Source organism: Mesorhizobium norvegicum, from assembly GCF_004919685.1.
GTDB lineage: Bacteria > Pseudomonadota > Alphaproteobacteria > Rhizobiales > Rhizobiaceae > Mesorhizobium > Mesorhizobium norvegicum.
The window spans coordinates 1-57671 of sequence record NZ_SMYZ01000081.1; the positions used below are offsets into that span (position 1 = coordinate 1).

Annotated in this window: 51 protein-coding genes, 5 pseudogenes and 1 riboswitch (1 of these 57 running past the window's edge); of the genes and pseudogenes, 16 read left to right on the forward strand and 40 right to left on the reverse strand. The window is 60.0% G+C overall.

Features of this window, described 5'->3' with window-relative positions:
- From FCU66_RS30105 to FCU66_RS30130, 5 genes and pseudogenes are all read right to left on the reverse strand, one after another.
- Positions 1 to 1090, reverse strand: a 1090-nt coding sequence (locus FCU66_RS30105) for a sensor histidine kinase (RefSeq protein ID WP_246094098.1), incomplete at its 3' end; no start/stop codon positions are given.
- A complete protein-coding gene (locus tag FCU66_RS30110) occupies positions 1077 to 1754 on the reverse strand; it encodes a response regulator transcription factor (protein WP_136617742.1) in 678 nt (225 codons plus the stop codon). The genes FCU66_RS30110 and FCU66_RS30105, both read right to left, overlap by 14 nt.
- Before the next feature lie 81 nt (positions 1755 to 1835).
- Positions 1836 to 4952 carry an efflux RND transporter permease subunit gene (locus tag FCU66_RS30115; protein WP_136617741.1) on the reverse strand — a complete coding sequence of 1039 codons (3117 nt, stop codon included), beginning with the start codon at positions 4950 to 4952 and terminating at the stop codon, positions 1836 to 1838.
- Positions 4949 to 6202 carry an efflux RND transporter periplasmic adaptor subunit gene (locus tag FCU66_RS30120; RefSeq protein WP_168991846.1) on the reverse strand — a complete coding sequence of 418 codons (1254 nt, stop codon included), beginning with the start codon at positions 6200 to 6202 and terminating at the stop codon, positions 4949 to 4951. Before FCU66_RS30120 ends, FCU66_RS30115 begins: the two co-directional genes overlap by 4 nt.
- A gap of 580 nt (positions 6203 to 6782) precedes the next feature.
- A pseudogene (locus FCU66_RS30130) lies at positions 6783 to 7188 on the reverse strand (transposase); the annotation flags it as partial.
- A gap of 205 nt (positions 7189 to 7393) precedes the next feature.
- Between FCU66_RS30130 and FCU66_RS30135 the strand changes: the two are divergent.
- From FCU66_RS30135 to FCU66_RS30150, 4 genes are all read left to right on the forward strand, one after another.
- Positions 7394 to 7792 (forward strand): type 1 periplasmic-binding domain-containing protein, encoded by a 399-nt coding sequence (locus FCU66_RS30135; protein ID WP_181956574.1) that lies wholly within the window; start codon positions 7394 to 7396, stop codon positions 7790 to 7792.
- Between the two features lie 350 nt (positions 7793 to 8142).
- Positions 8143 to 8364: a hypothetical protein gene (locus FCU66_RS30140; protein ID WP_136617739.1), complete on the forward strand. Its 222-nt coding sequence runs from the start codon at positions 8143 to 8145 to the stop codon at positions 8362 to 8364.
- A gap of 467 nt (positions 8365 to 8831) precedes the next feature.
- Positions 8832 to 9941, forward strand: coding sequence for a histidinol-phosphate transaminase (gene hisC / locus FCU66_RS30145; RefSeq protein ID WP_136617738.1), 1110 nt, complete (start codon positions 8832 to 8834; stop codon positions 9939 to 9941).
- Between the two features lie 127 nt (positions 9942 to 10068).
- The gene (locus tag FCU66_RS30150) at positions 10069 to 11097 is read left to right on the forward strand and encodes an LLM class flavin-dependent oxidoreductase (RefSeq protein WP_136617737.1); all 1029 of its coding nucleotides are present in this window, start codon (positions 10069 to 10071) and stop codon (positions 11095 to 11097) included.
- Between the two features lie 259 nt (positions 11098 to 11356).
- On the opposite strand, the gene FCU66_RS30155 is transcribed toward FCU66_RS30150, so the two are convergent.
- The 11 genes from FCU66_RS30155 to FCU66_RS42225 form a co-directional block, all read right to left on the reverse strand.
- Complete coding sequence (locus tag FCU66_RS30155; protein WP_136617736.1) at positions 11357 to 12127, reverse strand: hydroxymethylpyrimidine/phosphomethylpyrimidine kinase; 771 nt, start codon at positions 12125 to 12127, stop codon at positions 11357 to 11359.
- Positions 12118 to 12723, reverse strand: a complete 606-nt coding sequence (locus FCU66_RS30160; protein ID WP_136617735.1) for a thiamine phosphate synthase — start codon at positions 12721 to 12723, stop codon at positions 12118 to 12120. The genes FCU66_RS30155 and FCU66_RS30160 overlap by 10 nt, the downstream gene beginning before the upstream one ends.
- Positions 12720 to 13493: a thiazole synthase gene (locus FCU66_RS30165; RefSeq protein ID WP_136617734.1), complete on the reverse strand. Its 774-nt coding sequence runs from the start codon at positions 13491 to 13493 to the stop codon at positions 12720 to 12722. Before FCU66_RS30165 ends, FCU66_RS30160 begins: the two co-directional genes overlap by 4 nt.
- Positions 13494 to 13496: 3 nt before the next feature.
- Positions 13497 to 13694, reverse strand: coding sequence for a sulfur carrier protein ThiS (gene thiS, locus FCU66_RS30170; RefSeq protein ID WP_136617733.1), 198 nt, complete (start codon positions 13692 to 13694; stop codon positions 13497 to 13499).
- Positions 13663 to 14664, reverse strand: coding sequence for a glycine oxidase ThiO (thiO, locus tag FCU66_RS30175; protein ID WP_136617732.1), 1002 nt, complete (start codon positions 14662 to 14664; stop codon positions 13663 to 13665). Before thiO ends, thiS begins: the two co-directional genes overlap by 32 nt.
- A complete protein-coding gene (gene thiC / locus FCU66_RS30180) occupies positions 14661 to 16496 on the reverse strand; it encodes a phosphomethylpyrimidine synthase ThiC (RefSeq protein ID WP_136617731.1) in 1836 nt (611 codons plus the stop codon). The genes thiO and thiC overlap by 4 nt, the downstream gene beginning before the upstream one ends.
- Before the next feature lie 103 nt (positions 16497 to 16599).
- Positions 16600 to 16716: riboswitch (TPP riboswitch) on the reverse strand.
- A gap of 280 nt (positions 16717 to 16996) precedes the next feature.
- Complete coding sequence (queE, locus tag FCU66_RS30185) at positions 16997 to 17734, reverse strand: 7-carboxy-7-deazaguanine synthase QueE (protein WP_136617730.1); 738 nt, start codon at positions 17732 to 17734, stop codon at positions 16997 to 16999.
- Entirely contained in the window at positions 17731 to 18087 is a 357-nt protein-coding gene (gene queD, locus FCU66_RS30190; protein WP_027055667.1) for a 6-carboxytetrahydropterin synthase QueD, read from the reverse strand. The genes queE and queD overlap by 4 nt, the downstream gene beginning before the upstream one ends.
- Positions 18087 to 18785, reverse strand: coding sequence for a 7-cyano-7-deazaguanine synthase QueC (gene queC, locus FCU66_RS30195; protein WP_006334015.1), 699 nt, complete (start codon positions 18783 to 18785; stop codon positions 18087 to 18089). Before queC ends, queD begins: the two co-directional genes overlap by 1 nt.
- Positions 18786 to 19307: 522 nt before the next feature.
- Complete coding sequence (locus tag FCU66_RS42220) at positions 19308 to 19529, reverse strand: hypothetical protein (RefSeq protein ID WP_246094090.1); 222 nt, start codon at positions 19527 to 19529, stop codon at positions 19308 to 19310.
- Positions 19447 to 19668 carry a hypothetical protein gene (locus FCU66_RS42225; protein ID WP_246094099.1) on the reverse strand — a complete coding sequence of 74 codons (222 nt, stop codon included), beginning with the start codon at positions 19666 to 19668 and terminating at the stop codon, positions 19447 to 19449. The genes FCU66_RS42220 and FCU66_RS42225 overlap by 83 nt, the downstream gene beginning before the upstream one ends.
- Here FCU66_RS42225 and FCU66_RS42230 point away from each other — a divergent pair.
- The 3 genes from FCU66_RS42230 (at position 19600) to FCU66_RS30210 (ending at position 23140) form a co-directional block, all read left to right on the forward strand.
- The gene (locus FCU66_RS42230) at positions 19600 to 19770 is read left to right on the forward strand and encodes a hypothetical protein (RefSeq protein WP_246094091.1); all 171 of its coding nucleotides are present in this window, start codon (positions 19600 to 19602) and stop codon (positions 19768 to 19770) included. The genes FCU66_RS42225 and FCU66_RS42230 overlap by 69 nt on opposite strands.
- A gap of 521 nt (positions 19771 to 20291) precedes the next feature.
- Positions 20292 to 21725: a phosphomannomutase gene (locus tag FCU66_RS30205; protein WP_136617729.1), complete on the forward strand. Its 1434-nt coding sequence runs from the start codon at positions 20292 to 20294 to the stop codon at positions 21723 to 21725.
- On the forward strand, positions 21725 to 23140 hold the full coding sequence (locus FCU66_RS30210; RefSeq protein WP_136617728.1) for a mannose-1-phosphate guanylyltransferase/mannose-6-phosphate isomerase: 1416 nt from the start codon (positions 21725 to 21727) through the stop codon (positions 23138 to 23140). The genes FCU66_RS30205 and FCU66_RS30210 overlap by 1 nt, the downstream gene beginning before the upstream one ends.
- 428 nt (positions 23141 to 23568) lie before the next feature.
- Here FCU66_RS30210 and FCU66_RS30215 read toward each other — a convergent pair whose 3' ends face one another.
- Positions 23569 to 25905: a S9 family peptidase gene (locus FCU66_RS30215; protein ID WP_136617727.1), complete on the reverse strand. Its 2337-nt coding sequence runs from the start codon at positions 25903 to 25905 to the stop codon at positions 23569 to 23571.
- Positions 25906 to 26894: 989 nt separating this feature from the next.
- Here FCU66_RS30215 and FCU66_RS42905 point away from each other — a divergent pair.
- The 3 genes and pseudogenes from FCU66_RS42905 to FCU66_RS30230 all read left to right on the forward strand — a co-directional run.
- Complete coding sequence (locus tag FCU66_RS42905) at positions 26895 to 27296, forward strand: Tn3 family transposase (RefSeq protein WP_425462876.1); 402 nt, start codon at positions 26895 to 26897, stop codon at positions 27294 to 27296.
- A gap of 395 nt (positions 27297 to 27691) precedes the next feature.
- Complete coding sequence (locus FCU66_RS30225; protein ID WP_136617726.1) at positions 27692 to 29551, forward strand: ABC transporter ATP-binding protein; 1860 nt, start codon at positions 27692 to 27694, stop codon at positions 29549 to 29551.
- Between the two features lie 346 nt (positions 29552 to 29897).
- Positions 29898 to 30242: pseudogene (locus FCU66_RS30230) on the forward strand (omptin family outer membrane protease); the annotation flags it as partial.
- A gap of 438 nt (positions 30243 to 30680) precedes the next feature.
- On the opposite strand, the gene FCU66_RS42910 reads toward FCU66_RS30230, so the two are convergent.
- The 6 genes and pseudogenes from FCU66_RS42910 to FCU66_RS30250 all read right to left on the reverse strand — a co-directional run bounded on the left by FCU66_RS42910 (position 30681) and on the right by FCU66_RS30250 (position 33234).
- A complete protein-coding gene (locus FCU66_RS42910; protein WP_425462877.1) occupies positions 30681 to 31061 on the reverse strand; it encodes a type II toxin-antitoxin system HipA family toxin in 381 nt (126 codons plus the stop codon).
- The gene (locus FCU66_RS42915; protein WP_006333996.1) at positions 31058 to 31357 is read right to left on the reverse strand and encodes a HipA domain-containing protein; all 300 of its coding nucleotides are present in this window, start codon (positions 31355 to 31357) and stop codon (positions 31058 to 31060) included. The genes FCU66_RS42910 and FCU66_RS42915 overlap by 4 nt, the downstream gene beginning before the upstream one ends.
- A gap of 152 nt (positions 31358 to 31509) precedes the next feature.
- Positions 31510 to 31797, reverse strand: a pseudogene (locus tag FCU66_RS42920) (HipA N-terminal domain-containing protein); the annotation flags it as partial.
- Between the two features lie 97 nt (positions 31798 to 31894).
- Positions 31895 to 32107, reverse strand: a complete 213-nt coding sequence (locus FCU66_RS30240) for a dihydrodipicolinate synthase family protein (RefSeq protein ID WP_136617752.1) — start codon at positions 32105 to 32107, stop codon at positions 31895 to 31897.
- A gap of 15 nt (positions 32108 to 32122) precedes the next feature.
- Positions 32123 to 32916: pseudogene (locus tag FCU66_RS30245) on the reverse strand (YggS family pyridoxal phosphate-dependent enzyme).
- Positions 32917 to 32931: 15 nt separating this feature from the next.
- Complete coding sequence (locus FCU66_RS30250; protein ID WP_136617724.1) at positions 32932 to 33234, reverse strand: LysE family transporter; 303 nt, start codon at positions 33232 to 33234, stop codon at positions 32932 to 32934.
- 88 nt (positions 33235 to 33322) lie between these two features.
- Between FCU66_RS30250 and FCU66_RS30255 the strand changes: the two genes are divergently transcribed.
- Positions 33323 to 33502 carry a glutaredoxin domain-containing protein gene (locus tag FCU66_RS30255; RefSeq protein ID WP_136617751.1) on the forward strand — a complete coding sequence of 60 codons (180 nt, stop codon included), beginning with the start codon at positions 33323 to 33325 and terminating at the stop codon, positions 33500 to 33502.
- A gap of 169 nt (positions 33503 to 33671) precedes the next feature.
- Entirely contained in the window at positions 33672 to 34004 is a 333-nt protein-coding gene (locus FCU66_RS42690) for a LysE family transporter (protein WP_246094101.1), read from the forward strand.
- Here FCU66_RS42690 and FCU66_RS30265 read toward each other — a convergent pair.
- Positions 33890 to 34513, reverse strand: coding sequence for a peroxiredoxin (locus tag FCU66_RS30265; protein ID WP_136617723.1), 624 nt, complete (start codon positions 34511 to 34513; stop codon positions 33890 to 33892). The two genes, FCU66_RS42690 and FCU66_RS30265, sit on opposite strands and share 115 nt — an antisense overlap.
- A gap of 271 nt (positions 34514 to 34784) precedes the next feature.
- Here FCU66_RS30265 and FCU66_RS30270 point away from each other — a divergent pair, with 271 nt between their 5' ends.
- Complete coding sequence (locus tag FCU66_RS30270; protein WP_136617722.1) at positions 34785 to 35030, forward strand: hypothetical protein; 246 nt, start codon at positions 34785 to 34787, stop codon at positions 35028 to 35030.
- Positions 35031 to 35216: 186 nt separating this feature from the next.
- Here FCU66_RS30270 and FCU66_RS30275 read toward each other — a convergent pair whose 3' ends face one another.
- Positions 35217 to 35477, reverse strand: coding sequence for a transcriptional regulator (locus tag FCU66_RS30275; RefSeq protein ID WP_006333988.1), 261 nt, complete (start codon positions 35475 to 35477; stop codon positions 35217 to 35219).
- A gap of 793 nt (positions 35478 to 36270) precedes the next feature.
- On the opposite strand from FCU66_RS30275, the gene FCU66_RS30280 reads away from it, so the two are divergent.
- Positions 36271 to 37356 (forward strand): cytochrome-c peroxidase, encoded by a 1086-nt coding sequence (locus tag FCU66_RS30280; protein ID WP_136617721.1) that lies wholly within the window; start codon positions 36271 to 36273, stop codon positions 37354 to 37356.
- Positions 37357 to 37712: 356 nt separating this feature from the next.
- Here FCU66_RS30280 and FCU66_RS41585 read toward each other — a convergent pair whose 3' ends face one another.
- A complete protein-coding gene (locus FCU66_RS41585; RefSeq protein WP_181956575.1) occupies positions 37713 to 37883 on the reverse strand; it encodes a hypothetical protein in 171 nt (56 codons plus the stop codon).
- A gap of 88 nt (positions 37884 to 37971) precedes the next feature.
- Between FCU66_RS41585 and FCU66_RS30290 the strand changes: the two genes are divergently transcribed.
- A complete protein-coding gene (locus FCU66_RS30290; RefSeq protein WP_136617719.1) occupies positions 37972 to 38649 on the forward strand; it encodes a transposase in 678 nt (225 codons plus the stop codon).
- Between the two features lie 309 nt (positions 38650 to 38958).
- On the opposite strand, the gene FCU66_RS30295 is transcribed toward FCU66_RS30290, so the two are convergent.
- Positions 38959 to 40452: an NAD-dependent succinate-semialdehyde dehydrogenase gene (locus tag FCU66_RS30295; protein WP_010913527.1), complete on the reverse strand. Its 1494-nt coding sequence runs from the start codon at positions 40450 to 40452 to the stop codon at positions 38959 to 38961.
- A 1202-nt stretch (positions 40453 to 41654) separates the two neighbouring features.
- On the opposite strand from FCU66_RS30295, the pseudogene FCU66_RS30315 reads away from it, so the two are divergent.
- Positions 41655 to 41798, forward strand: a pseudogene (locus FCU66_RS30315) (acyltransferase); the annotation flags it as partial.
- A gap of 940 nt (positions 41799 to 42738) precedes the next feature.
- On the opposite strand, the gene panD reads toward FCU66_RS30315, so the two are convergent.
- The 13 genes from panD to FCU66_RS30395 form a co-directional block, all read right to left on the reverse strand.
- The gene (panD, locus tag FCU66_RS30325; RefSeq protein WP_006333949.1) at positions 42739 to 43191 is read right to left on the reverse strand and encodes an aspartate 1-decarboxylase; all 453 of its coding nucleotides are present in this window, start codon (positions 43189 to 43191) and stop codon (positions 42739 to 42741) included.
- Positions 43192 to 43249: 58 nt separating this feature from the next.
- Positions 43250 to 44233: a beta-ketoacyl-ACP synthase III gene (locus FCU66_RS30330; RefSeq protein ID WP_136617717.1), complete on the reverse strand. Its 984-nt coding sequence runs from the start codon at positions 44231 to 44233 to the stop codon at positions 43250 to 43252.
- Positions 44230 to 45495, reverse strand: coding sequence for an adenosylmethionine--8-amino-7-oxononanoate transaminase (locus tag FCU66_RS30335; RefSeq protein WP_136617716.1), 1266 nt, complete (start codon positions 45493 to 45495; stop codon positions 44230 to 44232). The genes FCU66_RS30330 and FCU66_RS30335 overlap by 4 nt, the downstream gene beginning before the upstream one ends.
- On the reverse strand, positions 45495 to 46130 hold the full coding sequence (gene bioD / locus FCU66_RS30340; RefSeq protein WP_136617715.1) for a dethiobiotin synthase: 636 nt from the start codon (positions 46128 to 46130) through the stop codon (positions 45495 to 45497). The genes FCU66_RS30335 and bioD overlap by 1 nt, the downstream gene beginning before the upstream one ends.
- A gap of 11 nt (positions 46131 to 46141) precedes the next feature.
- Positions 46142 to 47281 carry an 8-amino-7-oxononanoate synthase gene (locus FCU66_RS30345; RefSeq protein ID WP_136617714.1) on the reverse strand — a complete coding sequence of 380 codons (1140 nt, stop codon included), beginning with the start codon at positions 47279 to 47281 and terminating at the stop codon, positions 46142 to 46144.
- Positions 47278 to 48273, reverse strand: a complete 996-nt coding sequence (gene bioB / locus FCU66_RS30350; protein ID WP_136617713.1) for a biotin synthase BioB — start codon at positions 48271 to 48273, stop codon at positions 47278 to 47280. The genes FCU66_RS30345 and bioB overlap by 4 nt, the downstream gene beginning before the upstream one ends.
- 503 nt (positions 48274 to 48776) lie before the next feature.
- Positions 48777 to 49658 carry a carboxylating nicotinate-nucleotide diphosphorylase gene (nadC, locus tag FCU66_RS30355; protein ID WP_136617712.1) on the reverse strand — a complete coding sequence of 294 codons (882 nt, stop codon included), beginning with the start codon at positions 49656 to 49658 and terminating at the stop codon, positions 48777 to 48779.
- Between the two features lies 1 nt (position 49659).
- Positions 49660 to 51201 (reverse strand): L-aspartate oxidase, encoded by a 1542-nt coding sequence (locus FCU66_RS30360; RefSeq protein ID WP_136617711.1) that lies wholly within the window; start codon positions 51199 to 51201, stop codon positions 49660 to 49662.
- Positions 51198 to 52172, reverse strand: coding sequence for a quinolinate synthase NadA (gene nadA, locus FCU66_RS30365; RefSeq protein WP_136617710.1), 975 nt, complete (start codon positions 52170 to 52172; stop codon positions 51198 to 51200). Before nadA ends, FCU66_RS30360 begins: the two co-directional genes overlap by 4 nt.
- A gap of 64 nt (positions 52173 to 52236) precedes the next feature.
- Positions 52237 to 53196, reverse strand: coding sequence for an NUDIX hydrolase (locus FCU66_RS30370; protein WP_136617709.1), 960 nt, complete (start codon positions 53194 to 53196; stop codon positions 52237 to 52239).
- Positions 53197 to 53752: 556 nt separating this feature from the next.
- Positions 53753 to 55468: a nif-specific transcriptional activator NifA gene (nifA, locus tag FCU66_RS30380; protein WP_246094102.1), complete on the reverse strand. Its 1716-nt coding sequence runs from the start codon at positions 55466 to 55468 to the stop codon at positions 53753 to 53755.
- 654 nt (positions 55469 to 56122) lie between these two features.
- Positions 56123 to 57154 (reverse strand): LacI family DNA-binding transcriptional regulator, encoded by a 1032-nt coding sequence (locus tag FCU66_RS30385; RefSeq protein ID WP_136617707.1) that lies wholly within the window; start codon positions 57152 to 57154, stop codon positions 56123 to 56125.
- 318 nt (positions 57155 to 57472) lie between these two features.
- On the reverse strand, positions 57473 to 57671 hold the final stretch of the coding sequence (locus FCU66_RS30395) for a dicarboxylate/amino acid:cation symporter (protein WP_136617749.1). It continues 1235 nt past the right edge of the window; 199 of the gene's 1434 nt are visible here — the last part of the coding sequence; its start codon lies beyond the right edge, outside the window; its stop codon occupies positions 57473 to 57475.

Here is a 57671-nt window from a genome sequence, read left to right on the forward strand (position 1 = left end):
ATTTTATTGCGTTGTCAACGAGATTAGCTAGCGCCTCGAACAGCAAGTCGCCATCAGCGTCTATCGGCACCGCCGGCTGGCAAACGACTGCGAAATCGAGGCCGCCTTCTTCTGCGATCGGCCCATAGAATTCAGCCAACGCGGTCACGATGTCGCCGAGATCGACACGTGAAAAATTCTCACGGCGGCGGCTCTGCTCCACCTCGGCAATCCGCATCAGGGCAGCGATCGTCGCCAGCAGCTGGTCGATGTCCGCCAAGGACTTCTGCATCGCAGCCTTGACAGGTGCATCACCCGAAATTGCACGCAAACTGCGCTCAAGGCGTGCGCGCAAGCGCGTCAGCGGCGTTCGGAGGTCATGGGCAATGGAATCGCCGACCCCTTTCACTTCCGCTATGAGCCGCTCGATCTCGTCCAGCATCGTGTTGACGATCACCGACAGCTTGTCGAATTCGTCTTGGCGCTTATGAACCGGCAATCTTCGGTCGAAATGGCCCTCCATGATGGAACTACAGGCTCGGCGCACAGCCTCGACGCGCCGTAACATCGCCCGGCTCATCACCAGCCCGCCGATCAACGAAAGCGCGATCGCAGGGATGATTGCGAGCGCCATGGCCCTAGCGACGATTTCTTTTATTTCGTCCAGCGATGCCGTTGCACGCCCCAGTAAAAGTATGCTGCCATTGGTGAGGATGGTCGCGACGCCGCGTACGCTCTCCGATCGCTTCTCCGCACCGTTGTCCAGGGACAGCACCAGAGTTGTCGGGATATCGAGCTCCGGCAATGTTGATGGCAGTATTGCGATGTTACCGGCGAGCCGCGTGCGATCGGCTGAGAAGATGCCGAAGGCCTTTTCCTGCCGCTTGTCGATAGCCAATGCTTTCTCGATGCGGGCTGGAAGGGATGCCGGATCATCCCGTGCGAAAGAACGCGCGTCGCCGATCAGCGAATCGTCGATCTGTTTGGTGAGATAGCCAACTGTCTCCCTGTAGAAAAACCCAGCCATCAGCAGAAGCGCGAGGGCAAGGATCCCCGCCGCGCCGATCGTGCGGCGGAAGCTGGCCGTTTGGAAGATCCTAGTCCTGTGCACGAAGGACAAACCCCCGACCACGAATCGTATGGATCAGCGGCAACTCATCTGCCAGATCGATCTTACGGCGCAACCGGCCGATATGAACGTCGACGAGGTTCGTTCCTGGATCGAAGCGATAGTGCCAGACATGCTCGAAAAGCATCCCTCGCGTGACGACTTGCTCGGCATGCCGAAGCAGATATTCGAGCAGGGTGATCTCGCGCGGTACGAGTTCGACGATGCGGGTACCGCGTCGTACCGTGCGGGTCAAAAGGTCAAGTTCCAGGTCGGCGAGCCGCAGGACCGTGGCTCGCTGATCGGGAGTGCGGCGCGCCAGCACCTCGATGCGCGTCCGCAGTTCAGCCAGCGAGAACGGTTTCACGAGGTAGTCGTCGCCGCCCGCCCGCAATCCTCTTATGCGCTCGTCAACACTGGACAGTGCACTGAGGACCATAACCGGCGTATCCACGCCGCCTCCGCGCAAGCTTTCGAGAAGGCTCAGACCGTCTAGGCCAGGCAGTAGGCGATCGAGCGTGATCACGTCAAAGGCCTGGGTTTTGGCTTTAGTCAACCCGTCCGGCCCGGTCGCGGCGTGCTCGACTTCGAACCCCGCCGCACAGAATTCGTCGACGATCTCATCGGCCGTATCTGCATCGTCTTCGACGACCAGGACCTTAATCACAGCGTGTTGTCCTCTCCCATTGGCCACGTTGTTGCTTCACCCCGGCGGGCGTCAGCGGGCCAAGCACGGCCGCTCCCCAACCTATTCTGCCGGGACTGCGGGGAGCGCGGGCCGACGCCCGATGATCCGATACTTGACGCCCATCATCAAGCCTGCAAACTGCTGCATGTAGAGGTAGATGACCGGCGTGGTGTACAGCGTCAGCAGCTGCGACACGCAGAGTCCGCCCACGATCGCGATGCCGAGCGGGCGTCTGAGTTCCGAACCGACGCCTGTACCTAAAGCGAGCGGCAGCGCGCCCAACAGCGCACAGAGCGTGGTCATTGTGATGGGCCGGAACCGCAAGATGCAGGCTTGGATAATGGCTTCCTTTGGCGGCAAGCCGCGGTCCCGCTCGGCTGACAATGCAAAGTCGATCATCATAATCGCATTCTTCTTCACGATGCCGATGAGCAGGATGATGCCGACAAGCCCCATGACATCAAGCTGACCACCAACAAGCATAAGCGCCGCGAGGGCGCCCACTCCCGCTGAAGGCAAGGTCGACAGAATGGTTATCGGGTGGATTACGCTCTCGTAAAGCATGCCGAGAACGATGTACACGGCGATCAGGGCTGCCACGATTAGCATCGGCTGCGTGCTGAGCGAGGCCTGGAAGGCCTGTGCGGTGCCCTGGAACCCGGTCTGCACCGTCGCGGACAGGCGAATCCGTGCCTGCATGGCTTCGACCGCCGTAACCGCGTCCCCGAGGGCGACGTTGGGCGCGAGATTGAAACTCAGCGTTACGGACGGGAACAAGCCCTGATGGTTGATCGTCAGCGGCGCCACGGAGCTACTGACCTTGGCGAAAGCGCTGAGCGGAACCTGCTTGCCCGAATTGCTTCCGACATAGATCGCATCAAGCGCGCCTGCATCGACTCGGTATTTCGGATCGATCTCCATGACGATTTTGTGCTGGTCGGCTTGGGTGAAGATCGTCGTGACCTGCCGCTGACCGAATGCGTCGTAGAGTGTGTCGTCGATCGCCTGCGGAGTGATGCCGAGGCGTGATGCCGTGTCCCTGTCGACAGCGATGCTGGCATGCGGCGCCGCGGCTTGCAGGTCATTCGCAACGTCTCGGACCTGAGGAAGCTTGCGCAATTCGGCGGTCATCGTGTCGGCCCATCTGTACAGTTCGGGCAGGTTGGGGTCCTGCAAGGTGTACTGGAACTGCGTCTGGGAGCCGCGTGCGCCCACGTTGATGCCCTGTACAGCCTGCATGCCCACGCTGACGCCGGACACACCGGCCGTTTCCTTACGGAGGCGTGCAATCACCTGATCCGCGGACACGGATCGTTCCGACAGCGGCTTGAGGACGATCTGCAAGTTGCCGGAGTTCATGCGCCCGGAGCCGCCGAGGGTGGACCGGACCGTGTCGACCGCCGGATCTTTCAGGATGAGATCGACAACGGCCTGCTGCTTGGCTGCCATCGCTTGGAAGGAGATATCCTGCGCGGCCTGCGTGGACCCGGAAATCAGCCCGAGGTCCTGTTGTGGGAAGAAGCCCTTCGGGATCGCTAGGAACAACTGCGCCGTTACAGCCAGCGTTGCGAAAAAGGAGAGGAGAACAAGCCTTGGATGTCCGACCACGACGCGGAGCGAACGGCTATAACCCCGCTGGATGAAGTCGAAGCCGCGTTCGAGCAGGCTGGATAAGCGGTTGGGCTTGGCTTCGTGACGATGGCCTTTGATCATCAGGGCGCACATCATAGGCGTAAGGGTGAGCGAAACGAGCGCCGAAATGATGAGCGCTACCGCTATGGTGACGGAGAACTCCCGGAACAGCCGGCCGACCATGCCGCTCATCAGAAGCAGCGGGATAAAGACCGCGATCAGCGATGCGGTCATGGAAACGACCGTAAAGCCGATCTCGCTCGCCCCCTTCAAGGTGGCCTCAAGAGGGGATTCGCCGCCCTCGATGTGCCGGACGATGTTCTCGATCACGACGATCGCATCGTCGACGACAAACCCTACGGCGATCGTGAGTCCCATCAGCGAAATGTTGTCCAGCGAGTAACCCAACAAATACATCACGCCAAATGTGCCGATCAGGGAAACGGGAATCGTGACGGCCGGAATGATGGTCGCGCTCATGCTCTTGAGGAATAGGAAGATCGTGAGGACAACCAACCCGATCGTAATCATGAGTGTGAACTGGACGTCGGCCACGGCTGCGCGAACGGCAACCGTAGAGTCACCCGCCGTCATGATCTGGACCGAGGGAGGGAGGCGCAACCGCAGTCCTGGCAGGGCGGCCTTGACGCCATTCACGACGTCAACCGCGTTAGCGCCCGACTGCAGATGAACGTCTATGAGGACAGCCTTCCGATTATTGTACCATGCACCCAACGTCGTGTTCTCGACGCTGTCGATCGCGCGTCCGATATCGCTGATCCTTATCGGAGATCCGTTGCGGTAGGCGATGATTGCCGCGCTCGCGTCCGCCGAGGTGAGGAGTTGGTTATTGGCGTCAAGCGTGACCGAGCGCTGCGCGCCTTCGAGAGTGCCCTTGGGTCCGTTGGTCGTCCCCACTACCAGCGCGGACCGAACGTCTTCGAGGCTCATCCCGAGGCTGGCCAGCTTCATGGGATCGAGCTGGATTCGGATGGCCGATTTCGAAGAACCGGGCATGTCCACGAAGCCGGCTCCCGGAATCTGGGACAAGGTCTGGGCAACCATATTAGACGCCGCATCCATGACCAGCGGGAGGGGGATCGTGTCCGACTGCAGCACGATGGAGATCACGGTGAACAGCGCCGGATTGACCTTGTGGTAGGTGGGCGGACTTTGCATTGCCTTTGGCAATGAGCCGCTCGCCGCGTTGATCGCCGCCTGAACGTCCTGGGCCGCGCTGTCGATATTGCGGCTGAGATCGAACTGCAGCGTCATGTCGGTTTTGCCGAGCGTACTCGTCGACGTCATCTGGGCTAGGCCGGGTATGGTCGAGAATTGCTGTTCGAGCGGGCTCGCTACCGTGCTCGCCATCGTTTCCGCGTTGGCGCCGGGCAACGTGGACTCTACAGCGATGGTCGGAAAATCGACCTGAGGCAGCGACGAGATCGGCAGAAGCATGTACGCAACCATGCCCACGAGCACGATGCCGAGCGTCAGCAGCCCGGTCGCAATTGGACGCTGGACGAATATGTTGGAGACGCTCACACTCGATCCCTTCGATGGCCCAAAGCTTCGCCTGCCGCGTCCTGCGATCCGGCGCTCTGCGTCGACACTTTCATCCCGGGCTTCAGGCTGTATTGCCCCTCGGTGACGACCGTATCGCCGGCATTCAAGCCCGAAGCAATCACGGTGACGTCGCCGGCTACGCGTTTGACCGTCACCTGGCGCTGGACCAGCGTCGAGTCCTCCGGCTTGACCAGATAGACGTAAGTGCCGTTGGCCGACTGCTGAACGGCACTTGATGGAACCGAAGTCGCCTCGGACAGAAGCACGCTCTGGAACAGGGCACTGACGAACTGCCCCGGCTTCAGTTGATGGTCCTTGTTCGGGAAAGTCGCCTTCAATTTGATGGTAGCCGTCGCGGGATCGATATGATTGTCGACGAGGCTCAAAGTTCCCGTGTCGAGCATCCTGCTATCGTTGGCCGCTAGGGCGGTGACGGAAATCGCGGACGCTGGCGTTCCGACCGGCCAGTCAGCGACGGCGTCCGCCGGCACGGTAAACACGACCGAAATCGGCTCGAGCTGATTGATTGTCACAATCCCCAGATCGGTCGAAGTGATCATGTTGCCCGCATCGATCATCCGGATGCCCGCCACGCCGTCGATCGGCGAGGTGATGGTGGTGTAGTCTATCTGGGTCTGCGCGTTCTCGATGGCGGCTTTGTCCGCCAAAATCGTCGCCTCCGTCTGGGCGATCTGCGCCTTTTGCGTATCGAGGACCTGGCCCGTGGCAAAGCCTTTCTGGGCAAGGCTCGAAACGCGTTGCAGATCCGCTTGAGCATTGGTGAGTTGTGCCTGATCCTTGGCCAGCGTCGCTTCGGCCTGATGCAGAGGTCCAAGGAAGGGTTTCGGGTCCAGGCGGGCGAGCACATCGTGCGCATGCACCATCTGGCCTTCAGTGAAGACGATATCGTTGATCTGCCCATTGGCGCGAGGCTTGACTGTCACGCTGTTGAAGGGTTGCACGGTTCCGAGCCCTGTGACCCGGATCGGAACGTTCCCAAGTTGCGCCTGCGCTGCCTTGACCACAATGGGAGGCGCCGGTGCGACAGTTGCGAGCGCGACGGCGTCCGAAGGGCGAGCGCTGCTGTAGGCATAGATGGCAAAAGAGCTACCGCCCAAGAAGACGATCGCGAACATTAATCGCAGCGACCGCGACCTGCGGAACTTCTCAGCGGGAAGGGTCTGTTGCGCCAAAGGCTCGTGCGGTTTGTCTGGGGCCTGTTCGAGCATTCGGATCTCCTGGTGACAGTGCATAAACGGCACGCTCAAAGACCGTTCTGTTGCACTGCAGCATTACGTCGGAAATCCCTTTGCGCTATTAAAATCGGTGTTAAGAAACGTTGCGTAAGCAGCCATGAGTAATTCTCCGTGGAATATAGGAGCACGACCGAGGCCTTGCGCATAGCAACCGAACCGTTATGGAGCGTGATCAGCTTCAGCGGCAGTCCGGCCTTGAAGAAAACGCCCAAAACTGAGATCTGTGCCAGCGATCTGCGCCTGCTCGGGGAAGATCAGTCTGGCGACCTAGCCGAGCAGCGTAAAGTTGTCGACCAGCGTGGAACTCATGGCGACAATCAGGCCAGGCACATCCGGGTTTCCAGACCGGTATGAAGGGCCTGGGCGCCAGCACGGCCGGCGCATTGCTCATGATATTGGAGAGGACCGCGGAGAAGCCCGACAGGCGCCGTCGCGCGCCGGCGCAGACCCCTTCCTAGACTAGCGACAAGGTATTCGCCCTCGACTTAGAGGTCTCTCCCAAAAACGAGCCTGTCTACATTGCTGCGTTCATTCATCCTTACCCCGGCCTTTATCAACCAAAGACAGCTGCGGCCGATTTGATAGTGATGCCACCATCGGGGCTTCGGCGCATCTGACGTCCCGTGGCGGCGCAAAAGACAGTCGGCAGTTGCAGCGCTGGCGGCACCCGTGACCAGAGCGTTCGCATGATTTCCCGGCCATGCCGAGTTTTCCGAATGGCGCTTCCAGACACGACGCGCTGAGACCAGCGGAAGCCGATTTCATGGAAATACAGGTCGGCATGTTGCGGGCTGATATGGTGAAAGACGCCGGCGATCGTCCGCCGCACGCGGGAATTGAAACCCTCCACCTAATTGACGTGGACCGTGTCGCGAAGATATTCGTGGCTGGAATGCTTCACGGGTCTCATGCTTGGCAAAACTCTCGCCTATGGCCATGAATGCCTTCGCCTCATCCGAGGCGGAATCCAAGTAGAGAAAATTTGAGTTCGTTTTCAATCGCCTCGGCATGGAGCAATAGGAGCGCGGACCAACAAAAATACCAACAAAATATTTCTGTGGATTGGTTCGGTTCCCGAATAATGCCCCATCCATCCATGACACTGCATCAAGGTCGCGGTGCCGTTTCCTCCTATGGCGGGACGAGGTCGGGGGGGGCCGCCGTTTGGCTGTTTTCCACGGTCGCAAAACGGCCCGGCAAGGGGCGGTCTTCGTCGGCAGCCACCGCTTGCAGGGGCACGAGCTCCGCGAAATCGGCTTTCGCTCCTATTTCCGTGACAACGCGCCGAGTTTCGAGGTGCTCGATACGCTCGTGACCCTCGAGAAGCGGCAGATCACATACGAGACCACGCTGGATCTCATGCACGGCAACCTGAGCTCGTCGGCTTCTGTATGGTCGGCGGGGGCAGGGGGCCATCAGGAGCTCCGCGAGGTGCGCAAAGCTCAAGACGCTGTCGCGATTGTGAATGAAATCACGCCGGAGTCGCGGTCGGCCCTCGTAGATGGCATCGTCGCGATGGCGGTCGCCACGCCACTGCGCCCAGCTTTGCCAGGAGCTGATTAGGCTGATGGCCCGGGCCATCAGCACCGGCACCGCGGCGACGCCGGGGCAGACATTCTGCCGTTCGATATCATCTACCGGAGCTATATGAAACTGATGGAATTCTATCATGAGCGCAGAGTTTCCTTTCGCGAATGAAAGAAAGCTCGATTGACTCTCCCGCCCCATTCCCGTCTCGTGAATCAACGTGCGGTTGCGGCGTGCAGAAGCCAGTCGACGGTCGCGATTCATGAAAGGAAACCCCATGGCAAGGCATCGCACCGCTGTGCACTCGACCACGTTGCAGCGCCCCGACTTACGGCTAAGGCGTTTTTCGCGCTTGCCCGTGACCAGTCAAAATCCGCAACCAAGCGGTGGACCCGGCTTTCAACGCCGCCGACAAGGACGTGCTCGGGGCGTCCGACAGCATGAAAGTCTCGTTCATCGGCGTACCCATTCGCGTCGATGCGAACGTCGTGGGCACGCCGACCATCGACCGCGCCACGGACAGTGTTTTTTCGCGGCGGCGTGGAAGAGCGGACCGGGCAACAAGGTGCCGCAACTGGGCCGATGATGCCAGACAGGCCGGCGACTGAGGCTGCTCCTTGGGCCGCCGCTACGGTCCCGTCCGTCGTCAGCGACCAGGCACCGCTGGCGCCTCCCAGCGCAGCCTCTTTAAAGGTACGAGTATGTCAAATCGCGAGCGTGTCATCGCGGCCGTGAAGAGATGGCTCGGTGCAGACAAAGGCGGCGCCTCCTTGGACTGACGCCGCGCCAGATTGGATACACGCTGAGGAAATACGGCATCAGATCAAGCGTCCTTGAAAGGCTGACCGAGGCAAATATCAGGGACAAATCAAGCGTTGGTGGCTGGCGGAGCCTTGGCCCGATGACGAGTGGATGCGGACTGAGCGTCGGGCCAATCCGACCCGGGAGGACAGCCCGCCCGACCTCGCGGGGTCAATGTGCTGACAATGGCGGTGTGAATGCACTGTTGGTCGGCCATGTGCTCCAGACCATCAGTTCATCCCGGATTCCCTCTGCGACTGAAACGGAGAAAAACATGTCCGATGCAAAACTTCAGAGTGTGCTGTCGTCTCTTTCGCAGGTGGTGAGACAGTTAGATGCTCTGCCATCCGATACACCAGCGCCGGATTCAAGTTGGGTAAAACTAAACACGAATGAGAACCCCTTCCCGCTTCCGGCAATCATAATGCAAAGTGCGATTGCAGCTCTCGAACGGCAGTATCTATATCCAGAAGACGATAACATCAGCTTGAGGGAAGCAGCCGCGAATGCCTACAGCGTCTCCATGGATCAGGTGATCGCCGGCAACGGATCGTCTGAACTGCTTGGACTTGTCTACAGAGCATTCCTTACCCCGGGGGATAGCGTGGCGATGATGTCGCCAGGCTTTTCGTTCAACCGCAAACTTGCAACGTTGCAGGGTGCTCAATTTGTCGAAATCGAATTTAGCGAAGATCATTCCTTGCCGATGGAGCAATTGCTCTTCGGTCCTGCAAAGGACGCCAAGTTCATTCTGCTAGCCAATCCGAACAATCCGACTGGAACGTTCGTTCCGGTGGCCGATATCGAACGCCTGGTAGCGAAATCGGACCGCTTGATCGTGCTGGATGAGGCCTACGTCGACTTTGCACCCGAGAATGGTCTACGCCTCATCAATCGCTATTCGAACCTTCTGGTCTTAAGGACATTTTCGAAAAGCTATGCTGCCGCCGGCATTCGCGTCGGTTTCGGTTTCGGTCATCCTGAAATTATCGGCAGGCTACGCAACATCCAGAACGTCTTCAACATGAATGTGATCGGGCAGGCGGTTGGTATCAGCGTCCTTGCGCACCGCGCCGCCTATGCAGACAACCACAGACACATCAGGCATGAACGACGGCGAGTAACGCTCGCGCTGTCGCAACTTGGATTTTCCGTAATCCCTTCCCACGCAAACTTCTTGCTTGCCCGCGTGCCAACGGGACAGGACGGCTCATGGTGGCAATCAGCCTTTGCAAGGCAAAAAATACTTGTTGCCGTCTTTCCAGATAAAGGTTTGGAAAATTACGTCCGCGTCAGCATCGGTACAAAAGAGCAAATGGATGCATTTCTTTGTGCCGCTGGTCGTATTTGTAGAATAGTTAATATGTCAATATGCCCGTATTAGGTTGCATGAGCCTCCGCTTGAGCATTGCGCAGGCAATAATCCGAGCGATTACACAAGCGAGAAATCTTTAAATTGCTTGGAATACGCAAGCAACCGGACTTGTTGCGTCAAAAATGGAGACAATATCATGGATAAGGCCTTTCCTTCAGGCCTAGCTGTCGGCATCTTCGATCATCTGGACGAGGACGGCCCCGATATCGCCCGACAGTACGAAGATCGCCTGATGTTAGCGGAGGCGTGCGATCACCTTGGGTTCTATGCATATCATCTCGCAGAGCACCATTGTACCCCACATGGGAGAGGTCCCTCACCGAATCTGTTCTTGTCGAGCGTAGTCCAGCGAACCCGTCGCCTTCGTGTCGGCCCGTTGGTAATGCTGCTTGCCCTCTATCATCCGCTACGTGCGTTCGAAGAGATCTGTATGCTGGACCAATTGAGCGGTGGCAGGCTCGAACTTGGGATAGGGCGCGGCTCGCTCCCGATCGAATTGGGTTACTTCGGGATTGGCTCGGACGCGGCGCCAAACCACTATGCGGAAGCCAGCGAAATTCTTATCAATGCGCTGAAGGGCGGCACGCTATCCTATCAAGGTCGCCATTTTGAGTTGAACAGCGTTCCGCTGACGCTAAGAACTCATCAGCGTCCACATCCGCCGACTTGGATCGCCACCAATCGACCGGAATCGGCAGGCTGGGCCGCTGCGAATGGGATGAACATCGCGTGCGTGGGACCTTCCTCTTCCGTTCGAAGAATCACTGATGCCTTCCGCGCCGGTCGAGAGCACACCAGTGAGGCGGACGACCAAGCGCCATTTCTTGGATTGCTCCGAATGGTCGTGATTGGGCGCTCTGAAACAGATGCACGTTCACTCGCCGCACCTGCTTACGAACGGTGGCTCAAGAGCTTTAAATTCCTTTATGATCTCAATGGCATGCCGACTCCACCAAACCTGCCGCTGACCTTCGATGCAGCAATCGAGAAGGAATTGTGCGTAGTAGGAACGGCAGCATCTGCGGGACAAGCTCTTCTTGATCAGCTGGAAGCGGCAGGTGCAAACTACCTCCTTTGTCAACCGGCGTTTGGGAATCTGTCGTTAGATGCTTCCCTATATACCGCAACGGCGATTCAATCCGCAATTATGGCTCGAGTTGGCTAACCCCGGTTCGAACGTTCGCTCACCCAACAACGTGCCAAGCGGCATGCGTCGCTAGCGACGACTAGGTGCGGGTTTCGGATGACCCATCAACCGGTTGGCACAGAGGCATGCGGCTCCTACTCAAAGCGGCGTGTTGTTCATAGGCGACAGCGACCGTGTATGCCGCATTCTCACCCCTCGGATAGGGCCTTCATGTCCTAGGAGTAGACCCACGATCGCCTGCCAGACTTGATCGGAGCGTTGGATACGTTCGGCCCGATTAGCTTATCGGCCCGATATCCTTCGATCCGGCAAGCGCATCGAAAACATGTTGCTTGGCTTGGCGCACGCTCGCTTCCAGCGACGCTCCAAGAGCAAGCGAGGCGGCGACTGCGCTGGCCATCATGCAACCCGTTCCGCGCATCCCTTGCGGCAAGCGGCGCGCCTCGAACCGAACTGCAGGTTGGTTCGGCTGCAAAAGCACGTCGACGCAACGGGTTCCTTGTGCATGGCCGCCCTTGACGAGTACGGCGGTCCTCACCGTCCTCGATAGCTCTTCAGCCTGACGACAAGCCCCTTCTTCGTCCGCGGCCGGTGACGAGCCGGTAAGCGCAGCCAGCTCGACCAGGTTAGGCGTTACAAGCCGGCAGATCGGCATCAGATCGTGGCGCAGCATATTAATGGCATCGTCCGCCAGCAGATTGCGTCCCGAGGTAGAGGCCAGGACCGGGTCGAGTACCACAGGCACTTGGCGGTTGACCAAAACAGCGCCGACTGCCTCAACAGCCGCCGATGTCCCAATCATGCCTATCTTGACGGCCGCGACAGCGTTGGCAGCGAACGCGGCGCGCATCTGAGCGGCGACAAGCTCCGACGGCACAAGCTTGACGTGCTCGACAGCCGAGTGCGTCTGGACTGTCACGGCGGTGATGGCAAGACAACTGCGCAGCCCGAAGGCGGAAACCGTTTCTATATCGCGGGCAATTCCAGCTCCACCGCTGGAGTCCGACCCGCCAACGACAAGCACATGCGGTTCTCGCCTCAGCGCCATCGCTCCGTCTTTTCGATCCATTCTCGTGTGCGCGCTTCGGGATCGGCATTCAGCGTGATGTCGGTGACCACTGCCGCGCTGTCGGCGTCAGCCGCGAAAACTCCGTCGAGCCTGTCAGGGTTGAGACCGCCAATGGCGACCAATGGGATTGGCGCTACCCGATGCTTCCATTCTCTGATCCGTTCGAGTCCCTGCGGCGCCCATTTCATCTTCTTCAGGATGGTCGGGTAGATGGGCCCAAGCGCGATATAGTCAGGCTCGGCGGCCACGGCCGTGTCCAGTTCGACACCATCATGCGTGCTCAGTCCGAGCCTCACGCCGGCTACCCGAATCCGCGAACGGTCGGCGGTTTGCAGATCCTCCTGACCGAGATGAACGAAGTCGCAGCCTTCCTCGATGGCCAGTCGCCAGTAATCATTGATGATGAGCTGGCACCCGTATCGAGCGCACATGGCCTTCGCTGTGCGGATCTCAGCGCGCAATCCGGCTTCGCCCATGGTCTTGATGCGAAGCTGCACCAGCTTGACGCCGAGCGGCACCAGCCGATCGATCCAGGCTGCACTTTCGACGATCAGGTAGAAGGGATCGAGCTTCATGAAAAAACGGCTCTGCCGATCGTCGGTGTCGATGGCACGGCAGCGTCGCGCGGTTCGAGGATTCCCGAGATGAAAGCTTCACGACCGGCCTCGACCGCCTTGCCGAACGCACGCGCCATGCCGACCGGATCGGCCGCCTTGGCGACCGCTGTGTTCAGGAGCACGGCGTCAAAGCCGAGTTCCATAACGGTTGCCGCGTGCGACGGTCGTCCGAGCCCCGCATCCACAATCAGCGGGACCTCAGGGAAATGTCCGCGCATCGAGCGCAGCGCCATGATGTTGATCGGCCCAAGGGCGGAGCCGATCGGTGCGCACCACGGCATCAAGACCTTGCAGCCCGCCGCCAGTAGCCGCTCGGCGACAACGAGGTCGTCGGTGGTGTAGGGGAATACAGCAAAACCGTCCTCGCACAGGACGTGGGCGGCTTCGACCAGACCGAACACGTCTGGTTGTAGCGTGTCGTGGTTGCCGATCACTTCGAGCTTGATCCAGTTGGTGCCGAACACCTCGCGCGCCATTTTCGCGGTCATGACCGCCTCCTTGACGGAGTGGCAGCCAGCAGTATTGGGCAGGATTCTTACGCCGAGCGAGCGGATCAACGACCAGAATTGTTCGCCGGCCCTGCCGCCTGCCATTTCGCGACGCAGCGAGACGGTGACCACCGATGTGCCCGACGCCTTGACTGCATCGGCAAGGATGGCCGGCGAAGGATATTGAGCCGTGCCGAGAAGCAGGCGGGAAGGAAGCGTGGTTCCAAGAAGATCGAACACGATCTAGCCTCCTTGCATCGGCGAGAGGATTTCAATCCGGTCGCCGTCGCTCAACTGGAATTCCGCCCGCTTGGCTTTGTGCACGAGGTCGCTGTTGACGGCCGTTGCAAGCCAATCGCCCTCATAGTCGAGCGCGGCAAGCAGGTCGGCCAATGTCGCGGCGGCAACCTCATGCGCTTCGCCGTTGACGGTCAGTTTCATGTGCAACCTCCCTGGTTCTGTCTTGGCTAAAAACCAGGTCGGCAGCCTGGCGCGCCATGGCGGGGGCGAGAAGAAAGCCATGGCGGTAAAGCCCATTGATCGAGACGGTGTCTCCGCTCGCTTCGACGCGCGGCAGGTTGTCTGGAAAGGCCGGACGAACGCCGACACCGGTTTCAGCGATCTCGGCCTCACCAAAGGCCGGATGGAGGGCATAGGCGGTGCCCAGCAGCTCCATCATGGAACGCGCCGTGACCGGTCCGGCGGACTGGCTTTCAATCATCGTCGCGCCGATCATGAAACGGTGGTCGGCGCGCGGCACCACATAGAGCGGAAATCGCGGATGCAGCAGTCTGACCGGGCGCGACAGCGAGATATCCAGCGTGCGCAGGATAAGCATCTCGCCACGAACGCCACGCAACCCATCGTCTTCCGCCGCCATCCCCGTGCAGTCGATCCGGCGATCGAAACCGGAAAGGTGCCGGGCGTCAGTGCCGAAGCGGAATTCGACGCCCATGGCTGCGAGCTTGTCGTGAAGTGCCGCCATCGCCTGGCGCGGGTCGAGATGAGCCTCGCCGGGGAACAGCAATCCGCGCCGGAAGCGGCCGGCGAGGTCGGGCTCCAGCAAGGTGATTTCATCTTCATCGACACGCCGATGCCCCGACGTGCGGCTGGCAAAGCGGTCGAGCTCGCCGGCATCGCGCGGTGCGGCCACGACCAGTGTTCCGGCCCGCGTCACCTGGCCGGGCGTTGCCGTATCCCACCAGTCGGCGGCGTCGCGTCCGAGATCGAGAACCGGCTGCTCGGCGCTTTCGCGCTCGCACCATGGCGCCAGCATGCCGCCCGCGAACCAAGATGCGTTGCCGCCGAGAGCATGTCTTGTCTCGGCAACTGTCACCGCCGCGCCACGTATGGCGAACTCGAAGGCTGCGGTGAGACCGGCGATGCCGGCCCCTTGGACCAGCACCCTCATGATGGCTCATGCGCCTCCGACATCAGCGGTGCGCCGGCCTCGTCCGCCGGCACATAGAGATCGCCGCCCTCGCGATATTTCGCCGCCATCGCCGCCATGCCCTCTTTCTGTGCCTCGGCGCGGATGTCGTGGGAGATGCGCATGGAACAGAATTTCGGCCCGCACATCGAACAGAAATGCGCCACCTTGTGCGCCTCCTTGGGCAAGGTCTGGTCGTGGAAGGACCGCGCGGTTTCGGGGTCGAGCGACAGGTTGAACTGGTCTTCCCAGCGGAACTCGAAGCGCGCACGCGAAAGGGCATCATCCCTGGTTTTCGCTGCTGGGTGGCCCTTCGCCAGGTCGGCGGCATGGGCAGCTATCTTGTAGGTGATCACGCCAATCTTGACATCGTTGCGATCGGGAAGGCCGAGATGCTCCTTCGGCGTGACGTAGCAGAGCATGGCGGTGCCGAACCAGCCGATCATCGCGGCGCCAATGCCGGAGGTGATGTGGTCATAGCCCGGCGCAATGTCGGTCGTCAGTGGTCCAAGCGTATAGAAGGGCGCTTCGCCACAGACAGCGAGCTGCTTGTCCATGTTCTCCTTGATCTTGTGCATCGGCACGTGGCCAGGCCCCTCGATCATCACCTGGCAATCCTTCGCCCAGGCGATCTGCGTCAGCTCGCCGAGCGTTTCCAGCTCGGCGAATTGTGCCGCGTCGTTGGCATCGGCAATCGAGCCGGGACGAAGGCCGTCGCCGAGCGAGAAGGACACGTCATAGGCGCGGCAGATATCGCAGATCTCCGCGAAATGCTCGTAAAGGAAGCTTTCCCTGTGATGGTGCAGGCACCATTTGGCCATGATCGAGCCGCCTCGGGAGACGATGCCCGTGACCCGGTTGACGGTCAGCGGGATGTAGTGCAGCCGCACGCCGGCGTGGATGGTGAAATAGTCGATGCCCTGCTCGGCCTGCTCGATCAGTGTGTCGCGGTAGACCTGCCAGGTCAGGTCCTCGGCAATGCCGTTGACCTTTTCGAGCGCCTGGTAAAGCGGCACCGTGCCGATCGGCACCGGCGCATTGCGCACGATCCATTCGCGGATGTTGTGGATGTTGCGGCCGGTCGACAGGTCCATCACCGTGTCGGCGCCCCAGCGGATCGCCCAGACCATCTTTTCGACCTCTTCGGCCATCGAGGAGGTGACGGCGGAATTGCCGATATTGGCGTTGATCTTCACCAGGAAATTGCGGCCGATGATCATCGGCTCGCTCTCGGGATGATTGATGTTGGCGGGAATGATCGCACGCCCGCGCGCAACCTCATCGCGCACGAATTCCGCCGTGACGAAGTCTGGGATCGCCGCGCCGAAGGCTTCGCCGTCGCGCTCAAGCTTGCCACGCAGCATCTCGCGTCCGAGATTCTCGCGGATGGCGACGAACTCCATCTCGGGCGTGATGATGCCGGCGCGCGCATAGGCGAGCTGGGTGACCGCCTTGCCTGCCTTGGCCCTGAGCGGCCGGTTACGAATAGGAAATTCCGGCGTCAGGCGCTCGCCGGTGGCGAACCCATTGTCTTCCGGCCGGACATGGCGGCCGTCATAGGCTTCGACATCGCCGCGCGCCGTGACCCATTCGTGGCGAAGCCGGGCAAGGCCCTTTTCGATGCTGGTTTCGAGAGCAGGGTCGGTATAGGGGCCGGACGGATCGTAGACGGTGACGGGCGGCTCGCCGGCCGTCGGATGGACGGAGATTTCGCGCATCGGCACCCTGATCTGCGGGTGGAGGACGCCGGACTTGTGGATCTTTCGCGAGGCGGGCAGTGATCCCGTCGACACGGCGGGGGTGAGGGCATTCATCTTGAGGCTCCTTTGCTCATGCATTGGAGACCCAGTTCTGTGCCGGAAGGATGAAAAGACGCTTCTGCCGACCTGCCGAAACAGGATCTCGGGCGTAAACTCCCGCAAAGCGCTTGCACCGTCCCTACGCCAGTATGAACTGGATCAGGTTCAACGGGTCACTGCGCCGCGAAAGCCAGCAGTATCTCAGCCCCTTGCCGGGACTCCCCTGGTGAATGCGTCGAATTGAATGGGCCGGCGCTATTTTGTCAAGCGCATTCGTCCCGCAGCGGTGATCGGCAACCAAACAAACCCAGCGGAAAAGCATGCTAGTATAGAGAGCAAGTGACGCCCCAGAGCAGCGGTTAAGCGCCCCCAATAAGGCGAGCCCTCATGCGGATTCGGTGCCTTTTCCAGCACGGTATTTTCGGGGCTTTCCGGAACGACGCTGCTGCCACCCAGTTGGGTGAGATTGCTATAGATGTCTGTCTTGCTCGTCGTCGGCAATCCTTCCGCTTCGGCTAGACGCCCCGTTTGTTCCCCCAGAGCAGAACATGAAGCTGCGGCAGTACACGCGCCTCGAACCACCTGTCACGGGTCACCTTTTCAACCAGCCATTCCATGCGCCTCATCACACCGGCCATGTCGATGAACGCGTCTTCGTCGCCGGGACGCGGCGGCGTGTGATTGCCGGGCTGCAGATAGACGGGTAATTGCGGGTAGCGCGCCGCGGCGTCTTTGGCATAGGCATAGTCATCATCGTCGAAGACAACGAGCTTGAGCGCCATCTGCGGCTTATCCTGCGCCGCCTCTAAGCAGGCGTCGAACGCGGCCCAATCTGTCGTCATTTCGCTTGAGGGCGGCTTGGGGCTTAGTACCAGCACGTCGAGATCCGCGAACCATTGCTTAGACACCGAGCCTTGGGTTTCCAATGCAAAACGGTAGCCCTCACCATGCCCGCGGTCGATCAACTGGCCAAGCGGCTGGATGGCCGGATTGCCGCCCGACAGCGATACCATCACGGGCTGACCGCCGGAAAGCGCAATGACCTTTTGCCAAACCGCGTCGGGAGACATCATCTCCCAATCATGGCGGAAGCGACGGTCCACCGCATGCAGGCTGTCGCACCAGGAACAGCGATAATCGCACCCGCCGGTTCTTACGAACACCGTCGGCAAGCCGATCAGCACGCCTTCGCCCTGAATGGTCGGCCCAAAAATCTCGCTCACCCGGATTCCGGGATGCAACGCGCAAGTCATGGTCGGTATTCCGCCCAGGTTTTCGGCGTCTCGCTCACCCGCACGGCGGAGGTTTCGGGTAGCCGCACCTTGCACCAGTCGTAGAAGTGCCTGGCCAGATATTCCGCTGTGGCATGGTCATGCCCCAGCACGTCGTTAAGATGCCGATGGTCGAACGTCCCATCGATGTAGTGCTTGAACGCCGCCAGATCTTGGTAGTCGCGCACAAAGCCGTGTTCGTCCAGTTCGCCACCTGAAAGCTCCACTACGACGATGTAGTTGTGGCCGTGCAGACGTGCGCACTGATGATCTGGTGGCAAGGAGGTGAGCTGATGCGAGGCCGAGAAGTGGAACTCTTTGGTAATGCGGAACATCACGCGCTCCTTGTCTGGATAGCGTGGAGCCAGAAGTCTGCGTCCTCATAATCTGTCGGGTCGGTGATGCCGGCCAGATCGAATGCTTCGCGCCGTTCGACGCATGTCCCGCAGCGACCGCAATGACGTGCGCCGCCCTTGTAGCAGGACCACGTCGCCTCGAACGGTGTGGCGTACTTTGCCCCCTCGCTGACGATGTCGGCCTTCGACATATTCACATACGGAGCGTACAGGCGGATATCGGCGTAGCCTGCGAGCGCATGGTTCTGCATCGTCTGAAAGGCGTCGATAAAAGCGGGCCGGCAATCGGGATAGATGAAATGATCTCCGCCGTGGACGGCAGTGGCCACCGCATCGGCCTTCTGCGCGGCGGCAACCCCGAAGGCGATGGCCAGCATGATGGCGTTCCTATTCGGCACCACCGTGATCCTCATGGAGTCTTCGGCATAGTGCCCGTCGGGCACGTCCACATTATCAGTCAGCGCCGAGCCGCTCAGGTTCCGGCCGACATCGCGGATATCGACGATCTGGTGCGGAACACCCAGCCGCTTGGCGCAGATGGCGGCAAAGCCGAGTTCCTTTTTGTGCCTCTGGCCGTAATCGAACGAAAGCAGGCCAATGAGTTTCTGCTCGGTCGCCACTTTGTGAGCGAGCGAAACAGAGTCCAATCCGCCGGAGCAGATGACGAGGGCATTCATGGTTTGAGTCCTTGTTTTGACCGGGTAAGGCTGCGACCGGAGATTTCTCTGCGTTCCCACTACTCCACGGAGCCGGTTTTGTGAATGGGGTGGACGCGATTGAGCCCACGTACCTTGTTGTCAGCGTCCCCAAGATGACTTTGCACGCGACTTGTCGTGTATCTTCGACCGCTGGGGTGCTGACGCCGGCACTGCGTATATAGGCGTATAGACGATGCAGAAATCACTGCCGTGGCGCAGCAGCATTCCCGACACACCTTCGGCTTGTCCGGTTTGCCCCAGCACATGACGTCCCGAGTTTCGGCGACAACGCAAGGGTCGACCGGCAGTCCAGTGAAAGGCTTCTGCCTCGTGCTTTGCCGTTTTCTGGTCTGCGCATAGATCGCCTCGAGCCGCCGCGCCTCGTCATTGGTCAGAGCTGGGAATTCCTTTCCGAGGGCGCGGCTCGATAGGGGCCACCATTCTGGTTAAGGAAACGGAAGAGCAGATCGATCAGCCGCTCAGGCGTGTCGATAAAGGCATTCACATGTTACCGGAATTGATCGTAGCGCTGCAGAAAAGCTGTTTCGTAGGGAAGGGACCGTTCGATCGCCCGCCGAACGCAGGCATAAAGAAATTCGGCGTGCGGGTTGCATCGAAGTATCGGTAGAAATCCCCGGTGTCATTCAGCACCCGGACGTTGAATTGCGGCGTCAGTTCCCATTCGACCAATGGCAGAAGGCGCTTCCAATAGCTCTCCAGCATACGCCTGTACTCGTCGATCTGGTCCAGGATCGCGGCCGATACGGGAACACCACTCCCGGCGATTGAAGCGGTGCATGGCAAGGACGTGGTGGATCAGGTAGCGGTGAATGCGGCCGTCTCCGTCCTCGAACTGATGGATGTAGACAAACCCGAAGGCGAAGATTGCGGCGGCGACGACTGCATCAAGGTTTTGCGCTGGGCCTTGATCGAACGCAATTCCAGAACAACTTTCCTAGACTGAAGGCGTCGCAAGGCAAGACATTGTCGGCGCTGATCGTTGTCCCAGCTGATCCCAGCATCGGTTCCTGCTTCTTGGGTCTAGCGCCCTAGGCGACGCATGGTCGGCGAGCGCTCTGGCTGACCTTAATCCAAATACCTAAGAATCACAGGGTTCCATTGCGCTGATCGAGACGGCCTTCTAGCCCTATCCATGCCATGGATGCATTCCATCCAAACAACCAAGTTTACGGATCTGTCATGATGCTGCATAGCGAAATACCGGCAGGCACCGATCGATCACTCCACCGCCTTGATCATTAGATGAGCGCGCCAAAAGATTCCAATAGAAGGAGAACTGTGGATGCCCCTGTGCCAGTGGATGCCCTGCTGTTCGGCGGAACTCTGAGGGGTCCTTACGCCACACCGTGTTGTAGAGACCGCATATCTGAACAGCAGGTGGCTGACAACGATGGCGCTTGCAGTAGAAATACTAGCCCATTGCAACATGACCCCACCCTGCCTGTCCACTAGCAAAGCGAAATCATGAAATTCGGGTCAAGCGGCGTTCGAGGATTGGCTTCGGAATTGGTCGGCAAGGCCAGCGGACTTTATGCCGAAGCTTTCGCTTGGCGTTTGATTTCCAGCCGGGTTCAGCCGAATAGTTCGGTCTTCATAGGCCGCGACCTACGTGACAGCAGTCAGGCGATAGCCAACAATTGCATGGCGGCGTTGGCCGCAAATGGTTTCCAGCCGATCGATTGCGGCACCATACCCACGCCTGCCCTGGCACTATATGCATGCAAACACGGCGCGGCGGCTCTTATGGTCACCGGGTCGCACATTCCAGCCGATCGCAATGGCATCAAATTCTATGGCCCGAATGGTGAAATCAGCAAGGCGGATGAGGCCGCGATTACGCGCTTTGTAGCCGAAAGATCAATTGCGTATTGCTTACCAACGGCTTGTCTGGGAACGACGTGGCCTATGCACCGTGAAGAAGCGATCGCCTCTTATCGAGAGCGCGGCCATGACATGCTGGAGCCGGGCTCACTTTCCGGCATGAGACTTGGTGTCTATCAGCACAGTTCGGTCGCGGCGGAACTGTTGGTACAGGTTCTTCGATCGCTCGGTGCCAGCGTGGTCGCCGTCGGGAAAACCGGGACCTTCGTACCTGTCGATACCGAAGCCGTGGACGCAGCAACAATCGCGAAATTGAAGAAGTGGGTCCGCGAATTCGGACTCGATGCCATCGTGTCGACCGATGCGGACGCTGATCGGCCTCTCATCGCTGATGAAAATGGCGATCTTCTTCGCGGCGACCTGGTTGGGCTTGCAACGGCTCTTTTCCTGAAGGCAGACACGATCGTGACGCCAGTGACCTCCAATTCGGGAATTTCGAAGGCCTTTGGTTTCGCGGTCCAGAGGACGAAAGTCGGGTCTCCATTTGTCATTGAAGCAATGGAAGCATTACACGGCGCCGGCGGCGTCATCGTCGGCTTTGAGGCCAATGGTGGTGTTCTGCTGGGCTCGGATTGTGTGGTGAATGGGAAGACATTGACTGCACTGCCGACGCGGGACTCATTCCTCCCGATTTTGGCCGTCCTCAGTACCATGGCGTCGACAAAAAAGAAGCTGTCGCGACTGCGCGGGCTTTGGAATCTTCCTGTGTGCGCCAGTGACCGGCTTCAGAACTTCCCCGCGGAAAGTTCGCGCAGATTGATGGATCATCTCGCAAGCCGGAACGCACTGCAGCACTTTCTTGCCTCGTTCGGGACCGTCGCCGAAATTGACGAAACCGATGGCCTCAGGGCGCGGATGCTTTCAGGTGAGATCATACATCTGCGGCCTTCCGGCAATGCCCCGGAACTGCGCTGCTACTCGGAAGCTTCGACCGAGAGCAGGGCCATGGCGATCGTCGCCTCGACGCTGCAAGGGGCACATGCGTTCGCGCTTACAGACGAGATAGAGGACCTTTGATGAAAGTGGTTCCGGTCATCATCAGCGGTGGAGCTGGTTCGCGGCTCTGGCCCGCCTCAAGGCAATCGCACCCCAAACCTTTCCTCAAGGTGGCGGATGGACTTTCGCTCATCCAGCACACCGTGTTGCGCGCCGCTTCGATGCAGCATGTCGTGGAGCTTGTTACCGTGACGTCCACGGGGCACCTCTTCCTTACGAAAGACGTTTTCGACGAGCTGAATTCCGTTGTTTTGCCACGCACCTTTCTGCTTGAGCCTGAGGGTCGGGATACCGCCGCCGCCGTCGCTGCGGCAACCGTCCATGCCAAGGCAACACAGGGTCCCGATGCTGTTCTGTGTGTTTTTCCCGCCGACCATATGATTGGTGATCTGCCCGCATTTCAAACCGCCATGAACCGGGCAATCGAACAGGCGCAGCAGGGGCGTATCGCAACCTTGGGCATAACCCCGGATAGGCCAGACACCGCATTCGGCTACATCGAGGCCGACGGTGAGAAAGTTGTCCGGTTCGTCGAGAAACCGAACGCCGAGACTGCCAAATCTTATGTCGCGTCCAAACGTTTCTTCTGGAACGCCGGCATCTTCTGCTTCAAGGCGCAGGTCATGCTCGACGAAATGGCTGCGCATTGCCCGCAGGTGATCGATGCCGTTCTCGATAGCTATGATAACGCTCGCGTCAGCCACGGCGAACATGTTGCCAGCGTCGAACTCTCATCTGAGCACTTCGCCATGGCGCCACGTATTTCACTCGACCATGCGGTGATGGAAAAAACCCACAATCTCGCTGTCGTTCCCTGCGAAATGGGGTGGAACGACATTGGATCTTGGAACGCAATGGCCGAACTGATCGCCGCTGACGGGAGCGGCAACAGGATTCGCGGCGATGTCCATGTGGTCGACACCGTGGGCAGTTACATAAGCTCGGACAAACGCGTCATCGGCACTGTCGGCATCAGCGACCTGGTGATCGTGGATTCCCCCGATGCATTGCTTGTTGCATCCCGCGATCGCGTCCAGGACGTCAAGAAACTCTTCGAGGGCCTCAAGGCTGCGGGACATGAAGCGCACTTGCTTCACAGTACCGTGCACCGGCCCTGGGGCACCTACACGGTTCTGGAGGAAAGCGAGCGCTTCAAGATCAAGCGCATCGAGGTGAAGCCGGGCGGACGCTTGAGCCTGCAGATGCACCATCACCGCTCCGAGCACTGGGTCGTGGTCAGCGGCACTGCGAAAATAGTCAACGGCGACCAGGAGCTACTCCTGACCACCAATCAATCCACCTATATCCCTTGCGGCCACAAACACCGGCTCGAAAACCCCGGCAATATCGGACTGGTGATGATCGAGGTCCAAAGCGGCGAGTATCTCGGCGAAGATGACATCGTGCGGCTTGAGGACGTATACGGTCGAACCTGACAGTTCAACGTCACATGCCCTACGTTGGCTTGGCAGACCGAACCTGCGTCGGCATGGGTCGCAGGTCGGCGCATCTCTTCTCTGTTGTGCCTCCCGGCGGCGCAGGGTAAGGCGGCACTCCCTTCTAGGCCCGCCGCGGCGTCCCGCAACCCTTCGCTGTCGCTTCGGCTCCTTCTCTTCGTTTCGGCCCTTCGGATGCAGTCCGCCTGAACGGCGGCCCTTCCGGTCGCAACTCGCCGCCCACCCCCGCTTCCGTCCCGCTTCCGGGGGCCGTCGAGCGTCGGAATCGCTCCTGTTTCCGTCTTGCGGAGGCCCGTTGCGCAGGAATCGGCACAGGCCTCGTCCGAGCGGTTCTCCGCTCGCTCGCCGCCTCGATCAAGCCAACAAACGGGCGCGAGGATTGCCACAGGCAGAAGCTGCCCAAGCCATCATCGTGACGATTTGCTCTTTTGCAGCTCGGTTCGTTTAGCGTGCCAGTCGGGTGGGGTCTGACCGAGAATGTTGCGAACGAAGAAGTCCAGGAGTTTGCGCTCAGTATAGATGCCTGGCGCGCCGTGATCGGCACCAGGCACATAGACCATGTCGAAATCTTTTCCCGCCTTGATGAGGCGGTCGGCAAGCTGGAGCGAGGAGGACGGGTCGACATTGTGGTCCATTTCGCCGACGACGATCATCAGCTTGCCCCGCAGCCTGTAGGCATTGTCGATGGCGGAGGATTGGGAATATTCAATGCCGACTGGCCACCCCATCCACTGTTCGTTCCACCAGATCTTGTCTATCCGGTTGTCATAGCAGCCACTGTTGGCGACCGCGACCTTATAGAATTCGGGATGGAAGAGCAGCGCGCCCACCGCGCTCTGGCCGCCTGCGGACCAGCCGAAAATGCCGACATTGGAGATATCGTACCACGGATACCTCGCGGCGGCCGCCTTGTGCCATAGGATGCGATCGGGAAAGCCTGCGTCCTTCAGATTTTTCCAGGCAACGTCATGAAAGGCGCGCGAGCGGTTGTTGGTACCCATGCCATCGATCTGCACAACGACGAAGCCCAGTTGCGTGAGCGGCTCTGTCCGCCTTGAGAAGGATTTTGGGGCAAAAGAGCCCTGCGGCCCGGCATAGATATTCTCCACGACCGGGTACTTCTTCTTCGGATCGAAATTGGCGGGCAGGTGAATCACGCCCCAGATGTCAGTCTTGCCGTCGCGCCCCTTGGCGTGGAAGCTGAGTGGCGGCTGCCAGCCGGCGGCGACGAGCTCGGACGTGTCGGCGGTCTCCACCTGCATGAGCTTGGCATTATCGATGGCGCGGTAGAGCGTCATGCGGGGCGGCAGATCGATGCGTGACCAGATATCGACATAATAGCGGCCGTCGGGAGAGAACTCGACATGGTGGTTGGCCGGCTCGGGCGTGAGCTCAGTCAGCCCCTCACCGTCGAAGCCGATGCGGTACGCATGGACGAAATAAGGGTCCTCCCCCGGGTTCATCCCGCTCGCCTCGAACCAGATCTGGCGCTTGACCGGATCGACATGGTTGACCCCCCGGACGACCCACTCACCGCTGGTGATCTGGTTCTTGAGCGCGCCGGTCCCGCCGTCGAACAGGTACAGGTGCTCGTGCCCATCGCGCTCGGACGCCCAGATGATCTCCTTCCCGTCGTCGACATCGTAACGAAAGATTTTCCCGGTACCCTCCTGATCCATCACCAGAGGCTGGTAATCAACAAATGTCTTGCTGATCTCGTCGATGATCGAGCGCGCACGGGCCGTGGCGGCGTCTACCTCGACCAGCCGATAGAGCTGATGCCCGCGCTGGTTATATTCGAAAGTAAAGCCGCGACCGTCCGCCCACCACCGGAGAGGTGAAAGTTCGAAGGGGTTCGAGAACAGGGCGTCGTCAATCGCGACTTGGCGCTGGCTGGCAATCTCGAACAGAACCGGCTGGGGTAGCGGAAGGACATCACCCGGCTTGGGGTAGACCAGGGTTGAATGTTCGCGCTGCAACCGGTCCGTCGACGAATCGAGGTAGGGGACCTCCCGCTTGTAGCCGGGGCGAACGCGGTAGGCCGCGAGATGGCGCGAGTCCGGCGACCAATTCAGCGTCGAAAAGACGTAGTAATTGCCCTCGGATCCATCCCGACTCAGCGCAACATCCTGCAATCCGTCCTTGCTGCGCAGGAAAACATTGTAGTTTTTTATATAGACGATCCATTTGCCGTCGGGCGAGACGCTCCTCTGGTCGGGGTTATTCTCAGCCGGTGGCGTGTAGTAGTGGCTGAGCTGAAACTCCGGGGCCTCCACATCCAATTTTGTGCTGGTGCAGGCATAGCTTGCAACGTCGCAGCTCCACCGGACCTGCTCAATCAGGAAGTCGAGCCTGCGACCATCCTCGGTCAGTTCGAAACGCTCGAAGGGAAGATCGCCGGCCTGATAGCTCTTATGGCTCGCTTCATTTAGGCCCGCCGCCAGACGGGCCTGATCGAAGGCGGCCCGTTTCAAACCCGTGGCAGCATCGACCCGCATGAACTGCTGCTCGCCGTGGCTAGTCCGGCGGTATGCGAACGCGTTGGCTCCAGTCAGCCAGAACGGCCGCTCGGGGACATTCACGAGCCCGCGATAGCGATTGTTGATCGTCAGTGCCCGCTCCAAATCGCTCAGCGCTAGCGATGGATGCGCATCGTTCGAACCGTTGGCCAGCGCCCGAGCGGTCGCCGATCCCGATGCCCCTTGAATTGATAACGCGAGCGCCAAAGCGCCGATCTTGAACATATCTGTTCACCTCTTTCGGTTTTCGGAAGACGCATTGTTGGAGTCTGGCTTTTCATCGCCGGCATGCAGCAGCGTTGAGCGTTGCTCGAAGCAGTCAGCACGCGGGTGCAGCCAAGACGGCAGTCACCATGACCCGTGCGCCCTACGCGGATCCAGGAACTGGCCGAGTGAACCAGACTGAAGAGTTGGCATCCGAGCCAGCAGGGTATTTTCCATGTCCACAATGAGGGAATGTTCAAAGCCCCATGACGCTTGCAATCACACCTGGAAGGGCCGGAATTTGGCCCGGCACAAAGCGTTGGCTATCGACATTCTCTGCATGGCTGTCGTCAGTCCGTTGATCCGTGTCCGGATGAACGATGCAATATGTGCGCCAAAGGAAATGCCTTTAGATCAAGGCGATCGATCGGACCGGCTGTGTCGGATGACCGACATTAACGTCGCATCTCCGACAGCTCGGACAACCCCAAGTCACATTGACCTTGGGTGTATGTCAGGTTGACAAGAGTGGACCGTCGGGCCGACCGCAAAAGGGAGCACGAGGCGCCCTTCATTCGACTCGGCTGCGCGTAAGCCGCCTTCGCCTTCCGTTGCCGTCGGAATCAGGGCTGTGGTGTGTGATCGATAGCCTGACAGGGCTTCCCGCCGAGAGATACGGTCGGCCGCTCACCGGGCTGACCCGGTACGAGGCCGAAGAGGCTGCCTTTAACCTCAGCGAGAGCACTCCGCCATGGATGGCTTTGGTCAGACGTCGCAGACGTTAATCAAGGCTGCCGATTCCACGGATGGTCGGACGCGATGCGCCTCCCACTCCATCACACCCGTTCGCGTAACCTCACCTCTTCCTTCTGGATGCGTGCGTCATGGCAGGGGGCGCATGTGCTCCCCAGTTCGCCGTAGCATAAGAGCCGGACCGTCGCGGTGCGCCACCAGATGGTTGGCGACCGTGGCCGGAACCGTCGCTCGTTCTCTTGCCGATGAAGTGCTGGGTGCCCGACACCGAAATGGCGCGCGATCTCCCGAACCTTCTGCCGATCCTGACACGGGCGATCGGCTGGAACCTCATCGAGCAGCAGTATGACGAGTTGATCAAATATGCGGCGGCCCTGCAGCACCGCACGGCCGATGCGGAATCGATCCTGCGCCGCTTTGCGCGGGCGAGCGTGCAGCGCCCGAGCTACAAGGCGCTGGCCCAACCGGGTGCGACGATTACATGCTCGAGGCTCTATTCGGTCTTCCCGATAGTGTCTATGGCGACCTTCCTGTGTCCGAAACCGAACAAGAATGTCAGAGCCCCACCCGCTGGCCGTACAGCCAGGCACCGGCTGGCGAGCAAGCGGTTGAACGAAACGGAGCGCAAATCCGGCACGCAAATTGCTTTGATCTCGTAAGTGAGACGTCGGCAGGGCGTCGGGGAGGATTGAGAAATCAACCAGGAGCGTGCTCGATGCCCGCAATGAGACGGCCAGAACAGGACGATGAACCCAGCCACACCTGGGGAGCTGGACCGCTATAGCCAGCCGCGGCGCCTCCTCGTAGATCGCGCCTCCTTCAGCAAAGCCGTCCACCAGCACTACGAGGCCACCCTATGCAGCTCTCGAACCTGGCCACAGCGCGCATGTACATTCAAGTGCGCCCCTCAGCCTTGCGTGGTCCGCTCGAAGCGCGCCAGGAACGCATTGTGTGTGGACGAGGAACGTGCGCTTGGCAGTTCAGGGGGCGCGAGCGCTCTCGCACTCCTCCGATGCGCCGCACCCATTCTTCTGATCAGCCGGTTTGACCCGCCATGTCGCCTTTGCATTTCATCTATCGTCCCTTTGAGACGCTTATCCGCCCGCTGGATATCCCCTACGCGCCTTTACCGGCAACAGGTCCGTTTGCGCTGCTTCTGCATTTCGCACGCATGTTCCGTGGCGCGCTGGCGGCCATCGCCGTCTTCATGATGGCGGTCGAGGGAATCAACCTCGCGGTGATCTGGGGCATGTATATCATTGTGGACGGGGTGAGCACGAATGGTGCGGCGGTTTTCCTTGAGGAAGCTTGGCCTATGCTCACGTTCCTCGGCCTGCTGATGTTCCCCGCGCAACCGCTGCTGATGTTCATCGCCAAGACATTGGGTTCCCAGGCAGTGTCCGTATGCATGCCCGCGGCTATGCAATGGCATGGCTACAAGGCGGTCGAACGTCAGGACCTTGCATTCTTCCACGATCTCTTCGCCGGCCAGGTGGCGTCGCGCATTTCGCAACTCGCCTCCGCCGTGCAGCAGCAGATCGTCGTAGCGTCTTCCAGCATACCGTATTTTCTCGTGCAGTTTCTCGGTTCGCTTTCGCTGCTTGCCACGCTGTCCTGGCCGCTGGCGCTTCCGGTCTTTTTTTGGATCGTGGCGAACGTCGCTGTCGCGGTTGTGGCAGTGCCATATTTTGCCGTGCGGTCCCGCCACTCTGCCCGCGCGCGCAGCCTCGTCGTCGGCGCCATGACCGACCTCTACAGCAACATCCACGTGGTCAAGCTGTTTGCGGCCGAAGACAGCGAGGCGGACGCAATGCGCACCATCATGGGAGATTCCATCGAGACGCAACAGCTTGAGCGGCGCATCCAGTTAACAACCGACACCGGCGTCGTCCTGCTGAACGTCCTTCTTTCGCTGACCAACATCGCCGTCGGGCTTTGGGGACTCGTGGCCGGTTTTGTCACCACCGGCCAATTTGTTGCTTCAATCGCACTCGTTCAGCGGCTCAATACCAACTCCCTGGCCTTTCTCCAGCTAGGACAGCAGATATTCCAGGCTGTGGGCACGATACGCGACGCGATGCCGGTCATCACCACGCCTCCAACGGTAACCGATGTCTCCGGAGCCAGGCCGCTGGCCGTTGTCGCCGGCACGGTCGAGTTCAGGGATATCCGGTTCGAATACCGGCAAGGAAAAGGGGTAATCGAGAATCTATCGCTCAGGGTCCGCGCCGGCGAGAAGGTCGGGCTCGTCGGCATGTCGGGGGCCGGCAAGTCAACGCTTGTCAGCCTGCTTCTGCGGTTCTTCGACGTAAACGATGGCGCAATCGTCGTCGACGGCCAGGATGTCCGTTCGGTGACGCAGGCAAGCCTGCGTCAGAATATCGGGGTCGTGACCCAGGATGTCTCGTTGCTCCATCGCTCTGTCGGGGACAATATCCGTTACGGCCGGCCGGATGCCTCGCCGGAGGAGGTCGAACGCGCCGCAATGCTGGCCGATGCGGACGGTTTCGTGGCCGATCTCAAGGACAGCGAAAACCGCACCGGCTACGATGCTTTCGTCGGTGACCGCGGGGTGAAGCTTTCTGGCGGCCAGCGTCAGCGGGTCGCGATCGCTCGGGTGCTGCTTAAGGACGCGCCAATCCTCCTTCTAGACGAGGCGACTTCTGCCCTGGACAGTGAAGCCGAGGCGGCGGTCCAAGAAAAACTCGAGCTTATGATGGAGGGCAAGACGGTGATCGCCATTGCCCACCGCCTGTCGACGATTGCCAGCATGGACAGGATCGTCGTGCTCGACAAAGGGCGCATCGTTGAGGAGGGCTCCCCCTCGGAGCTACTTAAACGCGACGGCCTGTATGCCCGCCTGTGGCGGCGGCAGACCGGCGGCCACATTGCCGACAGTTCCGAGGAGAAATAAGCCGACTGGAAGGTCGTTCGTCACGGCTCCGCGCTGCTCGCAATGCTTGGCTGTTGTCGTAGAGAGCGGGCATATTCGCGTTAGACAAATCTCGGCTTTCGCCGCCTCCGTCGCAAATTTGTGGGAACGGGCGACGAGATGCCACAGGAGCTCTTCGGTTCTATCGCGAGAAGCTGGTTCTATCGCGAGAAGCTGACCGTCCGCCGCCGTGCCGATGCTGGAACCGCCGAGTTTAAGCAGTGGTGATCGCTCGACTTCGTCTCCGACCGTTCCACATCCTCACTGTCGTCGACGATTGGACGCGGGACACAAAGCGCGCTGCTGATTCCGGGCGTTTTCCCTTGGTGCGGAATCGATCATAAAATTCGGCAATTGGACGCTCTCGGGTCTGCTCCGCGGCGGCCTTTCGACTAACCCAAGCGATATTGACCATCACTGGCGGAGCAGGGTGTACGAAGAGGACTTTCGTACCATTCCCTTCATCTCGCTCGGCGCCAAGGCTGGTTATCAAATCACCGAACGCGCTAGCCTCTTCCTAGCCGGCAATTTCGATGAGTACTTCCGCGCGAAAGGCGATATGACAGTGTACGACATCCCGACGGGCGCCCGAAGCAGCACGACCTTCAAAGATGGCGCAGGCATGGACTTCTATGCCTTCACCATGTCGGCCGGCTTCAAGCTGACGTTTTGAGTGCAATCGCGTCTGACGCTGAGCAGATACGTGACGCCAGTCCGCCATCTGCTCGCGGAACGTGCCTATAGCTTGATCGGGCTTCCGCGATGCCCTCGTCCAGCACGGCATCACTCCCTGATTCCGGCTCATGCGAAGCACAACCATAACTACGATCCGGTTCTCTACCGCCAACGCCACAAGATCGATAACACCTTCGCTCACCTCAAGCACTGGCGACGCATTCATACCCGACAACCGCTGCGCTCACGCCTTCCTTGTCCGCTATCGCTTTCGCCGCATTTTCATCTTCTGGGATCAACGCGCTAGCCGATAGACCTTGCTTGCGAGGGGAACGATCGCGATGTTGCGATCGATCACGGCGATGACGTCTTTGCCGAGCCATAGGTTGTTCTTCTCGGCGTTCCACACGTCGAGAAGCGCTGGACGGTTTCCTAATTAGGCGCAATCGAGAACCAGCTTCTCAGGCAGGCGTGCTTTTGCTGCCAGGCATCGGAGCTCGTCTTCGTTGAATTCGCTGACCTTGTTCGTACGCGCGAATTTCAGCGCTGCCGTTTCATCGGGAATGTAGGGGATGGTCGATATGAGATCGTAGGGCGGAGACAAAGCAGGCGTCCTGCGATCGTAATAGATCAGCGACCAGTTTTTGAGGTGCATGTCGGCATTGCCGATCAGTGTGCAATAAACCAACCGCCGGATGAATTCGGCGATGCTCTCTTCGTTGGTTTCGATCCCGAGGACCGTGGCGATGTTGCGGTAGCTCGCACTTTCGTACTTCTGTTCGGGATAGCGGCGAAAGACCTGCGCGAAGTCCTCTATGTGGACGAGATTTGCGCCGTCTCGATCGAAACGACGAAGGGCGAAAGCCTTGTCCCCCGCAGCCGCCTCAGCCCCGCGGAAAGGCCTTCCAGAGAGTCGACATGGACCAAGTCGATTCCAGGAACATTGATGCCGAGGCGAGAGGCGATCGTCATCATCGAGAATTCGTTCTCGGGGACGCCATCAAACCGCTCAGCCGGGAGTTTGGCAATCCAGGAGCCGCCGACGCCCTTGGCCCGAATGACGAGGCCGCTGTTCTTGCGCTTGTTTCTGATGGCTGAGAATTTGAGCTGCACGCCGGCGAGCGAAACCGCAGTGCCTTGTCTTTTTGTCTGCCGCCGCCGACAGCGTTATCGGCGGGCGGCCAGGCCTCTCCATTCGTCGGCGTGACGGTCACGGCGCCGGGTAGATCGCGCCCCAGCACCCACAGCAAGAAAAACTCGCGCACCTCCTTCACGCCAGCCCGATCTGCCAGGTACTTGCGCAATGGACCTTCCGGCAACAGGTTTGAGAAGAAGGGCGATACCTGGATATGCGTGGCTGGTTGCTCGGTGACGAGCCCGCCGTGATCGTCTTTGAAGGAGAGAGTTAAGGTCGGCCGTCGCGCCTCGTCGATGTATTCCTGGATGAATGCAAAGATCTGGTCTCCTTGCAAGAGCCTGAGCGTGCCGATCTTGTTTCCATGCAGGGCGACATTGAGGACGGACACATCAGGCATTGTCCTCCTCCAGATCATAGGCTGGTTTCGGGCCGGCTGTCGTTACATTGACAGCGTGAACGAGACGATTGCGCAATGCCTGCAGCGATCCGGCTTCGCGGATGGCGGAGCTCCCTCAGGACCGTCGACGCGCGATGCAATTGCGTGTCATTGGGTAGAGCTGTGCGCAGCGTCGTTCGTCGCGAGTCAGATACACATAAATGCCGGTGCTGCCGAGCAGGCCGATGGAATCGACCTCAGCCGCGATCAGCCGGCTGACCAGTTTCCGTAGCGCGTCAACGTCGACCCGGCCGGAACGATCGGCGGGGGTGATCGGAAAAGCAGACAGGCCGTTTGCGAAAAATCATGGTTCAATTCCTCGATCGGTGGGGGCGAAACCCGGCCAGTAGTGGCCGTCAGGCGTCGGCCGCTTGCCGAAGATGGCCTGACCGACGCGCACGACAGTGGCGCCTTCCTCGATGGCTTCCTCGAAGTCTCCGGTCATACCCATGGAGAGCCCGGTGAGCGCGGCGTTGTGCTTCACGGCTTTGTCCCGCAGCCGGCGCAGCAGAATGAAGCAAGGCCGCACCTTGGCCATGTCGGAGGAAAACAGCGCAAGTGTCATCAACCCGCATGGCCGGAGACGGGGAAGCTGATCGAGGGTCTCCACGAAGGGCAGCAGTGCGTTCGGATGGAGGCCGAACTTGCTGTCCTCGCCAGACGTGTTGACCTGCACATAGACGTCGATGAAGCGATCTTCGCGCTCCAGCCTCGTGTTCAGAAGGTCGGCGAGCCGCAGGCTGTCGAGTGCATGAAACTCACGCGCGAAGCGGGTCAGATATTTGGCCTTGTTGGTCTGGAGATGTCCGACGATGCTCCAGTCGATGGCGAGATCGTGAAGCGCCTCGCACTTTGTCATTGCCTCCTGGATCTTGTTCTCGCCGAAGGTGCTGATGCCGACGTCGAAGGCATATCGCAGGATATGGGCCGGCACGTGATCGGCAGCAACCGCACGGAGGCACGGTCGCGGCCGGCCCGTGCGCAAGCAAGCGTGATGCGCTCTTCAACCGACGCCAGATTGGTGAGGAAGCTGGTAAGGGGATCAGGCCCGAAGCGTTCGACGTCCTCGGGCGAAAGCGGCGGATTGTTCGTGCCCATTGTGATCTGCCCCCTTCACCGCCCGGTGGCCAGATAGCCGCCGGCTTCCGTGATTGCGCGTTGAACCAAGGTGAGACCGGCGCCTGCGAAAAACAGCGCCAGTCCACCGTCAATCCAACGTTGCGCGTTGGCGTAGAGCCTCGACATGACCGGAAAGGAGAAAACGATCGCGTATCCGCTGAATATGATGACAGACAACACTGCATATCCGAGCAGGATGACGAAGGGCCTATAGGCTGGAGCCCCCGGCTGAAGCCCGAGAGAGATTGTAGCGACCCAGGCCATGACGGCTTTGGGGTTTGCCACATGGATCAGCACGCAAAGGTCGGGCGTGCTGATCTACACCACCCCGGACTGTCCCCCACTGCCGCGAAGGCGCTCCTGACCGAAAAAGCGCGTTGCGTTCATCGAGCTTGACGTTGAGCGCGATCCGGAAGCGGCGAACGTCATGGTCGCCCGCAGCGGCGGCCGCCGGACGGTCCCGCAGATTTTCATTGGCTCAACCCATGTGGGCGGGGGCGACGAACTGCAAGAACTCGAACGGGCCGGTCGCCTGGACGAACCTCTCGCCGCACGGACGAATTAATAGGGCAGGCAATCGTTGCTCTGGCCCTCGCATATCGCGCTCCTCACGCGAACACCAGGATATCGATCGTGGACGTATCGCCTCTCCATTCCCTGCTCATGGCCTATGCAGCTTACATCCTGGGCGCCTTGAGCCCAGGCCCAGTAATATGGCGATCATGAGCACAGCGATGAGCCGCGGCCGTACGGCAGCGTTCGCACTTGCCGCCGGGGTGATCACCATCTCCTGGACCTGGGCGACACTCGCATCGACAGGGCTGGCCGCATTGCTTCTGACCTATCCTCAAACGCTGTACGCCATCCAGATCGTCGTCGGCGGTTCCTATCTCGCGGTGATTGCATTGCGGGCGGCCCTCCAGGGGAAGGACCTGGCGAAGCTGGCCGAAACTCAACCCTCCCGCGCGGAGTTTAGGATGTTCAATCGTCGGGGCGCCGGAGCGGTGTTTTCTTGCAGCCAAGCGACGACTTCGGCCGCCGACCTGTTCGGCGGGAACACCGGATAGAAGACGTGTTCAATCACCCCGTCCTTGATGACGAGGGTCAGCCGCTTGATCAGCCGCATGCCTTCCACGGTCATGGTTGGCAGGCGCAGCGCGTCAGTCAGCTTGAACTCGGCATCGCTCACGATCGGGAAGGCCAGGCCGAGCCGATCGGACAGCTCTTTCTGATATTCTGGGGTTTGCGTGCTCAATCCGTAGATCGTGACGCCGAAGGCGGCGAACACATCCTTTTCGGCCTGAAACGACAGGGTTTGCGGCGTGCATCCGCGCGCACCGGGAATGTCGTTCCAACCCGGCGGCAATTCGACCCCGGGAACCCCGGTCATCGGATAGGCATAGACGACGACGCGACCCCACAAGGCGGACAAGTCCACCAGTTCGCCGAAGGTCGTGCGGAGCGTCACGCTTGGCATTTGCATGCCGGCCAGATCATCGGCCTCGCCATCGTCCACCGGGGGTGGCAGGTTGTCGGGAAGGGAAAACGGATTGGCGGGGTGCTCGGGATTGGTCATGGGTTGGGTCTCCATTGCGATTACTTTCCCATGCGCTCAAAGTGTAGCCACATTGAAAGACTGAGCACTCCTGCTGACTTTGTCGTTTGGCGTTCTCCGCAGATGCTACAGGTTTCGACCAATTTATGTTTGCTTACCATTCCCAGCGGTTTGGGGTTGCTAAGAGTCTATGAATTTCTCTGAAGGATCTGTTGCAACGCCTGCACGCGGGTTGGCGGGGTGCTGATCAGGCAGCGAGACTGGCGAACTGCTTGGGCCAGGAGGGTTCGGATTGAAAGCGTATCTCGCTTGTCGTTTGCTCAAACCAGAGGATGCAGGGCTGCTGCCGCTCATTCGCCATTTGGTCGACGAGCAGTCCATCTATGGCTATCGCCGCATCACCGCGCCAGCGCTCAGAATTCGCTCCCCGAGGGAAGTTCATTCGGGCACAAACCCGGCCGCGGATCCGCTCAATCTCATCGTCTCTTCTCTGCAGCAAGGCTACCGGCGGCGAGAATGCGCTGACGCCAGAAGATGATTTGGGAATCATCCGTCCCGGCCGTCAGATGATCGTGACATTCTTCTGCTATTTGGACTTCCGCAGAGCGAATCGATTCCGTAGAAATAAGAATTCTGCCACCGCCCCGCCGCCGTATGGGTATTGATATACCCTTTGGATTTTGATCCGACCTGGCAGGCGGCGGGTAATCTTCAGAGGCCGACGTCAGGCAGCGTTCGGGATACCCGAGATTTCATCGAAGATACTCTCAGCCAAGCCAAGCGCCCGAGCGATCCGATCGCGATAGCCCTTGTCGAAACAATGGCCAGATTCGATCAGCCCGACCTCCTCGACTGTCAGACCGCTGGTCACGGCAATGTCCTCGGTCGAATAGCCAAGATGTTCCCGATATGCCTGAATTACGGGTTTTCCGTTTGAGATTGCGGTAAGCACTGCCTCGGGCAGCGCGAAAGGCGTTGCGGTCATTTTGCCTCCAAATGCAGAGAACGGCCATTCGATAACTCGAAACAAGCGGCGGCCGATGTTGAAATAGGGATGCCGAAACAGCCCGAGCCGGCGGCATCCAAAATGCGATCACTCTCGAACGTGTGAGAGGCGCTACGCTAATATGGCGGCCGCCGCCGTTTAGATCAAGAACCTTGGCTCGCTTTACGAGGATTGCTCCAGTGGCCACAATTCGACGACACAGTGCGCAGCGCCGTCATCACGCTCACATCGATGATTGCGCGGCCGCTTTAACGCGCCGTCGGCTTACGGCGCGATCGAGGAGCCGCGCGATCTGGCGGTCGGGCACTAGGCGCACCAGCTCGCGGACCAGCGTCAAAGTATCTGCGGGGCTGCCTAGCTATGCTGGCCGGCGGCGTTCATCTTGAGCTTCAATACCTTGTGGTCCCCTGCCGCCCATGCGGGAGGCCGGGTGCCCATCGGACAAGACGCTGAGGGACCAAACATCTCTCTGTTTCAGCCCGACTGTTGGCTGTCAGATCCGCGACACCGGAGTAGGGCTGCGCTTTGCTGCGAATTCGTTCAACCTATTGAATGATGACCAGAAAATCCCCCGGAGGTTCCTTCTGCTTAGTTGGCACGACTTTTGATGCTTCTCGAGAGGCGACAGGAGATACCGACTGGCGTTCATCGTGGGTGACATCGCGCGCAATGCAACGAAGGAAGACAATATGTCAGGTCCGCGTCAGATTCGATTTTATGCAAAGAGGATTGCCGCCTTTAGCGCAAGGCGTTCACGAACCGCATATCAACAATGGCTTCCGTGCAAAACGCAGGGAGATCACTTGTGAAAATCCTATTCACTACGGTGGCTGTCGCGTTGCCGGCCATCGCTTTTGCTGCGCAAACGATCCCCGTATACCTCAGAGAAACGGCACGGGCCACCTTCAAGGCTCTACCGTCCATCACGCCGACAGTCGCCAACAACCCGATCACACCGGAGAAGATAGCCCTGGGCAAGGCAATGTTCTTCGATCCACGCGTCTCGGCGTCAGGCGTCTTGTCGTGCAATTCGTGCCACAACTTGGCCACCGGGGGCGACGACAATCATGAAAGCTCGATCGGCCATGGTTGGCAGAAGGGACCGCGCAACGCGCCGACGGTACTGAACGCTGTCTTCAACATCGCGCAGTTCTGGGATGGTCGTGCTGAAGACCTGAAGGCTCAGGCCAAGGCACCGATCCAAGCCGCTGTCGAAATGGCCAACACACCAGGTCAACTCATCGCCACGCTCAAGTCGATGCCGCAATATGTCGAGTGGTTCAATTCAGCTTTCCCGGGCGAAGCCGATCGCGTCACCTTCGAAAACGTCGCCAGGGCAATCGAAGCCTTTGAGGCGACACTGGTCACACCGGCGCCCTTCGATGCCTTCCTCAACGGCGATGACGCCGCTATGACTTCCGAACAGAAACAGGGCCTGACGCTTTTCATGGACAAAGGCTGCTCGTCCTGCCACGGCGGTATCAACGTGGGTGGGGAGGGCTATTACCCATTCGGCCTCGTTGAAAAGCCCAGCACCGATGTCCTGCCGGAAAACGACAAAGGCCGATTTGCCGTCACCCATGAAGCCGACGATTCCTATGTTTTCCGCGTGGCGCCGTTGCGCAACGTAGCACTCACCGCGCCATACTTTCATTCGGGCAAGGTTTGGGATCTGAAACAGGCGGTCGCCATTATGGCGACCACCCAGCTCGGCCAAGAATTGACGGAAAAAGAAGTCGACCTGCTCGTTGCCTTCCTTAATTCGCTGACCGGAAAGGTACCGGAGATCGCCTATCCCGTCTTACCCGCCGAAACGCCGACAACGCCTCGACCTGTATTGCATATCCTCCCGCAATGATTGGCCGGAGCTGGCTAGGGAAGGTCGCAATCACGAATGATTGCGACCTTCACTGGGACGAGACGATCATGATTTCGAGGCCTATCCAACTGGAGAGCGAGGTGGACTTTCATCTCCGAATTCAATTGAAACGCTAAGTGAAAACCTGACCCGTCGACGCCCACATGCGTCACGACAGCATGACCGCCTTGCCGGCCACGTCGATCAGACGCTCCGACTAGCCCACTGTGTCGTGATATGTCGCTGCATGCACCCCCCGCCTTAGATTCGCTGCCAAGCTCGTAACCACCTGATCGAGCCATCGCGGACAATATTCCGCGCGACGTTAGCGTGCGCCCAGCAGAAACCGAATGCCTTCAGATCCACCCCTTCAAAACGTGCTCGATGGCGTTGCGATGCGCGAGCAGCTGTTCCAGCTCTGCAAACGCACCGATATGAAAATAAAGCTGCGACAAGCCAGCGACGTGGCTCAAGCATTTGTCAATGCACACCGCAAGTGCCGCTTGCTCTCGGGCTATCTCATCCATATAGCTCGGCGCAACAGAGGAAGCGCCAGTTGTTCAGTCTTCGTCAGCCGCGACCTCCTGTGCAATTCGTTCTAACAAGGAAGAAACTATGAGGCGGCAGACCCGACCGTTCACTGTGGAGGTCAAACAAAAGCGCAATTATCAAAAACGGGGCCATTCCATCTGGAGCGATGTCGATCTCTCCGCGGCTATAGCCGACACAACAAGGGAGCTCAAAGATATGGATCTGCCAAATCGTCGGCTGATTGACTCTAATGTCATACCCCTTGATGCTGAACACGCGCACAAACCGCGAGCGGAGTATCTCATGGCAAATCCCCTAGAAGCTGAATCAGTAGAAGCTGCAACCGAACACGCTCCCAAAGGAAGGACGCCTGAAACGAAGAAGAAAACCCCACCTTCGCGGAAGGCCAAGACTGAGCCTGGTCGCAAGAATGGCGCCAATACGGCGTCCCCGGCGGAAGCAACAGCAGCGGCCGTGCGGAGCGCCCGGAAGGTCTACTCCGGAAAAGAGCGCGCCCAAATGCTCGCTCAGGTCGAGACGTCGATCAGCGGCGGCACCACTCTCAAGAGCGCCGTAAAGCAGGCGGGTATATCGGAACAGACCTATTATCACTGGAAGAAGGCCGCGGCGCCTAGATCCGATGGCGACGATCTGAAGGACCTGGTCGCCCTCGAGAAAGAAAACAAGCGATTGAAGAGCCTGCTCGCGGAACGCCTGCGCACAGAGAACGCGGAACTGAAGAGGAAGCTAGGGCTGCAATAAGTTCAGAAGATGCCGCCATTCGACCAGACGGTAGAACTGTGATCGAAGGCTCGCCGGCTGTCGGATGGACGGAGATTTTGCGCACCAGCACCCTGATCTGTCGCGGCCAGGCCGAGACAGGAAAAACCACTCCCGGCGGATTGAAGCGGTACATGGCAAGCACGTGTCAATCAGGGATCGGTGAATGCGGCCGAAGGCAAGGATGACAGCATCAAGGTTTTACGCTGGGCCTTGATCGAAGGCCACCATTCCATCGATGGCCGCGGCGGATTGTCAGGGCGAAGTCAATGGGACGCGGATGCTGTGGGATTATAGCCCACCCATGCACAGGTACTTCATTTCGAGATAATCCTCGAGGCCGTGGCGCGACCCCTCACGACCGATCCCTGATTGCTTCATTCCGCCAAAGGGTGCGGCCTCGGATGACATGCGTCCCGTATTGATGCCGACCATTCCGTATTCGAGGGCTTCAGCCACGCGCCACACGCGCTTTAGATTGGAAGCGTAGAAGTAGGCTGCAAGACCGTAAATCGTGTCATTCGCCTCGCGCACCACCTGGTCGGGATCGTTGAAGCGGATTATGGGAGCCAGCGGTCCGAAGGTTTCTTCCTGAGCGACCCGCATTGTCCTTTCGACGTCGGTGATCACCGTGGGCTCGAAGAAGGTTCCCGATTCGCCGATACGGTTGCCACCGCAACGGATCTTCCCACCCTGCCGCACAGCATCGCGAATATGATCTTCAATCTTTGCAAGCGCGCACTTATCGATCAGGGGACCGATCGCAACTTCTGGCTCGAAACCGTCACCGACGCGCAATGCACTGACGCGCTTGGTGAATTTGTCGCAGAATTCATTATACACGCTGGACTGTACGTAAAGCCGATTGGCTGAAACGCAGGTCTGGCCTGCATTCCGAAACTTTGCCTGTAGCGCACCATCGACGGCAGCGTCGACGTCTGCATCATCAAAAACAATGAAAGGAGCGTTACCACCAAGTTCGAAGCTGGTTCTTTTGATCTGATCCGAACACTCCCTCATGAGCAGCCGCCCGACCTCGGTCGACCCAGTGAAGCTGATCTTGCGGACCTTCGGGTTCGAGCAAAGTTCACGCCCAACCGCATCGCCTTCCGATGCGTAGATCAAGTTTAGAACGCCATCGGGAAAACCTGCCATCCGGGCAAGCGTGAACATAGCACCCGCGACAAGCGGTGTTTGCTCCGCGGGTTTCAGAACAATCGCGCAGCCGGCGGCAAGCGCAGGCGAAATCTTGCGAGCCACCATCGAGGCGGGAAAATTCCAAGGAGTAATGGCGCCGACAACACCGATCGGCTGTTTGATTACCAGCATACGCCTGTCGTTAGAAGGCGGCGAAATCGTCTCGCCATAGATGCGATTGGCCTCCTCGGCATACCATTGGAGGTAGGCTGCGGCATGGGCGATTTCAGACTTCGCCTCTGCAAGCGGCTTACCCATTTCAGCCGTCAAAATGGCTGCAAGATCCTCGCTGTGGTCGAGGATCAGTTGGTGCCATTCCCATAAGATGTCGGAGCGCTCGCGCGCGGTGAGCGCCGCCCAATGTTCCTGCGCAGCTTCAGCCTTATCGATCGCCTTGGAAACGTCCCGGACATCCATATCTGGAAGCTCAGCCAACAGCTCGCCTGTTGAGGGATTGAACACCGAAAAACGCCTCGTGGATTGCTCCGCCTTCCGACCAGGCACACCGGCCAGATCGTCAAATAGCTCGGGATTTTTGAGACGTCTCGTCAGCGACTGTGTCACGGTCAAACCGTCGTCCCCCTTCATGGTTAAGTTACTAGCTTCGCAACGTACTAATAAGCACACCTTGTGCCAGATGATCGGACGAGATCGTTCCGGCCCTCCGTCATTGCAAGCGCAGCTTCCCGACTGATTAGCCCATAGCAATGACAGCCTCAATCACGAGTCGCGCTAAGGCTTTCGCTCCATAACAGGCAAGCGCGGATAGAGCTCGTGAAGAGCTGGCATAGGCGGAGTCGATCATCGAAATCGCCGACGTTGGCAACAGCACTGCGGTATCATTCTTTGAGCGGCTTCCACGGCCGCTCATATCAGGCATATCGAAAACCGACCGCCATGGTCGAACGTGCCATCGATGTAGTGGCTTGAGCGCTGCTAAGTCTTGATAGTCGCGCACAAAGCCATGTTTGTTCAGTTCGCCACCCGAAAGCTGATTAGCTACCGACAGACAAGAGGGTGGGCGATCACGATTTTCCGGACGATGCAGCCCTGAAAGAGTCGAGCCAATCGATGGTGTTCGGAGGCTCGACCCACAGGATGAATCCACCCTGCGGATCGGTAACCATTGTGCCTTCCGCGATCTGCCAGCGCGCTTCGTCGCACCGTAGAGAGCGAGGTGAGGGGCTGAGCATTTGGTAGCGCCGAGACGTGCCGAGCTTTTGCGTGGAGTGGCCATGCGGGATGTCTCCTTTAGCATCATCTCCCGCACCAGAGGCTTGCCCGTTCATAGGACTGTATTTCTATCCACAGGGTGGATGCATCTCATCGAAACAAACGATTTTATCAATCTTCCGGAATCTCGCGTTTGACGTCAGCACCTCACACGCCCTGATCGCCCGCTCCCTTATCGTGTGACGACTGCGAAAAAGAGCCCGAAAGGAGAAGACTTTTCCATGAGCTCAGACGTGCGATGGAAGTTGCCCCGGGAAAATGAGTTGCGGTTGGATGCCAACGCCTCAGACCAACCGGAACTCATCCGGTCTCTATAATCCGATTGCTGTTGGTGAGTGGCACAAGCCTGGCTAGGGGTGATTTTCGCGACGTGACTGGCAGAGGTATGGCGCCCGCGCCCGCGTCAAAAGGCATTGCTATAGAAAGGAACAGAATGGCTGATCAACTCGCAACGGAAATCATTGCCACGATCAAGAACCGCGTCGAATCGGAGAGCGGCGAGAGTGTGTCCACCATCGGCGAAATAACGACTGCCACGGAACTGACCTCGCTCGAGTGTCCGGTCCACTCTCGCAGATGTGTATCTCGACCTGCCGCCCACGCGCGTCGAGGATGTGCTCGTCGTGGTTGTGCCGATTGGACGCTCGATGAGCGAGTGGCCATCCGGCACCCTGATCGTTCGGAACGGTCCGGAGCTATGAAACATCTTGAAGTGCCGGGTGATCGCGCTGAGGCACCAGAGCGGCAGATTTTTTGCAGAGGTACTCGGACTGAATACGCGTTCCCATTCACGTTAGCTGTGGATAACAAGGCTGAATTAACATGCAAAATCTGCGCATCTAAATCGATTTGAGCACTCACGGACGTTGCGGCCCAGAATCGCCGTCACCCTGAAATCGACAAGTCATCGGCTATCCCAAAATCGGGGCTTGACGTTACGTAAGGTCCTATGTTTTCCGATGTGCGGGAACGACTTCCAGTCTCAGCCCAAGGGCGACGAAAATGAGGGGCAGCAATGGTGGCTGGCGAACCTAATGACGTGCGGGTCAAGCGTTGTAGTGGGGGGTGGGTTGTTCATATTGTCGAGGACGGCAAACTGACAGTTCTTCGGTTCAAGACACAGTTTCCCGCCGAAAATTACGCCGATGGCCAACGAGCCAGGCTCGGTCTTGCTGCCAAGCCACCGATCGACGAACCTGATATGTAACCGGATCAGGCGTCGGATGGCTGGCGAGCCTTGGCGCCGGCGGGAAACCTTTGCCGAAGGCCCACCTCAATGCTGCTTGCGGCCGTTCGGCTAGCCATATTCGCGATGATGGTTGGCACCGCTGCCGATGCGGAAGACTGTGGCCTGCTTGATCGACACGGCGGCAAAGATCATGAAAAGCCAGGTCGTCAAGGACCCAGCCGCGGCGCTTGAGAAAGCAGAAAGAATTTGCAAGCCGCCACCGCAAGTAACCTGAGACAAGGGTCAGACATGCAAACCGCTGTTCGCGGATCAGCAGCTGCGAGACATTGCGCCATCCCACGAAGGCCCACGGTGCCCAAGGCGCAGTAGGCATCGGCCTTTTTCAGCAACTTCGTCGAGTCTTAGACCAGACGCTCTTCAGTGCCGAGGCTCGCACATCTGCGGAGCGCGGCTCACGCCCCGGAGACCAAGGCTGGAATTGCCAAAGCTTCATTCGCCTCATCAAGGATCGAGAAACTGTAACGGCCGTCTGTGTCAAGATCGACGGAGTAGCTTAGGCGGTCGAGTATGTAGTTATCCTGGTCGAACGTGACGATGCGCGGCTTCAGCGAGGTGATATGCGCTTCGTCCAGGTAGATGGAGTTGCAGACGATAATTGGGTCGTCGGGCTGACAGGTGCGAGCCGCCGCTCCGTTGAGGATGCAGCACCGTGAACCGCGCTCGCCGAGGATGACATAGGTCGAAATCCGCGCACCGGAATTCTTGTTCCATATCTCCACGAATTCCATCGGCAGGATCCCGGCTGCCTCGCAGTGGTCGGGGTCGAGCGTTATCGAACCATGGTAGTTGAGGTTCGCTTCGGTGACGTGGATGCCGTGCAGCTTGCCGGCGACTAGTTTTCGCATTGGTCGTTGTCCCTGTATTCATCGTTCAAGGTCAGTCTTGGCAGTTCGGTTCGCGCGGCTAAATTCCAACGACGAGCGCACCGCCGCTAAGACCCGCACCCGCGGCCGCCAGAAGAACCTTCTCCCCCGGCCGGAACGGCGCCGCCCGATGGGCGAGCGACAGCGAGAGCGGGATCGTCGCGGCGGAAGAGTTGCCATACCCGGCGATCGTCTTGACGATCGCTTCATCGGCGATGCCGAGGTTTCGCCCGACCGCATCGAAAATGCGGGCATTGGCCTGGTGCGGTATGAACCGGTCGATGTCTTGCGGCTGCATCCGGGCCGCCGCGAGCGCGTCCTGCGAGCAGGCAGTCATCATCTCAACGGCCTTGGCGAACACTTCACGGCCGTCGGTGATCGTCATGCGGGTCTGCTCGAGGTCGAGGCCGCCATGGAACGGATTGTTGCTTCCACCGGCAGGAATCTGGATCAGTCCGTAGCGCGAGCCGTCCGAATCCACCGAAGCGCCGAGAATGCCTCGATCGGCATCATCGCAAGGACCGATCACCACCGCGCCGGCGGCATCGGCAAACAGCACGGCGCTGGCGCGCTCGGCGGGATTGATGCGGCGGCTGAGGATGTTGGCGGCAATGACAAGGCTCACCTTGCCATGCAGCCGGGTGAATCCGTCAGCGAACATCAGCGCATAGATGAAGCCGGCGCAGGCGCCGGTGAGATCGATAGCGCCGGCCCGGCCGAGCCCCAGCCGATGTGCGACCAGCGGCGCACTTGGTGGCAGAAGGTGGTCGGGGGTCGAGGTGGCGAGCAACAGAAGACCGATGTCGCTCGGGTCGATGCCGGCATTCGCCAGCGCCATGTCGCCGGCTTGCGCGGCAAGGCCCGACAGCGTGTCTTCGTCGGTTGCCCAGAAGCGCGAGCGAATGCCGGTGCGCCGCTCGATCCAGCCGGGTTCAAGCCCGAGACGGTCTTCAATTTCCGGGTTCTCGACCTTGCGCGACGGCGCATGATGACCAAACCCGAGGACGCGCGACGATCGGCTCATGGCTTTGTGCCGAAGCGTTCGCCGGCCTCCTCGATGGCGTCATGGAGCCCGTCCAACTCCTCGCCGGTGATGCAATAGGGCGGCAGAAGATAGAGGACATTGCCAAGCGGGCGCACTAGCAGGCCGCGCTCGAGGAAAAAAGCGCGCAGCTTCGGACCAATCTCGGCCAGATAGCCGGCTGAGCCGGTGCGCAGATCGAGTGCCGCGATCGTGCCGGTGGCTCGGCAGGCGGTGAAATATGGATTGTCCCGGAAGCGTTGCAGCCCGGCGGCCTGCTTCGCTCTCAAGGTCGCGATCCGTTCGGCCACCGGCTCGTCGCGCCAGATCTCGACATTGGCAAGTGCTGCCGCGCAGGCAATCGGATTGGCGGTGTAGGAACTCGAGTGGAAGAACGTCTTCGTGCGGTCCTCGGAATAATGGGCCTGGAAGATGGCATCGGTGGCAAGTGTGGCGGCCAGCGGGATGGCACCGCCGGTCAAGCCCTTCGAGGTGCACAGGATATCAGGAGATATGGACGCCTGCTCGCAGGCGAACATGGTCCCGGTGCGCCCCCAGCCGGTCATCACCTCGTCGACGATCAGCAGCGTGCCGGAGGTTTCTGCGATCTTCTTCAATTCGGTGAGAACCGAGGCCGGATACATCAGCATGCCGCCAGCGCCAAGCACCAGCGGCTCGACGATCAGCGCGGCGGCGTGCCGGTCGCGGGAGACGGCCTCGAACCGATCCAGCGTCTCCTGCTCTCGCCCGGCGGCCGGGAAGGGGATGGTGTCGACCTCGAACAGCATAGGCTCGTAGGCGGCGTTGAACACGCCGCGGGCGCCGACGCTCATCGTGCCGATGGTGTCGCCATGATAGCTGTGCTCCATGACGACGACGCGCGAGCGCGGCGCGCCGATGTTGCGGAAATAGCCGAGCGCCATCTTCAGCGCGACCTCGACGGAGGTCGAGCCGCTGTCGGAATAGAACACCCAGTCGAGTCCGGTGGGAGCGAGGCCGACAAGTGCGCTCGCCAGGCGTTCGGCCGGCTCGTGCGTAAAGCCAGCAAAGATGATCTGGTCGAGGCTCGTCGCGGTCGTCTCGATGGCCTTGATGATGCGGGGATGGCGGTGGCCGTGGGTGACGACCCACCAGGAGGAAATCGCATCCAGGATGCGCGTGCCGTCGGCCTTGTGGAGGTAGGCGCCTTCCGTCCGGACGATTTCAGGGACCGCCGGCTCGAGCGCGTGCTGGGTGAACGGATGCCAGACTTGAGACTGCGACATCATTCGCCTCCTGCGATCGCTGCGAGGTCGAAGCCGGCAACCATCGCTTCCCTCAGCGTCTCACTCGTCAGCGGATCGAGCAGCGGCAGCCTGCCTAGCTGGCGTATGCCGCTGAATTCCACGATTGTCCTTTGCGTATCGGCCACTTCATCGCCGATGAAGGCGATGCCGACGAGCGGGATCGAGCGAGCCCGCAGGGCCTCGATCGACAACAAGGTGTGATTGATGGTGCCTAGCTTGGTGCGGGCGCACAGGATGACCGGCACCCGCCACTGAGCGAATATGTCGATGAACTTGGTGCGCCGGTTGAGCGGCACCATCAGTCCCCCGGCACCTTCGATAACGATCGGACCCGGCAAGTCCGGAAGCGAGAGCCTTGCCACGTCTATCGCGACGCCATCGAGTTCGGCCGAACGATGCGGCGACAGCGGCTCCTTCAGGCGATACACTTCCGGCAGCACGCGCCCCGGCGGAAGGCCGGCAAGCCGCGCAACAACCTCGCTGTCGGTCTCGCCGTCGAGGCCCGACTGCACCGGCTTCCAGTAGAAGCCGTCGAGGAAGCCGGCCAATCCCGCCGAAAACACCGTCTTGCCGATTCCGGTATCCGTTCCGGTGATGACGATGCGCTTGGTCATGTCGCCTCCGATCATGTTTGGGCCAACACCTCAACGAGCGCCTCGACCATCGCTGAAATGTCGGCTTCGTCGACGTTGAGCGTCAGCGAAATGCGCAGGCGCGACGTGCCCTCGGGTACGGTCGGCGGGCGGATGCCGCGTATGTCGAAGCCGCGCGCTCGCAACGCCGCCGCCACCGCCATGGTGCGCCTGTTGTCGCCGATGACAAAGGGCTGGATCTGCGAGCCGCTGGGCTTCACGCCGCAGCGCTCGGCCAGTTGGCGGCCCGCGAAGGCAACGCGCTCCTGCAACTGGACACGGCGCTGGGGCTCATCGGACAGCATGGCAATCGCTTCGCGCACTGCCACCGCCATCAGCGGCGACGGCGCCGTGGCGTAGATGAATGGCCGGCAGCGGTTGACGAGATAGTCGCACAGCGTTCGCGGTGCCGTCACCAGCGCGCCCGACGCGCCGAGCGCCTTGCCGCATGTGTGTAGCGCGACGATGTTGTCGCGGCCCTCGAACGCGGTGGCAAGGCCGCGGCCGTCCGGCCCCCAGACGCCGGTGGCATGCGCCTCGTCGACGACGATGAATGCCTCGTGCCGATCGGCAAGCGCGACGAGGCTCTCCATCGGCGCGTGGTCGCCATCCATGCTGTAGAGGCTTTCGACCACGATCCAGACGCGCCCGGTGCCGCCTTCGGCGCGCCAGCGCGTGATCGCATCCTCGAAAGCATCGGCGTCGTTGTGCGCTACCAGCTTGAACTCGGCTCGTCCTGCCCGCGCCCCCTCGTGCATGCTGGCATGGGCGAGTTCGTCGAGGATCAATAGGTCGCCCTTCTGCGGCAGCGTCGTCAGCAGAGCGAAGTTGGCGATATAGCCGCTGCCGAAGAACAGCGCGCGTTCGGCGCCGAAGAACGCCGCGGCGTCTGCCTCCAGGGCCTCGTGCTCCGGTGAGTTGCCCCTTAACAACCGCGATCCGGTCGCGCCGACCGGCGTCCCCCGCGCAATCGCCGACGCCACCGCTTCGCCAAGTCTTTTGGAGGCGGCAAGCCCGAGATAGTCGTTCGACGAGAAGTCGAGCCCGGCGCGCGGTGCAAGTGTGCGCAGCCGGTCCTTGCGCGCCAGTCCGCGCAAGGACGCGTCATACCGGGCAAGAAGTGCCTCGTTCATTGCGTGCCGATTTCCATTGGCTCGATGCCGAGACGCTGGAACAGCAGAGTATCCTTGTCTTCGCCGGGATTGTCCGCCGTCAGCAGTGTGTCGCCGACGAAGATCGAGTTGGCGCCGGCAAAAAAGCACAGCGCCTGCATTTCATCGGTCATGGCGGTGCGGCCGGCGGAGAGTCGAACATGCGATTTCGGCATCATGATGCGCGCCAGCGCGATGACGCGCACGAATTCGATCGGCTCGATGGGTTCAGCCTCGGCAAGCGGGGTGCCCTCGATCGGGATGAGCATGTTGATCGGCACGCTTTCCGGGTGCTCCGGCAGATTGGCCAGCGTCACCAGCATGTCGATCCGGTCCACCGGTTCTTCGCCCATGCCGACGATGCCGCCGCAGCAGACCTTGATGCCGCTGTCGCGGACATTGGCCAGCGTGTCCAGCCGGTCGGCAAATGTCCGGGTCGAGATGATCTCTGAGTAATAGCGCTCGGAGGTGTCGATGTTGTGGTTGTAGTAGTCGAGACCGGCCTGTTTCAGACGAGCGGCCTGCTCAAGATCGAGCATGCCGAGCGTCATGCAGGTCTCCATGCCGAGTGCCTTGACACCCTCGACCATCGCCACCACCGCGTCCATGTCGCGCGCCTTCGGGTTTCGCCAGGCCGCGCCCATGCAATAGCGGGTGGCGCCGGCATCGCGTGCCTTGGTCGCCTCGGCGATGACGCGCCGGACCTCCATCAGCTTTGACGCTTTCAACCCGCTTTCGTGATGTGCCGATTGGCTGCAATAGCCGCAATCCTCCGGGCATCCGCCGGTCTTGATACTGAGAAGCCGGCTCAGCTGGACCTTGTTGGGATCGAAATTCTGCCGGTGAACGGTCTGCGCCTGAAACAAAAGGTCGTTGAATGGCGCGTCGTGGAGCGCTTGGGCTTCCGCTCGCGTCCAAGGGGGAAGCGCCCAACCGATTGGATCCGAGGTCAGGTCTGGGCTGAGTTCGTTCATAAGGTCTTGTTCTCCATAATCTTCCGTCCTTGACCTGGAGCGTTGCAGTGGATGCTGAAGACAAGGCGCATGCCAGCGGGAAGTCTTCTATCGAAACGCGACTGGTGGCGCTCTTGGGCGGACTCTCCAACTGCTGCCCGCAGGCTCAACTCACGTCATCCGTGGGGATTACGGTTTCCGTTATTCTACTCTGAGCACAGGAATGCTCCTTTCTGATCGCGTCGCAGGATTCGGTGAAGGCGACGTCCAGGAGATAACTCAGAAGTTCCAGCCCGTGAGAGGCCGCCAACTGGCGCATCTCGTCGAGTCGGCAGATGATGACGCCAAGGACTGCGACGCGGCTTTCTGTGCCTTGCTGGTCCGTCCCTCCCGCCTCCGTTGTTGAAGCGTGTCGCCTGGCGCCGAGAAGGCTTGCGTCGGCTGTTGGTGGAACCGGGGACGTGCTGACACAGGTTAGCCTGCGACCAAAGGAGTTCCTGCGATCCCGGTTCATGTCCTCTCCATCAGTTCAGATGCCTGTTGCAATTTCGGTCGGCCGGCATGTCGAGACCAATGTCGAGAATGGGCGCGCTGTGGGTAAGCCAGCCGACCGATATGAGGTCGACGCCGGTCGCCGCAATTGCCGCGGCACTCGCCCGCGTCACCCGGCCTGAAGCCTCGGTGATCGCACGGCCCCCGACCATAGCCACAGCCTGCGCAAGGTCCTCGACCGACATGTTGTCGAGGAGCACGGCGTCGACGCCCGCTGTAAGCGCGATCTCCAACTGGTCCAGCCTGTCCACCTCGACCTCGATCTTGACCATGTGACCTATGGCGCTGCGCGCCCGCTCGATTGCAGTGCGAATGTCGCCGGCAATGGCGATGTGGTTGTCCTTGATGAGCACGGCGTCGTCGAGCGCGAACCGGTGATTGGCACCGCCGCCCGCTCGTACCGCATATTTTTCCAGGACGCGCAGGCCCGGCGTCGTCTTTCGCGTGCACACGATTTTTGCGTGATGGCCCCTCACCGCGTTTACGAGCGTAGCCGTTGCCGTCGCGATGCCGCTGAGTTTGCATAAGAAATTGAGCGCCGTCCGCTCCGCCGTCAGCAGGCTGCGCGCCGGCCCGTTTACGATCGCGATGGTCTGGCCGGCCGAAACCTTGCCGCCCTCAGGACAACGCAGCTGGATGCTGATCCCGGGATCGACCAGCAGGAAGGCAAACATGACCAAGTCGAGCCCGGCAACAACGCCTCCCTGCCGGGCATTCAACGCCAGCGTCGCTTTGCAATCGGCGGGAATGATCGCATCGCTCGTGATGTCGCCGGCTCTGCCCAGGTCTTCAAGCAGGGCAGAACGCACGATGGGCTCCATGATGATCTGGGGAAGTGGTGCAAGTGAAGTCATGTCAACGGCTCCGTTCGGATGCTTGCCATCTGAGCGTGACGGCATTCTCAAAAGCTGTGCAGAGCGTCAATCGTGAGGGGAGGGCGGCGGCATCGCGCCCGGGGAAATCGGATCGAAAGTGGGAGCCGCGGCTCTCCTCGCGCCGAAGGGCGGCGATCGCCATCAACAATGCCACCAGGGCCGGATCGGCCGCGGCCGTCTCGCAAACAGAGATCGGCAGCAGTGTCGCGACCGTGTCGCACAATGATTTCCCATTCCGAACAATGCCAAGCGCATTGGACACAATCGTGCGAATAGGTGAAGGGTCGGGCCGGATGGGAACAGTTGCCGGAAGCCTAGGCCACTGCCAACCCGCAGAGGTAGCCGCGACGCTTTCAGCCACCCAGGCGGCGGTTGCAACCGCTTCGGTCAGCGAGTTGCTGGCAAGGCGGTTGGCGCCATGAAGTCCTGTGCATGCGACTTCGCCACAGGCCCACAGGCCGCTAACGGAAGTTCGCCCCTCGGCGTCAACGGCCACGCCGCCCATGTGATAGTGAGCAGCGGGCCGCACGGGAATGGGTTCCACCGCCGGATCGATGCCGGCATGCTTGCAAATAGCGTCGATTGCCGGAAAGCGTCTTGCGAATTTCTGCCCGAGACAATGTCGGGCATCAAGATAGACGCCATGCCCGGCGGCGAGCTGATCGGAGATCGCCCGCGCAACCACATCGCGCGATGCGAGTTCTGCCCCGGGCGTGTCTGCCAGGAAGCGATGGCCGTTCTCATCGATCAGCACCGCGCCTTCGCCACGCACTGCTTCGCTGACAAGCGGCATTGGCCGGCGCGCAATGTCGAGGGCCGTCGGGTGGAATTGCACGAATTCGAGATCGGCTAGTTCCGCTCCAGCACAGGCTGCCAGCGCCAGGCCGTGCCCGAATGAGGAGAGCGGATTGGTTGTATCGCAAAACAGGCCGCCTATACCACCGGTCGCCAGCACCACGCGACGTGTGGGCAATGCGAACACGGCGCCATGCAGGACAGTCAGCAAGCCAACAATGCTGCCCTCTGCGACAACCAAGCGAAGCGCTGTCATGCCTTCCATGATCGTGATCGAACGGGTTCGCCGCGCCACGCCGAGTAGCGCCCGAAACAACTCGCGGCCAGTTGCGTCGCCGGCGGCGTGCACGATGCGGCGACGCGAATGCGCCGCTTCCAGGCCCAGCCGTAGCCTCCCGTCTAGCGACCGGTCGAAAGGAGCACCAAGACGAATAAGGTTCTCGACGGCTTGAGGTGCGGCCTCTACCACCCTCCTGGCCATTTGTTCGTCGCAAAGCCCATCGCCGGCAGCAAGCGTATCGGCGAGGTGCAAGTCGGGGCTGTCGTCCTCCCCCAGACTCGCTGCGAGCCCGCCCTGGGCTAGGATGCTCGAGGCTTCGGTTCCGAGCGAGGTCCTTGACAGAAGGACGACTGGTTGCGGCGCCAGGTGTAGCGCCGTCATGAGCCCGGCGATACCAGCGCCGATGATGACCGGCGCTCCGCCAATGTGATGGATGTCCGCCGTCATACAAAGAGCATGCGTTCCACAGCCCAGCGGGCCCGTTCAGCGACATGAGGATCGATCGTGACGACGTGGCGGTTCTCCTCGAGCGCGGTCCGGATGTTGGCGAGCGTGATGCGCTTCATATGCGGGCACAGATTGCATGGGCGCACGAAATCTACTTCCGGATGCTCGACCGCGACGTTGTCGCTCATGGAACATTCCGTCATCAGCACCACACGCGCAGGCCTATGCCGCGCGACATAGTCGGACATCGCCGCCGTCGAGCCGGCGAAGTCGGCTTCCGCGACCACTTCAGGCGGACATTCGGGATGGGCAAGTACGCTGATGCCGGGATGGGCCTCACGCAGCTCGCGGATGTCGGCCGCCGTGAAGCGTTCATGCACCTCGCAGCGCCCTTTCCAGGCGATGATCTCGACTTTGGTTTGCGCCGCGATGTTCTTTGCCAGATATTCGTCGGGCAGCATGATCACGCGCGGCACCCGGAGCGACTTCACCACTGCGAGCGCGTTGCCCGAGGTGCAGCAGATGTCTGACTCGGCTTTCACCGCGGCGGAGGTGTTGACGTAAGTGACGACCGGAACGGACGGATAGCGCTGCCGCATCAGGCGTACGTCTTCGGCGGTGATCGAGTCCGCCAGCGAGCAGCCGGCGTTGAGGTCCGGGATGAGCACTGTCTTGTCGGGATTGAGCAGCTTGGCTGTTTCTGCCATGAAATGCACGCCGGCGATCACGATCACATCGGCCTCGACTGTCATCGCCTTGCGGGCCAGCGCCAGGCTGTCGCCGACGATATCAGCCACGCAGTGAAAAATCTCCGGCGTCTGGTAGTTATGCGCCAGAATGACGGCATTGCGCTGTCGCTTTAGTTTCAGGATTGCGTCGATATCCTCGACGAAGAACGGCCACTCGATCGGTGGGATAACGCGCCGAACGCGGTCGTACAGTGAGGCGCTCGAAGGCAGGACGGCACTCATCGAGCCTCCAGTTATAGTCCACTTGATTATAAGATGTATATAATCGTTGTGACTATAAGGGGTGTCAAGCCCGTGCGAGCGGTAATTTTGTGCCGGCCACAGGCCTCTCGTCGAGAATAGTATGGTGGAAGCGGTAGAGCTGCGCCGGCCGGCCGCCGGTCTCGGCGGTCGTCGCCCCGGTCTTCTCAACCAGTTCCTGCTGCTCTATGAGCCGGCGAAAGTTCGGCTTGTTAATGAGCCTGCCGGAGAGCGCCTCCACAGTTCGCTGTAGCTGCAAAAGCGTGAAGAGCGGCGGCATCAGTTCGAACACAACAGGCCGGTATTTGATTTTGGAGCGCAGTCGCGCAATAGCCGTTGCCAGAATGCGGCGGTGATCGGCGATCATCGATCTGCCCGGCACCGAAGCGAGGATGGCCGAAACTCCGCCGCGCTTTGCTTCGTCCACCAGGGCGGCTTCGTAGAGCAGCTCGTAGCGCTGCAGCGCGAGCTCTTCGTTCCATGCCCGGCCGTCCAAGGCAAAGGCAACCGCCGCTCGCCGTCGGCGATCGAAGCGCGTCGCGCCGTCGTCCGCGCCGTCCGCCCATTCGATAAGGCGCGGCCGCAATTCTTCCAGCACTATCGGGGGCCTGCCGGAGCGATGATCCTCCCACGGGAAATAGTCGTACCAGCTGGCCCAACTGCGCCTGCCCGAGGTGCCCGCATCTTCTTCGCGGGTGAGTGCGAGATAGCTGATCGAGATCACGCGCTGGTTGGCGCCGACCCGATCGCGATCGGCAAAGGTGTAGAGCTGCTCGATATAACCGAGAGGCTGACCAGTCTGCAGTTCCACCCATGCCCTGAGCCCCGACTGGAGCGAACGATGAGCGAGCTCAAACGGGCCCGAGGGAAGAGCGGCGCCCTGTTCGATGGTCAGAAAACATGGTCCAGCGTCGTTCACGGCGACCACGACTGCGATCAGGTCGGCGTTGACATTGTTGGTCTTGCCTATGGTTCTGCCTTTCCCTGGTCCTTTGGGCTGATCCATGGTTCCTGAGCCACTTGGGTTAGACCTCCGCGCGAACTGTCTAAACCGATTTAGTTCTGTTCTTTATCATACCAATCGTCGCGTCAACACCATACGCTGTGGCGACTTTACCTCTTCGAACCTGCACAAAAATATGCCAAACGCGACACTCGCCGTGGGTGACGCTGGGTGAGGAGAGACGTCGATTGAGCGTCGGAGGTGTCGTCAAAGGCGATCACGCCGCCGGATGCGTGCGCGAAAGGCAGCACGGCGCTTATCTGCCTGACGACCTACACCACTCCGGTAAGGTTGGTTGACGGCGTACTGTTCTCCGTTTCAATGGCGAGACATCCGGCACGGGGCCGTCGGACCGACCATGACGGCGCTGCGTTTGCGCCAACTTGACTGGGATACCAAGCGCCGTGCGGTCGAGCGGGCCGTGGATTGCGGCCGGCGCCAACAGGAGGGCTGCAACGTCTCACCGACGGAGGTCCGAGCCGTACCAATCAACGCTGATTGTCCCAGCTATTCTCCTCGCGCGCTATCTCGCGGCCCTGCTTGAAGTCCGCGAGCCGGTTCAGAGATTCTTGATCTCGATACCGTATTTCCTCAGCGCGTAGCCAATCTGGCGCGGCGTCAGTCCAAGCAGGCGCGCTGCCTTTGCCTGTACCCAGCCGGATCTTTCCATGGCCGCGATGAGACGCTCGCGATCGGTCATCTTCGCGTCGCTTACGAGGCCTAGCCGAACAGGCGCTGGCAGTGCCTGCTCGCTGTCAACGGGCGGGCCCCCAAAGGCGGCCGAAGCAAAAGCACCAGACGATTGTATGGCCGGGTTCAGTGACGATGGTGCGATCGGCTCCGATTTCGGCGCAGTCTCCTTCGATGCGTGCTTCCATAGCATCGCGGAAAGGCATCGGCCGTGGCAGCAGTCAAAGTCGTTTCTGCCGATTGACGCTCCCGCTGCCAGGGTCGCTGTCCGCTGCACGCAATTTTCCAGCTCGCGGACATTTCCGGGAAAAGCACAGTTCATCAGCACTTCGGTCGCACTCGCATCAAAGACCATCGTACGGCCGTTCTCGCTGTTGAAATTCTTGAGAAACTCAGCGGCAAGGAGCGGAATATCACCGCGCCTTTCGCGCAATGGCGGCACCAGCAAGGGAACAACGCTGATGCGATAATAGAGGTCGGCGCGAAACTCGTTCCTTGCAACCGCGTCTTCCAGGTTCCTGTTCGTGGCGGCAATCACGCGAACGTCGACCTTAATCGTCTGGTTGCTGCCGACGCGCTCGAACTCCTGCTCCTGCAGCACGCGCAGCAGCTTTGCCTGGAACGAGGCCGAAATCTCACCGATCTCGTCCAGAAACAACGTTCCCTTGTCGGCGAGCTCAAAGCGCCCCTTGCGCGAGTTGAATGCACTGGTAAAGGCACCCTTTTCGTGACCGAACAGTTCGGATTCCAGGACTGTCTCAGGGAGCGCTGCGCAATTGAGCTTGATGAACGGCCGCTTGGCGCGTCCCGACATCTCGTGAACGGCCTTGGCGACCAGCTCCTTGCCGGTCCCCGATTCCCCGCGCAGCAAAACGGTGCTGTTGGACCTGGCTACTAACGCGACCTTCTCAAGCAGCCCGCGCAGCGCCGGGCTGTCGCCAATGATCCCCTTGACATGAGCCCTTTTGCCCTCATGCCCAGGCTGCTTGAGTTCGCCGAATTGCTTTTGCATCCGGATTTTTTCGGCCATCAGTCGCTCGCGGTCGGACGCGAACAGGCGATGCAGCTTCACTGTCTGTCCAACCAGATTAGCGATTGTGGTAAGGAGGCGCAGGTCGTAATCGAGGAGGGAGCCTGATTTGTTGTCCAGGATGCGGTCGATGGTCAGCGTGCCCACGACGTTCGCATCGACGCGAATGGGTACGCCGATGAACGACACTTTCATGTTGTCGGACGCCCCGAGCACCTCCTTGTCGGCGGCGTTGAAAGCCGGATCCAACGCTATGTTCTCGGCGACGAGCGCCATGCCCGTCGTTATGATCTGGTCGATCGCCGCCCGTGGCAGATGCTTGCGGTAGCGCTCATCGCTGCCTTCGCTCCAGCCGGCGCCGACGGTCATGTCCGGTATGCCGGCACCGTCGCAGAGCGAGATGATGCCGTGCCGCACCTGCACCAACGATGGCAGGAGGTCGACGACGTTGGCCAACGTGGCTTCCAGCCCAGAGGGAGCGGTGAGCGCTGTCGACGTTTCAAAGATGTCCGGCGCCCTCTCGTGCAACGGCACAATAGGGACCACGTTATTCATCTCGGACTTTGAATTAGGGTTTTTCATTTTTGGAAGCGATATGCAGCGTGACGAGATCTGCCTGGCACTTTGCTCGGAGTTGCGAGTATCTTGCATGTGATCATCCATCTCGCGCCATGAAATCGCTGCCCGAGGCAGGTGCGCCTATTGTCCAGCGCGTGGATGTCCTTGGCGAATCGCATTCGTCGGCGTCTTCGCTCAACAGGCCGCTGCACAATCGACGAGTTTGCTCGCCTCGCCCTTGCACGCGGGGATTCATTGAAACACGAAAAGGCGTTGATGAAGATAGTCGTGACGATTGATCCGTCAGCAAGACGGGCGTCTGCAGCCGGCTTTTCGCGCGCAATGAAATTGCCATTGAGATGATAGCTAATGTCGATGCCAGTCAGGCCCGGGCCGCGAGCAAGTGCGGCCCTGGCAAGATGGGGCGGCGTCATGCGGTCGATCGCAAAGCGGAGCGATGCTTGACGCATAGCTTTCCTCTCTCTTCATGAAGTGCGGGTCGTCGTTCTCGGCTGACTGGCTTCCGCCGCGCAGCAATCATTCGTTGTTAAACGAGACCGGAATGAGGCAGGTGAGTCAATCAAACTCCCGCTGTTTTTCTTTCATGAATGAAAGGAAATTAGGCTCTCATGATAGTATTTTATCAGTTTTTCAGATGTTTTCCGGCAGATAGATCTCAAACGGCAGAAAAGTCTGCCCAAGCGTCTCCGAAGTGCCGACCTTGATCGCCTGGGCCATCAGCGTCATCAGTTCCTGGCAAAGCAGGCGCTGGGGCGTGGCGACCGACATCGTGATCATGCCATCTGCGAGTGCAGCCCGTGACTCCGGCGTGATCTCGTTAACGATCGCGACGAGACCCCGGCTTTCGCCTTCTTCACGGAGCGCGGAGATCGCTCCCTCCATACCTCCGCCGGCCACATAGAAGCCGGTGAGTTCGGGTTCCCGTTGCATGAGATCCAGCGTGGCCTCGTAGGTGATCTGCCGTGCCTCAAGGTTCACGAGCGGATCGAGCAGCTCGAATGCCGGTGCATTCTCACGGAAATAGGAGCGAAAGCCGACCTCCCGCAGCTCCTGCCCCTGAAAACGGTGGCTGCCGACAAAAACCGCCACCTTGCCCGGCCGTCTTGCGACCTTTGAAAGCATCCAAGCTGTCGTCCGCCCGACCTTGCGGTTGTCGAGGCCGATATAACCCTCACGAACACCTTCGGCGAAATCGGAAAGCAGCGAGAAAACGGGGATGCCTTTTGCCTTGAGTTCTTGGACGGCTGCCGTGATCGCCGGATGATCCGGCGCGACCATGGCGATCGCGTGGCAGCGCGCTCCGAATTCCTTGAGCAATGGAATAAGGTCGCATGGCATGTGCGACGGCGCGAATTCGATGAGCGAAGTGCCATGGAAGCACTTCGCCGCGTTGACCGCCGCTTCGACCTCACGCGCGAAGCCCTGGTAGAAGTGGTGAGTCGGTTTTCTCAAGATGAAGCCAAGCCGATATTGCGGCAGGTCCGGCTGCAGGCGCTGCTTGATAAGACCTGCGGCGTGATATCCGATGGCCTGTGCCGCCGCTAAGACCCGCTGCGCAGTCTCCTTCCGCACCGGATGACGGGCATTCAGAACTCGGTCAACGGTGGCAATACTAACCCCGGCTTCCCGGGCGATATCAGCAATTATGGGTCGCTTCGCCATTGTTCGAGTCTGATTAAACGACATCAAGAAGAAATCCGGCAAAGGTCGATTCAGTAAAATCTGTCATTCCTGCATTGATCCTGTACGCTACCGAATTCTTGTCGTGGCATGGTGCGAGGTAGAAGCCGAAACGTAGAGCGTGGGCGAATTGTTCAGCCGTACCGACGGCTCCGACCCAGCTCCGCGCCCGGTTCCACGAACCGTCGCAAACTTCGGAGGCATTAAGCGCATCATCGATGGCTTGTGTGTCGTGACCGGTGCAAGACCTTCGCAAGGCGCAGATGATTTTGCACCCACTGCATTTCGGGATTCTTGATTTCATCGGCCCGCGAGAGTTTGTTTGGAACCCGCGGCCCGATCGTCCGGCGTTTGGGACCAGCCAGGCGATTCAACTGGCAGCGATGCTGCCGAGTTGCTCGGCGCGGGCGTTGTCAGTGGCTGGCCGGTTGATGTCTCGGCAGGCTGGTGGCCGCAGAACGCAGCTTTCAATTGTGCCTGATCCAGTTCGCCTTCCCAG

What these genes read in the sequence shown, in the direction of transcription:
- FCU66_RS30120 (WP_168991846.1), bottom strand. Translation starts at nt 6,202, where the DNA reads ATGCTCGAACAGGCCCCAGACAAACCGCACGAGCCTTTGGCGCAACAG.
- hisC (WP_136617738.1), top strand. Translation starts at nt 8,832, where the DNA reads ATGTCCGATGCAAAACTTCAGAGTGTGCTGTCGTCTCTTTCGCAGGTG.
- FCU66_RS30150 (WP_136617737.1), top strand. Translation starts at nt 10,069, where the DNA reads ATGGATAAGGCCTTTCCTTCAGGCCTAGCTGTCGGCATCTTCGATCAT.
- FCU66_RS30155 (WP_136617736.1), bottom strand. Translation starts at nt 12,127, where the DNA reads ATGGCGCTGAGGCGAGAACCGCATGTGCTTGTCGTTGGCGGGTCGGAC.
- FCU66_RS30160 (WP_136617735.1), bottom strand. Translation starts at nt 12,723, where the DNA reads ATGAAGCTCGATCCCTTCTACCTGATCGTCGAAAGTGCAGCCTGGATC.
- thiS (WP_136617733.1), bottom strand. Translation starts at nt 13,694, where the DNA reads ATGAAACTGACCGTCAACGGCGAAGCGCATGAGGTTGCCGCCGCGACA.
- thiO (WP_136617732.1), bottom strand. Translation starts at nt 14,664, where the DNA reads ATGAGGGTGCTGGTCCAAGGGGCCGGCATCGCCGGTCTCACCGCAGCC.
- thiC (WP_136617731.1), bottom strand. Translation starts at nt 16,496, where the DNA reads ATGAATGCCCTCACCCCCGCCGTGTCGACGGGATCACTGCCCGCCTCG.
- queE (WP_136617730.1), bottom strand. Translation starts at nt 17,734, where the DNA reads ATGACTTGCGCGTTGCATCCCGGAATCCGGGTGAGCGAGATTTTTGGG.
- queD (WP_027055667.1), bottom strand. Translation starts at nt 18,087, where the DNA reads ATGTTCCGCATTACCAAAGAGTTCCACTTCTCGGCCTCGCATCAGCTC.
- queC (WP_006334015.1), bottom strand. Translation starts at nt 18,785, where the DNA reads ATGAATGCCCTCGTCATCTGCTCCGGCGGATTGGACTCTGTTTCGCTC.
- FCU66_RS42220 (WP_246094090.1), bottom strand. Translation starts at nt 19,529, where the DNA reads ATGCTGGAGAGCTATTGGAAGCGCCTTCTGCCATTGGTCGAATGGGAA.
- FCU66_RS30205 (WP_136617729.1), top strand. Translation starts at nt 20,292, where the DNA reads ATGAAATTCGGGTCAAGCGGCGTTCGAGGATTGGCTTCGGAATTGGTC.
- FCU66_RS30210 (WP_136617728.1), top strand. Translation starts at nt 21,725, where the DNA reads ATGAAAGTGGTTCCGGTCATCATCAGCGGTGGAGCTGGTTCGCGGCTC.
- FCU66_RS30215 (WP_136617727.1), bottom strand. Translation starts at nt 25,905, where the DNA reads ATGTTCAAGATCGGCGCTTTGGCGCTCGCGTTATCAATTCAAGGGGCA.
- FCU66_RS30225 (WP_136617726.1), top strand. Translation starts at nt 27,692, where the DNA reads ATGTCGCCTTTGCATTTCATCTATCGTCCCTTTGAGACGCTTATCCGC.
- FCU66_RS42690 (WP_246094101.1), top strand. Translation starts at nt 33,672, where the DNA reads ATGAGCCGCGGCCGTACGGCAGCGTTCGCACTTGCCGCCGGGGTGATC.
- FCU66_RS30265 (WP_136617723.1), bottom strand. Translation starts at nt 34,513, where the DNA reads ATGACCAATCCCGAGCACCCCGCCAATCCGTTTTCCCTTCCCGACAAC.
- FCU66_RS30275 (WP_006333988.1), bottom strand. Translation starts at nt 35,477, where the DNA reads ATGACCGCAACGCCTTTCGCGCTGCCCGAGGCAGTGCTTACCGCAATC.
- FCU66_RS30280 (WP_136617721.1), top strand. Translation starts at nt 36,271, where the DNA reads ATGGCTTCCGTGCAAAACGCAGGGAGATCACTTGTGAAAATCCTATTC.
- FCU66_RS41585 (WP_181956575.1), bottom strand. Translation starts at nt 37,883, where the DNA reads ATGGATGAGATAGCCCGAGAGCAAGCGGCACTTGCGGTGTGCATTGAC.
- FCU66_RS30290 (WP_136617719.1), top strand. Translation starts at nt 37,972, where the DNA reads ATGAGGCGGCAGACCCGACCGTTCACTGTGGAGGTCAAACAAAAGCGC.
- FCU66_RS30295 (WP_010913527.1), bottom strand. Translation starts at nt 40,452, where the DNA reads ATGAAGGGGGACGACGGTTTGACCGTGACACAGTCGCTGACGAGACGT.
- panD (WP_006333949.1), bottom strand. Translation starts at nt 43,191, where the DNA reads ATGCGAAAACTAGTCGCCGGCAAGCTGCACGGCATCCACGTCACCGAA.
- FCU66_RS30330 (WP_136617717.1), bottom strand. Translation starts at nt 44,233, where the DNA reads ATGAGCCGATCGTCGCGCGTCCTCGGGTTTGGTCATCATGCGCCGTCG.
- FCU66_RS30335 (WP_136617716.1), bottom strand. Translation starts at nt 45,495, where the DNA reads ATGTCGCAGTCTCAAGTCTGGCATCCGTTCACCCAGCACGCGCTCGAG.
- bioD (WP_136617715.1), bottom strand. Translation starts at nt 46,130, where the DNA reads ATGACCAAGCGCATCGTCATCACCGGAACGGATACCGGAATCGGCAAG.
- FCU66_RS30345 (WP_136617714.1), bottom strand. Translation starts at nt 47,281, where the DNA reads ATGAACGAGGCACTTCTTGCCCGGTATGACGCGTCCTTGCGCGGACTG.
- bioB (WP_136617713.1), bottom strand. Translation starts at nt 48,273, where the DNA reads ATGAACGAACTCAGCCCAGACCTGACCTCGGATCCAATCGGTTGGGCG.
- nadC (WP_136617712.1), bottom strand. Translation starts at nt 49,658, where the DNA reads ATGACTTCACTTGCACCACTTCCCCAGATCATCATGGAGCCCATCGTG.
- FCU66_RS30360 (WP_136617711.1), bottom strand. Translation starts at nt 51,201, where the DNA reads ATGACGGCGGACATCCATCACATTGGCGGAGCGCCGGTCATCATCGGC.
- nadA (WP_136617710.1), bottom strand. Translation starts at nt 52,172, where the DNA reads ATGAGTGCCGTCCTGCCTTCGAGCGCCTCACTGTACGACCGCGTTCGG.
- FCU66_RS30370 (WP_136617709.1), bottom strand. Translation starts at nt 53,196, where the DNA reads ATGGATCAGCCCAAAGGACCAGGGAAAGGCAGAACCATAGGCAAGACC.
- nifA (WP_246094102.1), bottom strand. Translation starts at nt 55,468, where the DNA reads ATGAATAACGTGGTCCCTATTGTGCCGTTGCACGAGAGGGCGCCGGAC.
- FCU66_RS30385 (WP_136617707.1), bottom strand. Translation starts at nt 57,154, where the DNA reads ATGGCGAAGCGACCCATAATTGCTGATATCGCCCGGGAAGCCGGGGTT.